The following is a 57,051-nucleotide window of genomic DNA, read 5'->3' as shown; positions in this document are numbered from 1 at the left end:
CTCAGCTACTCCGCGGCCGGAGAGTGCTCGATGGCAGTCCGAATCGCCGCTCCGAGCGGCTCCTTGATCGCCTCGCGCGCCTTCTTCCAGTCCTGACCGAGCGTCTCCCCCCGGAAAGACAAGTACGCGCCGGTCTTCTGGACGACGGCTTGGGCGACAGCGATGTCGAGGAGGTCACCCGAGATGTCGATCCCTTCCCCCACCGGATGTCGAACTCCGCCTCGCGGAACGGCGGCGCGCACTTGTTGTTCACCACCTTCACACGGGTCTTCGCGCCGACCACACCATCGCCAATCTTCAACGCCCCGGCGCGGCGGACGTCTAAACGCACGCTCATGTAGAACTTGAGGGCGTTGCTGCCCGTCGTTGTCTCGGGGTTGCCTAACGTCATCCCGATCTTATGCCGGAGCTAGTTGATGCAGATGAGCAGGGTCGACGAGACGAGCGACAGGGTTTGTCCTCTCTTGCGGTTTGCCCGGGAACATGCGATCGAGGACCACGATGTCCTCTGTTCGTCCGCCTTCCGCGTCTTTCGAGCCCCCGCCTCCGCCCTCGCGAAGACGGCTCAGAACGGGACCTGACGCGTTCGACGTCCTCTCGCGGGACGGCGCGGCCGCGGTCCTGCTCTTCGCCCGTGCCAGCCTGGACGCTGAGCGTCGGCGTGCGCCTGGGCTCGTAAACGCATCCCTTCGCGCGTTCGCCTCGGGCGTGGAGTCAGCGGCTCGCCGCATGACCGAAGGGATACATGACGACGGCGTGTTCATCGCACCGCTCTTCCGCCTGCTCCGCGAGCGTGACGATGTCCCGTCCTGCCCGACGCTGTCGGCGTTCAAGGCGCGGCTGCTCCAAGCGTACAACCGCGGGCTCCTCGAACTCGCCACGTGCCAGCGCGCCGAGGACGTGAACCCCTTGGTGGTCGCCGCATCGGCGGTTCTTTCCCGACGAATCACGTTTCATCTCGTGCAGCGATGGTCGCGTCGGAACATCTTCTCCGCGCTCGACGACGTCGTCGCAACGCTCTCTCCCAAGGCTTACGCCGCAGCCAAAGACTTCACGCGCAAGGTCCACGATGATGAAAAGCGCCGCGAAGGGCGCCCGCGTTTGATCACGCTTCCGCTCGACGCTTTTGCCGCCCGGGTGCAGACCTTGGTCAATGAAGGCTCGCACGACGCGCTCATCGTGGAGCTGTTCCGGGAGCTCGATGAACGCGGTGAAGCGACGGGACTCGGCCTTCGGGCGTTCAAGGGGCGCCTTCGCGCCGCGCATCGTGCGGGCTCGCTCGAGCTGAGTTCTTGCGAAGCGAGGGATGGTGGGGACAGCGAAATCGTGCAGGCGTCCGCGGTCGATCACGGGGGCATGACGTTGCACCTCGTATGCCGGACGGCGATGCCGTTGCCGATCCCGTGGGGTCGGCCGACGCTGCTCTTGCGGCGCGTGAGGGCTACCATGATGCAGGCTTGAAAGCCTAGGTTCAGCCTGCCGTTGTCACTCGGCTGGAAGGGCCCTTCCCTGCAGGGATCAGCGCGGAGCGGGCGCGGGGCGCGCCTCGAACTCCTCCGGCCTCTGCCGCCAGCGCTCGGCGACGAACCGCTCGATGCCCACGACGCTGCTGTCTTTCGACTCCGGCGGGTACCGGAGCTCGACCATCACCCCGTGCTCCTTGCCGTCCTTGAGCACATCCAACAATGCCGCTGCGGTGGGCGCGTCGCGGCGGATGTAGCCCGTGATGGCCGCGCCGTCTGGGTCGCGTAGCTCGATGGACTGGTGGGTCTGCTCCGTCTCGTTGTAGTCGAAGTTGTAGTAGTCGGTGAGCTTCGCCCAGACGCGGAAGAGGTAGGTCCCCTTCAGCCGTTGCGTCCGGAAGAACGGCAGCGAGACGGGGTTGTATCCGACCGAGGATCGCCAGTCGAGCTTGAGGCCCTCTGCCGTCTTCTTGAAGTGGTAGTAGTCCCGCTTGTTCTTCCCGAAGACGACCTCGACGCTGCAGTAGTCGCCCTCCTTCACCTTCGCGCAGTTGTCGGCCTCGATCGACTCGAACGCCTTCTTGCAGTCCTTCTGGTCCTTGTAGTGCTCCGCGAGCGCGGCGCGGTTCGCCTCGGGGTCGAGGATGAACTTGGCGCGGTCGAGGCAACTGTCCTGCTTCAGGTAGTCGCGAACGATGCTCGATGCGTCGCGAGAACATCCAGCCAGGAGCACGCTGCTCGCCAGCATGAACGCGAGGGGCAGGATCGTTGACGCCGCAGAGGGCACGATCGTGGGAGTGGAGAGCCGAAACATCGTCGTGCCAAGATATACGATCGTGTTTGTTGTCAACACCATCGTGTGTTCACCCGGAGCGCCATCCCCGCGACCTTCGGCGCCGTGGACTTCGGCAAGGAAGTGCGGCGGCGGCGAGAGGCGCTGGGCCTGACCCTGGAGCAGCTCGCGGAGCGTGCCGGGCTCACGCCGAACTACATCGGGGGCATCGAGACCGGCCGGCGTGACCCCTCGCTGTCGAGCATCCTCGCGCTCGCGAAGGGCCTGGGGGTGCCGCCGGGGGAGCTCGTGGGAGGCGTCCACGACCTCGACCCGGCTGCCATCGAGGCAGCACGGCTCTTCCAGGGCGCGTCCGAGGACGTCCAGGATGCCGTCCTCCGCCTCTTGCGTGCTGTGACGCGGGGACGGCGGCGGAGCGGGTGAGCCGGGCCTGGGGCGGGCCTAGCGGGAGCCGGGTCGGCAACCCACCTGCATGACGAAGGTGGTTGCCGCGGACGGGAAGGCCGAGGGACGGCCAGCCTCACCCACTGGCCGGAGCATGGATGCGGCTCGGGGGCGCGCGACGACTTCTCTTCGCCTCGCGACGACGCGCGACGACTTTTCTTCGCCTCCCGCCAGGGAGGACTCGAACTCCGACGCCAACGTATGGGGCGCGCTCTGGCCGTGAGCTGCGCCGATCCCTCAGCTCGCGCGCCATGATGAACCGAGGATTGGCCGCATGCGGCGATCGCGCGCGTCGAAGACGCGCGTGAACGGCGGTGTTCCTCAGCATCGCCTGTTCCTCTCGGCGGACCGGCGATCGAGCGCGTCGAAGAAGCGCGTGAACGGTTGTCGGCGAGAACTTCACCAACGAGGCGAAGGAGCGCTGGGCCATGAACTTGAGGATCCTGCTGCAACGCCAAGACGTGACGCTCCCGCGCGACCGCGACCTCGTCGTGGAGGTCCACGCCATCAAGCGTCGCGTGCCCCTTCGCGCAACATGAGCAGCAACACCGAGCGCAACGCGCGCGGCCACGCCGACAAGTTCTCGGCGGTGGCCCTCGCGTGCCAGCGCGAGCGCCAGGAGGGCAAGCCGACGACGGGCGAGATCGGCGTGCGGGTGTCGGGATAGCCCGATGTAGTAACCTGCATCGACGATGGCAGACGTCGTGACCGAGGCTTTCTTGGAGATGCACTTCGCTCGCGCGCTCGCAGAGCTGTTCGCGAGCGTGTACGGAGCCCGGTTCCTGCGTCTCTGGAAACCGAGCCCCAACGGAGAAACTTACGTCGGGTTCGACCAGGGCTGGGTCCGACACTCGGGCACCGACGCTGAGTTCGAGAAGGCACTCCGTGATGCGATCAGTACCCGAAGCACGTCGGTCCCTAAGTTCTTCGTGGGATACTTCATGCAGTTCAAGCGCGTCCAGCAGATGCAGCGCTCCACGAAGTTCACCGACCCCTCGATCCAAGGAGAGCACCTCCGCGTCGAGATTGATCTGGTGCCCAGTCCCACCACCGGGATCTCGCAGCATGACACGCTCATCAGGCTCGCGAACATTCAGCGGGCGGATGTCAGCTACGCCTGCGGGATGATCTTCGATGCGGGGGCGATCTACGACACGCCGGACCTGAGCCAGCTTCGGATTGTCCCGGTCGACGACAAAGTTGTTCAGGCGCGCGCGCGGTGGCAGCCCGGCGAGCGGCACTTCATCGAGTTCCAGAGCGAGAACGCCGCGCCGCTGTGGTGCAGCGAGCCAGTTCCCGGCCGCGCGCTCTCGCCAGAGGAATGGGCACGCGAGCTGCGGCACCTCAGTGCGAGGGATGTGTTGGGACTGCTCGCAGCCGCTCGCGAAGCACTGGGCGTGCAGGCTCGGATTGTTCCGTACCTCACGGTGCTCGAGTTTGAGGCGGTGAAGCGCTAACAGCGTGTCCCCGCCGCCGATGCCCCGGGGCTTTGCCCCTGCCGGAGGCGAGGCGCGGTCCAGATGCTCGGTGCCCAGGTACTGCCTCCTCGCAGGCTGGCCAAGCGCCTCACCTCCGCTGTTCTGCGGAATCCACCAGGCGGCGCATCCTCAAGAACTTCGTCATCCCGGCTGGCAAACCCGCGCGCTCGGCTCACCGAGGAGCAGGTCAAGCAGATCTGCGCCCTGCTCGATCAAGGCGTGCCCCCGAGGTTGATCGGGCTCAGCTTCGGCGTCGACGCGAAGTCGATCCGCAACATCGATGAGGGCAAGACCTGGAGTCACGTGCCCGAGGTGGCTCGTCGGGCGGAGGCCCCGAAGAAGAGACGGCGCGGAGGATGGCGTCGTCGAGCGCGTTGAGGCTCGGTCGAGGGCCCTGCTCGGCACGCGGAGCACCGGCCAGCTCGTTCCAACGATCACGGCCTCCGTCATCCCGCAGTACGTTGGCGCCACGAGGCGTAGTTGTTCTGCCGACGCGATGGCGATGGTCGTCGTCGATGTTGCCAGGGCAGGGGGACGTGCTCGCGGAACGGGGGCGCACTCCCGTTCTTCCCACGGCTTGCAGGAGAGGACGTTCAGCGGATCGACGTCTGGGCGTCGTGCATCGCACCTCGTGCTCCGCCTGAACGGGGTGGGTGGACAGAGCCGCGATGCGTCAGCGAGCGACGAAGAAAACGTCCCACGTTGATCCCGCCGCGCCGTCTGGTTGCTATCCTCCGCTCCCACTGGCCGACGCGTCGGTGAGAACCGCGCGCTCGGTCACCGAAGGGCATCACGATGCTGAGCAGATTCACGGGGGAACAAGGTCGTCGCCGCCTTGAGGAGGCGCTACGCGAGCAGTCGGTGGTCGCGCACGATACGCAGGTCGCCAGCGAGGTTGCCGGCTGCGTGACGCTCAAGAGGTACGAGCCAGGCGAAGCCGTCATCACCCAGGGGAACACGGACACCGACCTGTGTCTCATCCTCGCGGGAGTGGCGGGAGTCGAGATCAACGGCCGCGAGGTCGCCAGGCGTCGCGCCGGTCAGCACGTCGGTGAGATGGGCATGATCGACCCCTCCGTCAAACGCAGCGCAACGATCCGCGTGATCGAGGAGACTGTGGTCGCATGGATCGACGAGCCGTCCTTCACTGCGATTGCCGACCGCCACCCCGCCCTGTGGCGCAGGCTCTCGGTCGACCTTGGCAAAAGGCTCCGGGAGCGCGGCGAGCTGGTCAAACCGTCGAACGAGAGACCTGTCGTCTTCGTCGGCTCGACCGTCGAGCGGTTGTCTCTCGCACGCGCTATCCAGGCTGCATGCCAACACGACCCGTGGACCACGCGGCTGTGGACCGATGGTGTCTTCGGTGCCGGCCAGACCCCTATCGAGTCGCTTGCCGCACAGCTCCATTCGCTGGACTTCGGGCTTCTCGTCGTCACCGCGGATGACGTGGTGGAGTCGCGTGGATCCCGGAACCCGATGCCGCGCGACAACGTCGTTTTCGAGCTCGGGCTGCTCATGGGGGCCCTCGGGCGCGACCGCACGTTCATGGTCCGGCTGCGAGACGAGCGTGACATCAAGCTGCCCTCGGACCTCCTCGGGGTGAAGGCACTTGAGATTGTCCCGGGCTCGGAGGCCGATCTTCCATCGCGCGTGGCGCCAGCGGTCAATGAATTGCGTTCGATTGTGTCCCGTCTGCGGTGCAAATGAGAAAGGAACCACAATGGCATTCACGGACGACCTCACGGCCGAGGTTGTAAAGATCCTCAAAGAACAGTGGCAGACTCGCGACGGCAACAAAGTCCCCGATACGCCCGAACTCAAGCTGGCAAACGATGCCGTAAAACTCAACGGCACCGTTCTGTATGCCGACCTCGCGGATTCGACTGGGCTCGTCATGCTCCAGACGCCCGGGTTTGTCGCAGAGGTCTACAAGTGCTATCTGAACTGCGCGTGTCGTATCATTCGCGAGAAAGGCGGTGAGATCACGGCCTTCGATGGTGACCGCGTGATGGCGGTATTCCTGGGCGACGGGATGGCTACGAGAGCTTGCCGTGCCGCGCTGGCGATCAACCACGCTGTCGTGAAAATCCTAAACCCGAAGGTTCGCGAGCAGTATCCCAAGCTGCCCGCCGACTTCGCCATAAAGCAGGCCGTGGGTATCGACATGAGCCCGCTGTTCGTAGCGCGAACTGGGATTCGTGGGGCGAACGATCTCGTGTGGGTAGGACGTGCAGCGAATATCGCCGCAAAGCTCTGCTCCCTGCGAGAGGGGAACTATGCCACCTATATCACGAACGACGTCTACGCGGCGGCAGACAACACCGTCAAGACGAGTTCTGACGGCAAGTCGTCGATGTGGGAGTCGAATCCGCAATCCGTGCGTAACCTGACGGTATATCGATCCTCGTGGCATTGGGGGTTGTAGCAACGGCTTTGGTTCAGCGGGACGTCGGGCTACAAGCGGCTCTGAAACTCAGCGCGATGCGCCGAGCGTCTCCTGCATCCGCACGGCGACACCAAGCCCCGAGGCGAACGTCAAGCCGGCAACGAGGCCCCTGGCGGCCGTAAGGCCGAGCGCCGCCGGCTGAACCTCATCGCCGCCGCACTCGAGGGTTCAAGCTGGTCCTGCTCAAAGCAGGGTGTTAGCACGTGCGCCGTGCCCCTCTGACCTCCTTGGTCAACGCCGAAGGAGTTCTAGTGTCCTGAGTTAGAAGAACGCGAACAATTTTTGGACGATCCCCTCCCTCAACACATGGAGGCGAGTGGGAACATGCGACATCGAACTGGCCGCCCACTCGACCCCCTCGTCTTAACTGCTGAAGAACGCGCGACCCTGGAGCGCTGGGCCCGCCGGCCCAAGTCTCCGCAGGCGTTGGCGGACCGTGCGCGCATCGTTCTGGACTGCGCGGACGGCAAGAGCAACGGCGAGGTTGCCGCGTCGAACGGCGTCTCGCGACAAACGGTGAGCAAGTGGCGAGGCCGGTTTCTCCGGCATCGGCTACAGGGGTTGAGCGATGCTCCTCGGTCCGGGGCTCCTCGCACGATCACCGACGAGCAGGTCGAGCGCGTCGTGACGAGGACGCTCGAGACGAAGCCCCACAATGCCACCCATTGGACGACGCGCTCGCTGGCCAAGGCGCTGGGGATGAGCCAGACGGCGATCGCGCGAATTTGGCGAGCCTTTGCGCTGCAGCCGCACCGCAGCGAGACGTTCAAGCTCTCGACCGACCCACACTTCGTCGAGAAGGTTCGCGATGTCGTCGGGCTTTACGTGAGCCCCCCGGAGCACGCGCTCGTGCTGTCGGTCGACGAAAAATCTCAGATCCAGGCGCTCGATCGGACGCAGCCGCTCTTGCCGATGCGGCCAGGCCAGGCCGAGCGGCGCACCTACGATTACGAGAGGCACGGGACGACGTCGCTGTTCGCAGCGCTGGACGTGAAGTCCGGCAGGGTGATCGGCCAACTGCATCGCAGGCACCGAACGCAGGAGTTTCTCGCGTTCCTGAGGACGATCGAGCGCAAGGTCCCGAGGGAACAAGAGGTCCACCTCATCCTCGACAACTACGGCACGCACAAAACGCAGCCCGTGCAGCGGTGGTTGCTCAAGCATCCACGCTTCCACCTGCACTTCACGCCCACAGGCGCCTCGTGGCTGAACCTCGTCGAGCGATTCTTCGCCGAGCTGACCGAGAAGCAGCTCCGCCGCGGCGTACATCGCAGCGTCCGCGAGCTCGAAGAGGCCATCATCGCCCACATCGAGGCGCACAACACCGCCGGCAAGGCCTTCGTGTGGACCAAGTCGGCAGACGAGATCCTCGAACGGGTAGCGGCTGCTTGTGAACGGATTTCTAACTCAGGACACTAGAACGTCGTCGTCGAGGTCGCGATCGTGCGGCCCGGCCTGCTCCAGGGCAGGATGGTGGTGCATCCCATACCTGGAAGCGCCGCGCCAGCAAGGAGCCGGCGACGCCGCCGCAGCCGTGCCTGAAGTCGATCCCCCTTGCCGGAGGGGATCTCCGCGCATGGAGCACGGGAGGCTGCCGCGGATGAGGGCAGCGACCCCACCTCCAGACCTGGACGGACATGACAATCGGAACATCTCGCCAGGTCCGTGGGCGGCGCCGCAGCGACGAGTGGCCGCGCGAATGGCGGACGATCCGGAAAAACCTGAACACCTCACCAGGTCCATTTGCGTGAGCCCGGATGCCGTGGTACGCGGCCGGGTTCCCGCGAACCTCTTACGCAGAGCCATGAGCAAGCCAAGACGCACATCGACGAAAGCCGAAGACGCGAGCCCCTCCGCGCTCGCGGTGGTCAAACCATCAGGGCAGGAACTCGCGACCAGCCCTCCCCCGTCGCCGGAAAAAGCCGCGCCGGCAGCCGCTCCGGCTGCAGATGGGGACGGGAAGGCTCTCGAAACCATCGAGGACCAGATCCGGCAGTCCTACATCGGCGTCGTCTATACCCACAAGACGCACGAGAAAGATGCCGACGCGTGCACGAGGACGCTTCGTAACTTGAAGATCGCGCAGATCGCGACCTCGTCGATCACGGCGACCGGGACGGTCATCGTCGTATTGGGCGACAACTACGCGGCGAAGGTGATCACCGCACTCGTCTCCCTGATCGCCGTAGTCGTGTCGGCGCTCGCGAAGGGGAAGGACCACGGCGGGCGAGCTCAGGAGCATCAAGCCACAGCGGCGAGCCTGTGGGCGATCCGCCAGGCCTATCAGTCGCTTTTGGTGGACCTCCGTACGAGGGCGATCAGCGATGCAGAGGCGCGCAAACGTCGAGACGACCTCTTCGAGAAGGAGGGTGCGATCCACAAGAAGGCCCCCCGAACGACGCCTGAAGCGTATGCGGCTGCCCAGGACGCGCTCAAGAACAAGGAAGAGTACACGTCCAGCGACGCGGAGATCGACACCTTCCTGCCCGCGTCCTTGAAGAAGGCCTCGCATGGTAATGGCGCTCCAAATCGCTAACCAACTGGTGGACGACCTGGCGGAGGAGCTCGAGGTCTCCGACTCCAGGTATGAAGCGGCCATCCGCAGCTACAACTCCATCGGAGAGTGGTTGAGGCGGCCAGCCTCCGCATTCGCCGACACACACGTGGAGGTGTACCCGCAGGGGTCCTTCCGGCTCGGCACGGCGATCCGGCCCGTGACGGACGAGGAGGACTACGACCTCGACATCGTGTGCGAGATCTTCTACGGCAAGGAGTCGGTGACGCAGGAGTGGCTCCATCGTCAGCTTGGCGAGGAGATGAAGGCCTACGCGTCCGCACACACCATGACCGTGCCCGAGCGGTCCAATCGCGTCTGGACGTTGCACTACGCCGACGGAGCGCAGTTCCACATGGATGTGCTGCCGTCGGTGCCCGATGGCCGCCGGATGCAGGCCATCATGCGTATGTCTGGATATCAGACGTCAGATGATACCTCGGTGGCGATCACCGACTACACCCACCCGAACTTCAGGGTGCGGAGCCCTGACTGGCCTGTCAGCAACCCCAAGGGGTATGCGGATTGGTTCGTGTCGAGGATGAGAGTCGCGCTGCAGAAGCGCCTGGCATCGCTCAGGGAGCGAGCGAGCGTCAATGTGGCTCAGATTCCGGACTACAAGGTCAAGACTCCCTTGCAGTCGGCCGTGCAGATCTTGAAGCGCCATAGGGACATGCGGTTTAAGGACAGCCCCGACCTCAGACCGCGGTCGATCATCATCACGACGCTTGCTGCTCATGCCTATCAGCAGGAGCCGACGCTCTCGGAGGCGCTCGTCAGCATTCTCGGGCGGATGGACCAATACATCGAGACGAACGGCGACGAGTCGAGGATCTCCAATCCGACCAACGATCGCGAAAACTTCGCGGACGCCTGGAGCACGAACAAGGCGCTGAAGGACGCGTTCTACGACTGGCTCGACACCGCGCGTCTGGACTTCAACGCAGCGGCGCAGGAGCTCGATCCCGCCCGTTTTACGGATATTCTGGCGCCGCGAATGGGGCGGCGGCTCGTCGAGGCCTCGATGGCCAGGTCGCGGCGTTTGCTCGGATCCCAGCGAAGCTCGTTGGTTGCTCGAGCGACGGCGCCACTGGTTCTGGTCGACGCTCCACATCGGAAGCCTGTCCCCTGGCAGCAGCCCCCGCCTGGTTCGTCCACCGGATCGGTCAAGATCGTCTCAGCGAGATGCGACCGAAACGGGTTCCGACCGTTCCACTTTCGGAGCAACGGAGATCCGCTGCCGAAGAGGGCCAGCCTCATCTTCGAGGCCGACACCGACGTCGCCCCCCCTTATCGGGTGTACTGGCAGATCGTGAACACCGGCCAGCAGGCGCGTGATGCCCGCGGGCTGCGAGGGGGATTTGAGGAGGTATCAGTGGTACGCGGGTACCTCAAGCGAGAGGAGAGCACCCGGTACATGGGCAGCCACAGCGTCGAGTGCTTCATCGTGAAGAACAACTACTGCGTCGCCAGGAGCGGGCAGTTCGTGGTCAACATCGAATAGAGCGCCGTCAGCCGCGCTCACGCTCGCTTGTTGACCCTGCGCAGCCGACGCCGCCTCCCGACATCGGACCTGGCCGCCGCGGAAGAAGCCGGTGCAGCCGGGCCCGTGCTCGCAGAGCCGGGCTGGGCGACTCGCTCGTCGTCGGCGCGCTGGCCTGCATGCTACGCACGTATCCCGGCGTCAGGTCCAGGTCGGGCGCCGGCGTGCCAGTGAGGCGTGCCCCGTGGTGCTTGGGCTTCGGCGAATGACTCGCCGCTCGAAGATCCTTAGGGCAAGCGTCGTCGAGCACGTGCGCGAGATTCGCGACCACATCCGTAAGCGGGGCTTGCCCATCGGGTCGACCCCTGTTGGAACATGGGAGCTAAGAAAGGGAGCGGCGGCCAACCTCCAGACTGTGGGAGTGGCACCCGAGCGACAGTGCCTCAAGAGAGGCGCAGTTCCTCGAGCAGCGCCTCCTTGTCATTTCCGATCAGGCCGCTGTCGCCGCCCTCTCGTCGCCCTGCAAGTCCTCGGCCTGAGCATCCTCGGAGACCAGCACGGATTCATGCCGCCGGTCCTCGATGGAGAGCTCCAAGCCGAGGTGCACCTTGATCAGGTTGGCCGTGAGGATGACGCTCGCAGCGTTCTTCGCGATCCTGCCGTTCACCAAAGCGCGCCCCTCCCAGCGCGGGCTCGCGCGGGACCAGTCGAGCGTCCCGAGGCCGCCAGGAGGCTCTTCCAGTCCTCCCGTCGCTCCCGCAGCAGCGCGTTGCCGGCCCGGCCGAGGGCCTCGAGCGCGACCGCGTGCCCATGCACGTACTTCTCCCGCAGCTCGGCCGCCCGGACCTTGCCGAGGCCGCCCTCGTTCCAGAGCGGCATGACGCGCGTCACCTCGGTCCAGAACTCGACCGCGATTGGCCTCGCGGTCTCGAAGCTCCCGCTGAACCCCGCGAGCAGCGTCTTCGTGGCCGCGTGGATGCTGGCCAGCGCGAAGAGCTTGTTCGAGCCGCCGGCCACGGACGTCTTCTCCCCGTCGGCGAGCTTGTGGAAGAGAACAACGTCGCGCACGACGGCGCGGGTGAGGTTGGCGAGCTCGTCGCGGTGGTCGTAGAGGAGCCCGAGCGAGTTGTTCGGCCGCACCGCGAAGCGGTTGAGATTTGCGAACCGCTGCTGCGCCCTCTCGAGCCCGGCGTCGACGAACAACGTCAGGCACAAGCCCAGCGTTCCCTTGCGCTTCTTGATGTACTCCTGCGAGCGCGCCATCGCGATAGCCGCGCGCTTGTGCTGGCCGTCCAGGATCGCGCAGCTCGACCCAGGGGTGCTACGTCCCGCCCTTCGACGTGGTGCACGTGAACACCTCCCAGCCCTCCGAAGCGGCGTGGGACGCCTTCGGGAACTTCCTACTGCTCGACCAAACGTGGACTCGCATTCTCCTCTTCGCGCCGACGGAGCTTCACCTGCCTTGAGGGTGTGAGCGAGGCGCGAAGCCTTCCGGGCGCATCGAGCGCCCCGGTTCCAGGATCGATCGTGGCAGACTGGGGATCGTGTCCTCCGACAAAGGATTGAAGCACAAGCCCTTCTCGTCGCTCCGCGACGCCGTGCCGGCCGCCGACACGCGCGCGCCGAAGCCTGCCCCTGCCCCTTTCGTCCGGGCGCCGCTCGGCCGGGTCATCGTGCGCAGGGAGTTCGACCCCACCGAGGGCGCGGTGATCACGCGCGTCATCGGCGTGCCGCACGAGCACCACGCCCCGCTCGGCGCGCGCTGGCGAGACCGGCTGGGTCGCCCGGTGCTGGTCGAGGGGCGCGACCTCCTGGTGATGACGGACGACTGCGAGAGCGTCGCTGCGGTGCTGCGAGAGGCGGGCGCAGGCAACGTGAAGATCGTCCTACCAGCGGCCCCGGCCGACCCCTCGCGAACCGGGGAGCCCGGAGGGACGCTGCGGGCGCACATCCGCCGCGGCTTGCGCGTCGCCATCGTGCAGAAGGCAGATCAGGAGACCGGCGCGCTGACCGAGGGCGTGGTGCGCGACATCCTCACGAGCTCGCCGGAGCACCCGCGAGGCATCAAGGTGCGCCTCGAATCGGGGGAGGTCGGCCGGGTGCGCAGGATTCTGTCGCGTTGAGGGGAACCGCGGGCTGGACAAGGCGATCAAGTACATGGCGGGCCAGTGGAGCGGGCTCGTGCGTTTTCTGGACGACCCGCTCATTCCGCTCGGCAACAACCACACCGAGCGGGCCGAGCGCGGCGTGGTTGCGCCCGGAGCTCACGGGGCTCGACAAGCGCCGCGCACCAGGCCTCCACGCTGCGCGAACGCAGCGCCAAGCACGGGGGAGAGCGGGCGTCATGACGGGGGACGGTAAGGTGATACACTTCACCCGCACGCCGCAGCCTCGGATCCGGGGCCGCGGCTGCTCGGGCAGCGGCAGGTTGTGCCAGTGCGCGCGGTGCAGAAGAGCGTCGGCGTAGATCTCGCCCGCGAGGATCACGAGCTGCGGCGGCGGGCGGAACGAGGGCAATAACTCGCCGATCGTTCGCGCTCCCCAGTCCTCCCGATCGCTCTTCCGGAACTTGCGGAGGCTCCGGTCATACGGGTGCAGCACGGTCTTCGGTGCGACCGCGCCGTAGAAGGCGGAGACGATGACCACCACGTCGCACGTCTTCTCGGCGTATGCGTAGGCGGCGCGAAAGAGCGCCGACGTATAGAAGTCCTTGGCCGGAGCCGGTTTCTTGTTCTTCAGAGCCGAACAGCCCACGAGAGCGACCCGCTTGGCCCCCGGCTGCTTCTCCGTGAATATGAACCCTCCGAGAGAGCTGTGCGCGCGTCAGAAGTCCTGCGAGTTGCCTCGGCGACTCCGACGACGCGCTGATCTCTACTTCTTCTTGCCCGCGTGATGACGCACAGGCGTCCGCACAGGCCCCTCAACTACTCCGCGGCCGACCGCTGCGCGAGGGAGTGCTCGATGGCGCTCCGGATCGCCGCGCCCAGCGGCCCCTTGATCGCCTCGCGCGCCTTCTCCCGGCCCTGGCCGAGCGTCTCGCCGCGGAAGGACAAGTACGCGCCGGTCTTCTCGACGATGCCGTGGGCGACGGCGAAGTCGAGCAGGTCCCCGGCCGCGTCGATCCCCGTTCCCCAGCGGATATCGAATTCCGCCTCCCGGAAGGGCGGCGCGCACTTGTTCTTCACGACCTTCACGCGCGTCTTCGAGCCCAGCACCTCCTCGCCGACCTTGAGCGCCCCGATGCGGCGCACGTCGAGCCGCACGCTCGCGTAGAACTTGAGCGCATTGCCTCCCGTGGTCGTCTCGGGACTGCCGAAGACGACGCCGATCTTGTGCCGGAGCTGATTGATGAAGATGAGCAGCGTCTCGGTCCGGTACGCGATGGCCGTGAGCTTGCGCAGGGCCTGGCTCATGAGCCGCGCCTGGAGGCCCATGTGCGCGTCGCCCATATCGCCCTCGATTTCGGCCTTCGGTGTCAAAGCCGCGACCGAGTCGATGACGATGATGTTGACGGCGCCGGAGCGGGTCAGCGTCTCGACGATCTCGAGCGCCTGCTCGCCGTTGTCCGGCTGCGAGATGAGCAAGCGGTTGACGTCGACGCCGATGTTGCGCGCGTAGTTCGGATCGAACGCGTGCTCGGCATCGATGAACGCCGCGATGCCCTTCGCCTTCTGAGCCTCGTAGAGCGCGTGCAGGGTGAGCGTGGTCTTGCCCGAGGACTCGGGCCCGTAGATCTCCACGATCCTGCCGCGCGGATATCCTCCGATCCCGAGCGCGGCATCGAGCGCGAGCGAGCCCGTGGGCAAAACCCGCACGCCGCGATCGGGATTGTCGTCCCCGAGGCTCATGATGGCCCCCTTGCCGTACTGTTTCTCGATGGCCTGCAGGGCGCCGCGGAGGGCGCCGTTGTTCTGCTGCATGGTCGTTGGTCCACAAAAGAAAAGCGCACCTCCCCGGGAAGGTGCGCGGGTCAAAGCTCCCAGGAGCCGCCATTCACGGCACATCCGGGCTCGGGTGCTTGTTCGTGCGATGCCCAGGAGCAGCGCCGTGGTTGTTATCCCTGCTTTTGCCCGCCGCTCGCGTGCATGGCCAGGCGCTCGCAGAGCGCCAGGGCCTCGGCAATGCGATGATCGCGACGCAGGTCGTCCAGGAGGTCGTTCACGAGGTCGAGAAGCTCGGGAGCCGCCGCGATGAGCTCGGCATCCGCCTCGATGACCTCCCCGACGAACAGTCCGTTCTGATCACGAATGATGGCCCTGCCTTCCGAGCACGAGGCGATGTGCCAGCGATCCTCCGAGGGGATGGTGGGCCTCGCCTTCATGCCCGGTTCGGTCGGAGGTCCATTATCGGCCTCCTCCGGCTCTTTGGTGTCGGTCATCAGCCGAGCCCAAAGACGGGAGCGAGGAGAACGGCCTCCGCGACGTGCGGTGCGCGGATGACCTCGCTCCCGTCGAGGTCGGCGATCGTTCGGGCCACACGGAGCACCTTGGTCCGGAGACTCGCAGACAACCCGAGCCGCTCGACGGCCTGCTCCAGGGTCCGCTTCCCCTGCGCATCAGGCGTGGCGATGCGCTCGAGGTCGCGGTCGTTCAACGCGGTGTTGAGCGAGGAGGCGACCTTCTGCCGCGCCGCCCGGGCATGCTGAATCGTTCGTGCTGCAACGACCCGGTTCCGCACCGTCTCGCTGTTCTCGCCCTTCGCCTTGCTTCCGAGCTGCGCGACGTCGACAGGCGGCACCACGATCTGCATGTCGACTCGCTCAAACAGCGGCCCGTGCACTCGCTCCCGATGACGCCGGATCTGCTCGACGGAACATGTGCACCGCCGTTTCGCGTCCCCGTAGAACCCGCAAGGGCACGCGTGCGTCGCCAGAACCAGGAGAGGACACGCCGGAAAGACCGTGCGTTTCTGCCCCCGGATGATGACCGCTTCCCCTTGGGCGAGCGTGGTCTCCAGCAGGGCGAGCGAACTCCGACGAAACTCCGGCAGCTCGTCGAGGAACAAGACGCCGCCGTGGGCGAGGGACACCTCCCCGGGACGCACGGGCTCTCCCCCGCCGACAAGTCCTGCCGGAGCCACCGAATGATGGGGCGCGCGAAACGGTCGATTCGTAGCGAGCCCCTGCTCCGAATTGAGCAATCCGGCGACGGAGTGGATGCTCGTGACTTCGAGCGCCTCGTCCACGGACATCGGTGGCAGGAGCGTGGGAATGCGGCGCGAGGCCATGGTAATCCCAGCACCGGGCGGGCCGATGAAGAGAATTGAATGCTGGCCCGCCGCCGCGATCTCGATCGCTCGCCTCGTCGATGGCATCCCGCGCATGTCTGACAGATCGAGCGCCCCGGGCTGCTTCGGTCGAAAGGGCACGCTCGCGCGCTCGAGCTCGCAGGCGCCACGCAGGTAGTCCTGCACGGCATCCAGTTTTCCCGCCACGCGTACATCGAGCTCCGACGCACTCGCTGCCTCCGCGAGGTTGGCACGGGGCACGATCGCATGCTCGATCCCCTTGCTCGCCGCACCCCGCAACGCCGGCAGCACCCCGCGAACGGGCCGCACTCCCCCCGAGAGGGACAGCTCGCCGAGCACGACGGTGCCCGGCAGCGTCTTCTTCTCGAAGGCGAGAATCACGGCCGTCGCTATGGCCAGGTCGAAGAACCCATCATTCCGAAGATCTGCGGGGGAGACCTTGACCGCGATGGTGTAGCCATCAAGGCGCACGCCGACCTGCGCGAGCGCCGAGCGGACGCGCACCTTCGTCTCGCGCAGGCTCACTTCAGCGAGACCGACGAGATCAAACAAGCTCGCGCCCGTCTCGATCGTGACGACGATGCTCACGAGCGACGCGACGAGGCCCGTGAGCGAGATGGAAAGAACCTCACTCCGGAGGCACTTCTCCGACTGGGGATGCTTCCCCATATCGACTCCCTTTGAATGAATGACTGCGAAAAGGAAGAAGCGGGCCCGGAGACACATGCCCCCGGGCCCAGTCCGATCAGAAGACGCCCGACTCCGGCCCCGTCCCCGGGTTCACCGGCTCGGCGCCCTCGGGCGGCTCCTGCCCGCCGAGCTTGCCCTTCTCGATGGCGCTCCGCAGCGCGACGGCCACGTTCGGCATGATGAGCTCCACCTCCTCGGCGAAGAACTCGCTCTCGGCCCGCGTGAGGCGCACGCCTCGCCACTCCTTGCGCCCGCGCCGTTTGTCGGCGGGCAGCTCGTCCTCGTGGATGTAGACGTGCCCGTCGCTGGCGAGCGCGAACGAGGCCATGCACTCCTCCACGCGCTCCTGCTCCTCGGTCTCCGCGTTCTTCGTGGGCGACTGCTTGGACGACATGTGTCTCCCTGAAAAAGCGAATGCGGCGCACGGAAGAACCGCACGCCGCATTGTTGTTGTTGGGTTTTCGCTCAATCCTCTTCGGGCAAGAGGATCGTGATGACCGCCTCGCCGTCGTCGCCGGGCCCGATGATGGCCTTCAGCTCGACGAGGGACGGTTCAATCGCGTCGGTGACGACATGCAATTGGTACCGGATCTCGGCTTCATCCGGCCGTTGCAGGGCGGCACAGCGGAACATCCAGAGGATGTCCCACGTCCTGCCCGTCGTGTCGTTTCCCGCCTTCTCCGCAGCCGGGGACAGCTCGACGTACCTCTCCCAGACGGAGCGCGTCAGCGCCACCGGCGCCTTGATTCCAGCCTGCTTCGCGAGCTCGGTGACGTCGATGAGCGTGCCGTCTTCAAGTGCCTGTGCGCGGCTGTATGCCGCAATCAAGACAAACTCTCCACCGACATCATCATCTTCGTCGCTCACGTTGCCCCCGCGAGCAGCGTGATGCTCGAGCCCTCGGTCATCGCCTTGTCGTTGAGCTCGGTGTATTGCGCGGACCTCTTCCGAAGCGGCGAGTCCTCCGCGATGGAGCACTCGATCGCCACCGTCCAGAGCCGCGCGCCGATGCTCGACGCCGCGTCGACCGACTTCTTCTGCTCTTCCTCGTTCCGGTCGATGCCGTCCGTGACGAGGATGATGTCGGCGCCGTGCTGGCCCTTCTGCGCGAGCGCCTTCACCTGATCCACCGCAACTCCGAGGGCCAGGCCGATCGCCGTTCCACCGCTGAGGAAGTGAAGGATCATCTTCACGATCCCCGCGCTGTCGCCCGGCTTCACGACCTGCACCACGGTTGACGTCGCGTAATGGACCACCGCCACGGGCCGATTCTCTGCCGAAGCTGCACGGGCGAGCGCCACCGCAGCGGCCTTCGCCCACTCGTTCCGCACCCCGTGCATGCTGCCGGATTCATCGAGCGCGAGCACGAGCGGCCCCTTCGACTTCTTCGTCGTCCCCCGGACCGCGTACTGCGCAGCCCGGCGAGAGGCGATTCGTTCGAGAGCCACGATCTCGATCTGCGGGTCGGTCAGGAGCACCGTCTCTGCCGGCAGAAGCCGGGCGACGTCATTGCCCTGCTCGACCGAGTACACCTCGCCCGAGACCCCGTGGACCTTGCTCGCGTGCGCGCCGCGAAGCGAGGCGAACATGCGACCAGCCAGGCGAGCAATACGCTCGACCCGATCCATATCGTCTCCCGTAGCATCCACCTGCCGGACTTGCGCCCAGGCCGCCGAGAGATCCCAGCCGAACCCGTCCGACAGGTGCTTGACCTGCTTCGCCTTCTTGTCGAACGTCGCCCACTCTTCGCGGGCAGCACTCCGCATCTCGAAGGCCGAAGCTCCTTCCGGGACATGCTTCCCCGCCTTCCACAAGAGCCCGAACGCATAGGCCGCGCCGACCTCGTCGAGGGCGAGAAAGGCCATGTACTCGGCGGGAACCGTATCCCTCACGGCCTCCGCGAAGGACCGCGTCGGCGGATCCCGCCCGAGCCCCACGATTGCATTCCAGAGATCACCGGCCTTCTCCGCGTCCTCGAAGGACGCCTCTTTGACGCAGAGATGCCGGCGCCTCGCCTGCAAAAACGTGCCCATGGCCTACGGCAGCGCGTAGCGCTTGGAGAGGTCGGCCGTGAGCGCGTCGTGGGCCTTCTTGAGCTCGTCGAGCTTCGGCTGGATGCGCGCGTGAGCGCGGCGCGACACGCCGTTCTTCAGCATGTCCTGCACGCGCTTGCCCGCCTCCGTGACCTTGTCCGCGAGCTGGGGCAATGCGGACTGATACGCGGCCGGCTCCGTCGGCCGATTCGCGTACCCGCGGAGCGCCTCGTCCACGATATCGATCGCCTGAGCGACGACGGAGCGATCGACCGTTTGCAGCACGGCGACGACACGCGCCCGATCCTCCGGCTTGTTCCAGACCCCGTACTTCAGGACGGACAGGTGGTCGAGCTCGACAGCGGGCGCATCGTCGAGCCACGCCGCGGCCTTGAGGACGCGCGTGAGCGCGATCCAGCGCCGATCCGAAAGGACGAGGCCATCCGCCTTCAGCGCCGTACGAAGCCGGAGCATCTCGTCGACGACACGCTGGGGCAATTCGAGCCGCAACACATCCTTGCACGCGGCATCCCACTCCGCGAGCCCGATCTGCGCCGCCGGCTTGTACTCCGGCGGCGCGGCGACGAGTTGCATCCACGTCGCATCGGCCTGCACGTACTCGACGACGTCGCGCAGGAGGAAACGATCGTAGATCGCCGCGAGAATCTCCTCCTCGGGCAGCTCGTTCGACGCGCCGACGAGGAGCCGCAGGGGAATCGACTGCCCCTTGTACAGCCGCTCGTTCATGGCGGACAGGAACGCATTGAGCACGCTGTCCGAGCCCTTGAACACCTCGTCGAGGAAGGCGCACTCGACGGCCGCGAGACGGCCATCCAAGTTCCTCTCCCAGAGGTCGTTCTTGAGCGCGGAGAGCTTCACGGGCCCGAAGTACTCGTCCTCGGTCCCAAACTTCGTGACGAGCGTCTGGAACTTCCGCGCGTCCGTGAACGACGCGAGGAACCCAAAGAAGAGCGCGCTCTTCGCCGTGCCCGGAGGCCCGACGAGCAGCGCGTGGCTCTGCGCGAGCGCGGCGAGCAAGATGCACTCGATCGCGTCCTCGCGCTCCCGAAAGACCGCGTTGAGCCCATCACGCACGGTGCGGAACCGCGCGCGGACGGAGCCCATGTCGATGGAACCGTTCTTTTTCATGTTGTGGAAATCCGCGACTGGTTGAAGCCGCGGCGGAGCCCCGCCCCGGTGTCACCCGAGACGGGGCCGGTTTGTCGTGCAATCAGTCGTTCACGGCGATGGAGAACGACGGCCCGCTGCTCCCACCGCCCGAGAGCTGGCGCTGGAAGCTGTCCTGGAGCTCCTTCACCCTGGTGGTGATCTTGTCGGAGACCCCTGCGAGCACGCCGCGGTAGAGCTCGGCCTTGGCGACGAGCTCGTTGCAGAACTGCACACGCCGCGTGAGCGCGTCCTGCCGCATGCCGTCGGTCTTGGCCTTTTCGAGATCCGTGAGGAGCTCGGCGATGTCGGACTCGAGCGCGCTCTGCGCCGCGGACTTCGCGACGGCGAGGTTGTCCGGCGCGTCGTGCATCTCGATGGTGAGGGGCTCGACGCGCAGCTCCTCGAGCGCGGGCTTGAGGCGCTTCCACGTGCCGCAGGACGGCGGCGGAAGCAGGTAGAGGCCCCCGCGGTTGCGGATGGGCACACCCGAGAGGGCCTTCACGATGGCGACGAGGACATTCGAGATGTCCCGCGTCTCGCAATGCGTGACGAGGTGATTCGCGTGCGCGGCGATGTTCTCGGCATGCGCGAGGGCCGCCTCGAGCCCCGCACCTCCCTCGGGCGGCAGGGAGACGATGCGGTTGCCGCCCGAATCGACGCGGCACCGCGCGCCGCAGACGACGTTGTCGCCCTTCTCGCCGTCGATCTTGTTCTGGAGGTACACCCCGAACGACGCGGGCGTGTCGACGTTCGGGCGGGAGAACGGCCGGACGAGGATGTTCGCCGGCCGCTTGACCTCGCCGGCAGCGCGGGAGAGCGCCGTGGCGGGATCCATGTCCACGATGAGATGCTCGAATTTCTCGGGCTCGAGGAGCTTCCGAGCATCCTCGCGGGAGACATTGATGCGCTCCGTGTTCCATCCGACGATGTCGCCGATATGGCGACCTCCGGCGGCGGCGACACGGCGCTGGGACCGGGAAAGGGTCGAAGCAGCGCTGCTGGTCATGGGTTGTCCGGTGAGAGGACGCAATGCATTGCAAGCATGCCGTCCGAAGAGAGGGCACCGCAGACGTCGTTCGTCACGGTGATACATTGCCGCCAATCGCTACGCGAAGAGCGTCATGTTCACGACTTCATCGCCCAGCGAGACCGGACGCCGTGGTGGCCGCTGCGCCCAGTGCACGCTCGGCCGCTGCACGGGCGGTGTGAGATACACGTGCAGCCCGTACGCGATGTCGCGCGCGGGGACGTGCTGCGAAAGGAAGTTCAGGCCACCCCGCCCATTCTTCCAGCGAAAGTGAAGCCCCTCGGCATCGACCCAGGTGGCAAGGTCGTCGTGCCGGGAAAGCGCTTCACCCGCGCTCCACAACGTATGGCGCAGCATGCGGACCTCGAAGGCACGTCCGCCGTGAAACGCGATGAACTTGTGCCCCACATCCGCAAGAATGGCACCGAAAAGAATACTCGGGTCGAGGTGCGCCCGTCCCTCGTGCCACACGGCGGTGCGAGCGAGATGCTCGGCGGCGGAGCAGGCGATATGGGCCGCCCGCTCCGCGCGCCTGGCTTCCTGCGCTTCTGCTCGCCTGTGAAGCAGGGCCTCGAGCTTCGGCCCCACTTCACGGTCGGGTTTGCCGACGAGTTGCTCGAGAGCCTCGCGCTCGACCCCGAGGAGAACGGCCACGTGCTCGGACGTCTCCTCGAGGTATCGGCTGAGGCTCTTCGTATTGGGCTCCGCGATCCTGAGCGCGCACCGCAGCTCTTCGAGGCTGCTACGCCGCGGCATGGAGCGGCTCGTGCGGCTCCGGCAGCACGGGCTCGGGCCGATCGAAGTCGGGCGACGGCCCCGGCGCCTGGTCGGGCGCCCGCTTCGACTGCGTGGCGAGGCTCTTGAAGAGCTCCATGTCGGGCGAGTTGTTTTTGGCCGCCCGAGCGATTCGCCGGGCGGCGGTGTACGGGTTCATGGAACGCGGCACGCGCAGCTCCGTGATGCCGAGCGAGAGGAACATCCGCCGCTCGGCGAGGGTGGAGTAGCGAAGCGTGCGGCCGTTGACGCGCATGGGAATCTCCTTTCCGGAAACAGAAGGGCGCCCCGGAGCACGTCATTACGTGCCAGCGGGACGCCCTGGTCGACGGACGATGAACGCTTTCAGCGATCCCACAACCTGCTGGGCCTCCAGGCCGGCGGCGGATCCTCCTCGTCTTCGTCGAAGAGATGGCGCTGATGGGGAGGCGGGTACTGGTTGGGGTATTGGGGCGGACCGTATCGAGGCGCGTGCCGTGTCGGTGCATGCCGGAACGCCAGCATGGCCACGGGCCGGTTTCGCTCGACGAACACGACGCCGGTGAACATGGCCCCGTCCTCGCTGACGAGCTCGACGCCGGGAGGCGGACGTGCCGCCTCCCGGAGCCATTCGAGCGTCTCATCGGCGACGGGGGCGATGTCCTTGAGGCGGCGCCGCAGCTCGTCGAACAGCGCCTCGCCGAGGATGTCGGCTACGAATTGGAGGGCCAGATGGCCTCGGTCACGACCGCGAGCACGACACCGGCCACGAGGGCGGCGGCGCCTTTTTTCGCCGAATCATTGGCCATGACGCGCTTGATGAACGAGGCGCCGGGGTTCTCGGGGTTCGTCGGGGCGGCGTTGGGCGTGATGGGCATGGGTTCTCCTGTATACCTTTCGGATTGAATCGGGACGAGGTGGCTCCTCAGCCCAGGCAGATGGTGATGATCTGCGCGACCAGGGTGATGACGGCCGCTGCGATGCGAAGCGCCTTGCTGACCGCCTTGGGATCGCGAAGGAAGCGGGAGAGACGAGACATCACGGTGACCTCCAGGGTTGAGGGGTTCCTCATGATTCTTATCTCCGCACTATCGCAATTATTGCGAGCTCGATTGGCTCGTCCATTGGTTCGCGACGAACGAGCTGAATCGTCCCGATGCAACCACGATTACGTGGTCTATGAGCGGCATTCCGAGCAGGTCTGCGGATTCCTGCATGCGCCGGGTAAGAGCGATGTCCTCGAGTGAGGGGTCCGGATTACCGCTCGGATGGTTGTGGACCAGGACGAACCCGGACGCGGCGAGCTCGAGGCCGGCCCGAAGGATGTCAGAAGGCCGAACGGCGAGCGCGTGGAGGCCGCCTCGTGCGATGAGCCGCGCACCGCGCAAGGCGCCCTGACCGCTGAGCGCGAGGAGGTGCATCTCCTCGTGCGCGAGGTGTCCGAGCCGCGGGTGGGCCCAGGCGACGACCTCCAGACAGGAGAGAATGCGAGGTGCGTCTGTACCTTCGATGAGGCGGCGGTGGCCGAGCTCGAAGGCGGCGAGGATGCGGATGGCTTCGTCGGGGGCGAGGGCGAGGCGCTCGGTCAGCGCTTCGGGGGAGAGGCGGGCGAGAGCGGCGAGGCTGCCGAGGGATTCGAGGAGATGGGCTGCGACGCCGGGGCGTCCGAGCACGTGGTCGATCAGGTTCTCGGTGGTGGACTGCTCGATGTTGATGATGGAAGCGGTGAGAGAAGCGTCAGGCGAGCCTGTCACGGATGCAGGGCCTCCTTTTCGATGCCGTGGCTCTTATCTCCGAGCGTGCACGAGTTTTTCCGAGGACGGATCGAGCGGGAGGTTTCGCGCGCTTGAAGGCAAATACGCTGCTCATTCCCGGGGGTCGACGTTAGTCGGACCTGTGAGCAGCGAAGAACACGGAATGGCCACCTCCTCCGCGCGGGCAGGAGCGCGCGTTCAGGCGACCGTCAGAAGAACCGGTACAAGCACGTAGGGAGCACCACTTGGCACGAGAAGGCGAGTGGCTAAGCTGCCGCCGATCAGGCCAAGAGGAGAAGGTGATGCCGAGGAACAGCGCTGCCGCCGAGGTGGAGACCACCGTCGACGAACAAGCACACGCCGAGGAGATGGCCCCCGAGTTGCGCGATCGATGCGACAAGGTCCGAAAGGAGCTTGCCAAGTCAGGTCCGCGCGACACCCGCGCCCGGCACCAGCTCGGGGAGCTGGTCAAGGACGCGACGGCGGACGCAGGGAAGTACGGCAAGAAGGCCGTGGCCCAGATCGCGGCCTCCCTCGGCTACGATGAGAAGACGCTGTACCGATATGCGCAGGTCGCCAAGGCTTGGTCCCGAGACGAGCTCAACGAACTGCTGACGCAGTCCTCCCCGAAGACCGACATGCCGATCGGCTTCTCGCACCTGCTTGAGATCGCAGTCCTCGACGACAAGCGGAAGCGCAGGAAGTACGTCAACCAGGTGCTCAAGGAGGGGCTGTCGGTGCGGGAGCTTAAGAGCCGCATCGCGGCTGAGTTCGCGCCGGGCGGTGAAGAGCCGGAGATCAACACGGCGAAGACCCTGAGTGGCATGCGCTCCGCGTCCAAGAACTGGCTCGGGCACGTTCGCGACTGGGAGGAGCGTCTTCTCCCCGCGCTGAAAGAGGCCCCGCCTCCCCCAGAGGCCCGTGCGAAGTTCGCGGAGATGCTCGAGCAGCAACGTGAGCTCGTGAAGCGGCTCCAGAACGTCAACGAGAGGCTCGACTCCTGGCTCGGCGCACCGCCCGCCTCGGTGGAGCGACCGGCGCTCGAGGACGTGCAGGAGGACGAGCTGGACGAGGACGACGAGGCGGAGGCCAGCGGGGATGCAGAGGCTCACGACCACGCCCAGGCCAACGAGGAGGAGGACGAGGCCGAGGAAGAAGCGGCCGCGCCCGAGCAGGCAAGGACCGCGTAGGCAGGGGAGAAGATAGTCGCGACGTCGCGACTTTGTTGACCGGCAATTCCCGGGCAAGGCCGGTGGCTGCGTGCACGACAGGGCACGGGGAGCACGCCGATCCAGTGATGCGACGACACCGTCCACCCGATCATAGGCTATGACCGTGCGAGCTCTGGGCCCGCAGCGCAAGAGTTGCTACGTCGGCATTCCCCACGAGTGCAAGCGAGGCAAACCCCGGTTTCGCCCCCGTGCTCGAGGAGATGACGCGGTTCGAGGGGCGCGTGGCGAAGGCTGCGCGACGGCCGGATCTTCGTGGCCGACGCAGGATCGACAAGCCCTGGCTCGACGGCTCGCCGAGGCTGATTCTCGTATCCGACATGTCTGATGCCCTCTCGAACTCCGTTTCGTTCAAGTACCTCGAGCAGGAGATCATCCTACCCGTGACGAGCCCGCAGGGCTGGCAGCACCACTGGCCCTGGCTCACGAAGCGGCCTCACCGCATGGCTGAATTCTCTGAGTGGGGGCGTCGCGTGGCCACGGAACCTCTGGGCGGGGACGAGCGTCACGTCGGCGGTGATGATCGGGCGCATCGAACCGCTGCTCCGGGTCGGTGACACGAACACGCTACGCTTTCTGCCGGTCGAGCTGCAGGTTGAGGCGATCGACCTTGGGGAGTGGTTGCCGCAGATCGACTTGGTGATCCAGGGCGGCGAGTCGGGCAAGGACGCGCGCCCGTTCGACGTCGAGGTGCCCGCGGGCTGCGCGATGCGTGTCGTGCCGCGGGCGTGCCGTACTTCCTAAAGCAGCTCGCTCGGTGCCCGTGGTCGAAGGGTAGGCCCAGAAGCTCAAGGATCGGTACGGCGGGGATTGGTCGGAGTGGCCCGAGGATCTGCACGTGAGGCACGTGCCTACGGTGCGCGCGGTGAGGGCGCGGCTACGGCCTGAGGTCCTGCAGGAAGCCCAGTGTAGGCTTGCACAGCGAGGGAGTGGCGCCTAGCCTCTGGCACGACGGGGACAGTGGTCCTGACATCCTCCTGCCCATGGGAAGCTTTAATCAGCGATACGACTGGAAGCGATTCTGGTGCCCCCGCGAAGGACGGCTGTGGGTCGACGCGGAAGGGTACCTCCTCGACCCCGATGGGGAAACGACCTGGTACGCAAAGGGGGATACCGTCCCCTTTCCGGTAGCCTTCGAGGCCATAAAGGCAAAGCCCTGTCTCCTCCTTTTGGGCGAGCCGGGCATTGGCAAGACCGACGCGATGGAGGTCGAACGCGACAACGCAGCGGCATCTCTGCCCCCGGGAGAAGTGCTCCTTGCGATCGACTGTCGAATCGACCGCGACTTGAAGGCAGACCTTTTTGATAACCCGAAGTTCATGGGATGGCTCGAAGGAAAGCACACGCTTCACCTCTTCATCGACAGCCTCGATGAGCATCCCGATGTCGACGCTGCCTCCCAGATCGTCGGCAAGCTGCGTCGCGGCCCCATCGAGCGGCTCCGCCTTTGCATCGCGTGCCGTACGGCCGAGGTTCCGCTGGTCTTGGAACCGAGGCTCGATCAGCTTTGGGGAAAAGATGCTGCGGGAAAAAGCTGCGTCGCGGTCTACGAGCTCGCCCCGCTGCGTAAGAGAGACGTGGCGCTGGCGGCACACACCGCCGGATTGGACGCGGATGCGTTTCTTTCAGAGGTTGCAGGCCGTGGTGCCACCGCCCTAGCGATCAAGCCGGTCACCCTCGAATTTCTACTGCGCCGCTTTCGCGCCCAGGGCGCTCTGCCGAAGACACGGTGGGAGATCTACGAGCTTGGTTGCCACATCCTCTGCGACGAACCGAGCCTAAGTCGCCGCGATCATGAGGACACGGGCAGCCTGGACAAGACATCGCGCATGGTCGTTGCATCCCGTATTGCCGCCGCCTGCGTGTTGGGGAACCGATCCAGGATTTTCCTCGATTCGGACCCTGGCGACCTTCCCCAAGACGCATTGCTTGCGGAACGCCTGAAAGGCATGAGTGAGCGCGCTGGTGAGGAGATGATACGGGTCGACGCAGCGGCGGTGCAAGAAACTTTGAAGATGACCCAGCTCTTCACCGAACGCGGCCAGAGCCGCCTTCTCGGCTGGGCACACCAGACGTATGCGGAGTTTCTCACAGCTCGATTCCTGTGCGAACGTGGTTTTCGCCTGGAAGACCTTGCGGACATCCTGTACCCGTCGGGGGGGCACGTGCAGATCGTGCCGGCGCTGCGCGAGGTCGCGGCCTGGATGGCGAGCGTGGACGTGGACATGTTCCGCAAGCTCGTCAAGGACGATCCCCGGACGCTTTTGCAGAGCGACGTGGCCATGGTGGATGACGTCGAGCGGGAAAAGCTCGTGGCTGCGCTGCTCGAGCGCTTTACGAACCGCTCACTGATCGATCTGGACGTAGGCGGCGAGCTGGTCTACCGCAGGCTCTGGCATCCAGGGCTGAAGGAGCAGCTTGAGCCGTGGATCCGGGGCAAGGAAAACGATTGGATGGCTCGACGAGCCGCGATCGACATCGCGGAGGCGTGTAGAGTGCATGCGCTCCAGGATGCGCTTGCCGATGTCGCGCTCGATCCCGCTGACGACGTGAACACGCGTGTGCAAGCGGCGCAGGCCGTCACGAAGATCGGGGATGATCAGACGCGGTTGCGCCTTCTACCGCTGGCTCAGGGACAGGCTGGCTCGGATCCCAACGACGAACTCAAGGGCTATGCGCTCACGGCACTCTGGCCTAAACAAATGGCGGCGAAAGATATGTTTCAATGTCTGGCACGATCGCCAAACATTGGTCATCTTGGGGCATACTTTTTATTTGTCGACCGCACCCTAAAATCGTGGACCGCCTTTTCCAACCCAGAACTTGTAGAGGGGCTTCGGTGGGCAGCGTTGCGGCCTGCGATCGATCCCATCGAACCGTTTGCGGATCTAATCGAGCACCTCATGCGGAGGGCCTGGGAGCGCGGAGATGACCCGGCGATCCTAGATGCTCTCGTCCGCTTGGCGAGCGTTCGCCTTCCTCGAAACGAGGACTTGTTTCTCCATGCGCGCGTCACACCGGAGGAACGGCAGCAAACAACCGGAAACATCGTCGCGCGACGCGAGCGGTTTATCGAGAGATTCTTGCAGCTCGCGGCGCCGCTCAAAAACGAGCCCTGGCGCTTCGAGATGCAAGGGCTGCTTTCTGCGAACGACATCCCGTGGATGGTACAAAAGCTCGATGCGCTAGAGAATTCTTCGGTGCGTCAGCGATGGGTTCAACTCATCGACCACGCGCTTGGGCACTGGGTGCCTTCATTCGATGCCATCGACGCCATTGCCGACGCAATGCCGCGGCACGCCGAGTTAAGGGAGGCGTTTCGAAGACTTGAGCCCATCGAACTCGGATCGGAGCGTGAAGCGGAGCTGCGCAAGGAACACGCAAAGTACCAGGAGCAAGTAGCCGAAATCGCCCGTAGACGAGCAGCGCGCCAGGAGCGCCTTGTGGACCCACCGCCGGCGGTACGCGTCCTGCGTTGCCTCGAACGATTCGAGCAAGGCGACATGAATGCGTTTTGGCAAATGCAGAAGGAGATGTCGCTGCGGCCGACGAGTATCGGCTACGAAGACCACCGCTTTACGGACCTTACCAAATCTCCTGGTTGGCAAGATGCCGATCAAGGAATCCGTGAGCGCATACTCGCCGCGGCTAAACACTACATCATGACGCATGATCCAAAGCCGGAAAAATGGCTGGGGAAACGCGTGTATTACTGGCCGGCGATCGGCGGCTACCGGGGTCTCTTCCTCCTTTGGACGCTCGCGACCGGATGGGTGGAGGCGCTCCCGTCCCCCGTCTGGCAACGATGGGCGCCCGTAGCCCTTGGCTACCCGCCTGAATTTCACGAACATCCGACAACGGAACTCCACCGACAGCTCGTCGGCCTCACGTATCGCCATGCACCCAACGAAACCCTCGCGGCGCTGGATGTTCTTTTCGACGAAGAGAGTCGAAGAGGCAATGAGGTATTCGTCACCCGAGAGCTTGCCCATTGCTGGGACGCACGCCTCGGCTCGTTCCTGTTCATGAAGGTGCAGGATTCTGGCCTCAAGCCGGAGGTTTTCGGTTCCTTACTGGGCGATCTTCTACATCATCATGTCGCGGCTGCGAGAGAATACGCCGCATCCCTCCTGACCCTCCCCCTTCCGAAGAAAGGAAAGGCAAGGAAGCGCGCTCGGCTGGCCGCTCAGGAGCTCTTCCGGCAAGTGGAGGACGCCGGTTGGCCGATCCTAGAGCCCGTGTTTCGGGACGATCCAGTATTTGGGTACAAGGTGGTGCTCGGTGCCGCGTCGCGAATGGACACACGACGCGATTCGCGCTGGCAGGGTCTCTCGGAAAACCAACTCGCGGATCTCTTCTTGTGGATGGAGGAGCAGTTTCCCCACGAAGGAGACCGTAACCGATTCACGGGCAAAATGCAGACCGTTACTTCACGCGACAGCGCTGCCGAGGTTCGCAATGCCCTGCTAACAGTTGTGACCCAGCGTGGAACGAAAGCCTCCGTCGAGGCCCTCCGGCGCATCGAGCAAGCGCTACCCGGACAAGACTGGATTAAATTCATGCGCATTCGAGCCGAGGAGCAAACGCTGGCGGGGGCGCGGAGGCTCTTGTCGCCCGAGGAGGTGATCGCCCTACGACCTCGCGCAATGACAGGCCCGAGTGCACACAATACAAGGACTATGAACGAAGGAACGACGAATACCAAGCGGCTTGTCGAACGATGTGACGTCCTGCTCATGACAGTGACAGAGGTCGAAACCCGGGCCGTCCTCGATGCTGCCCGCGTAACGACGGGACGTGGCCCTATTTTGAGATTCGGGACCAGGACCTACCGTGATTTCGGGGAGATCGGGGGAGCGCGTGTCTTGCTCGTGAGTACCGTGCAGGCTGGCTCTGAGACACCAGGAGGCTCCATGTCTACCGCCTACAACGCAATCAGCGAGGTAGCGCCACAGGCAATCATCATGGTGGGCATTGCGTTTGGCGTGGATCCAGAAAAGCAACCCATCGGGCAGGTGCTCTACTCCCTGCAACTGCAACCCTACGGTCCTACACGCATGGGCACCGACAAAGATACCGGGGCGCTACACATCACTCCCCGTGGTGATAGGGCGACCGCGACCCCGTGGCTGCTCGATCGATTCCATGCTGCGAAGCAATACTGGAACCAGGGCGGATCTGTGGGGTGCGACGCGTGCCTTCTGCTTTCGGGTCCGTCACTCATTGACAATATCGATTACCGCGACACACTGCGAACGCTTTTCCCCGAAGCCAAGGGGGGCGAAATGGAGGGCGCAGGGCTGTACGGGGCCGCGATGGAGAAGAAAGTCGACTGGGTCGTCGTCAAGGCGATTTGTGACTATGCCGATGGCAACAAGCACGAGAAGAAATCCGAACGACAAGCCCTGGCGGCAGAGCGCGCGGCCTCGTTCGTGTTCCACGCGCTAGGTCTTGGTGCCTTCGCTCCGCGTGAGAACTAATTCGAGGGATCCGGTATCGGTCCCATATCGTTGCATGAACAGTAACGGCCGTGGCTGTCGCCCACAGGCTTGGCCGCCGCTGGATCGGGATCGACATCACGCACCTCGCGATCGACCTCGTGAAGCACCGGCTGCTGGCGGCGTTCGGGGCCGGTGCGGAGTTCGACGTGGTCGGCGAGCCGAATACGGTGGAAGACGCGCGGCAGCTCGCGTGCGACAACTGGCACCAGTTCGAGTGGTGGATTTTCGGGCGCGTTGGCGCGCGTCGGGCCGAGAAGAAGCACGGGCTCGACAAGGGGATCGACGGGCGCCTCTTCTTTCATGATGAACCGGGGCGCGGGGGAAGGACGAAGCAGATCGTCATCTCGGCGAAGGCCGGCAAGGTCATGCCCATGCACGTGCGCGAGCTGCGCGGCGTGCTCGAGCGGGAGCAAGCAGAGATCGGTGCGCTACTCACGATGAACGCGCCGACGCGCGAGATGGAGAAGGAGGCCGCGACGGACGGCTTCTACGACTCGCCATGGGGCGGCACCCGTGGATCCAAATCCTGACGGTGGAGCAGCTCCTCGCAGGCAGGGGCATCGACTACCCGGCGCCGCTGTCGAGCAACGTGACGATCAAGCGAGCTCCACCCGCGGCACGTCCGAGAGGGGAGACGCTGCCGTTGCCGGGGTTCGAGACCCCGCCGGTGGCACAGCATGCGCCTGAGACGGCTTCCTAGACGATTTTGCCTCTCCCGGGTGTGGCGACGGCAAAGCCTCGTGTGCAGCGGAAGCTCGCGAAGACGCGGTCCGACGTACCCGAAGCAGCGGGTACAGTGAAGCGCGGAAGGTGATCGCGGCACTTCATCTCGGCGCATGCGCATGCGCCGAGGACCCTTCCGTGTCCCAGCGCCCCCTGCTAGCCTGCACTGGGATTACATCCATGGCTACCAGACGGAACCCAGACGCCAAGCTCGAGGGGCAACTTGACCTGTTTGCTCCCAGGCCAGCGCCGGCAGCGATCGAACCTCCTGCGGCGGACCCGGGCGAGCCATCCTCCGGCCGGAGCACGCCTGCCGATCCGAGGTCGCTGATCCTCCCAGTGACGCCACCAGTTCTTCACTCGCCCGCCCGCCGACCGTCCGTGGTTCCACGCCAGGCGAGTGGCATTCCGTATCAGATCCTGTACGCGATGCGGAAGGCTCTCGAGCTCCGGCCCGATGAAGAGCTAGGGATGGAGCACCTAGACGATGTGAGTATCAGCGGCCTCGAAGGGAATGTCCTCATCCAGGTGAAGAATGAAGCCAAACCTCTAGGTGACCTGAATGTAGGATTCTGGAACACGCTCGCCAACTGGGCAAGCGTGTCGGATGACGATAGTATTCGCGAATTCGTTTTCGCTACAACAGCCGCGCAGATTGTTGGAAATATACCAAGGGCGCTCTCCATCGAGGGCTCGAGCCCGAGACTCAAGTACTTTCGCCGGCACCTAGATCCGCTTTCCTCCGAGGACACGAGTGTCAACGATGACATCGAAATCGTGAAGGCGCTCCCTGATGCTCGTCTTTGTCACCTGCTCGAAAGAATGCGCATCGAGCAGCCGGGAAGCGCAAAGGCACTCCTGGCGAAGACCAAAAACGCGCTTCGATGGGACAAGGTGTTTCCCGAACGCGCCCTCGCCTCGGCGGCCCGGGAGTTCGGAGGCTGGTTTCACCTGACAGTGCTGGAGGCATTGGACAACAAGCGGGGGGCGCGAATTCACGCGGGGGAGGTGCTCGATAGGCTCGAGAAGATTCGAAATCGATTCGCTGGGGAAGGACGGGTCTATCAATTTGGCAACGCGGCGGTGAGCCAGGACGAGCGCGCCGCATGTCACGACCGACTCTTCGTTCAGCAGTTGAAGTCAATCGAACTTCCTACCATGGCGCTTGATGATGCCCTGGTCGATTTTCTACGTGAGCAGCGGGAACGGGCCGAGTGGGCGCACGATCTCACCGTGCTTCGTGAGGATCTGGCACGGTTTGACGATGAACTTCTCGATCGCTGGCGGCACAATCATAGAGATGTCGCGCAGCGGAGATCGCAGGTTGATGAAAAGTGGAACGGCCGACAGCTTTACGATGATCTCATGGATAAGCCCCCTCCCGAACTGGGTAGGGAAGTGCCACCCCAGTATGTCTACCGCGGCTCCTATCATCGCCTCGCCGACGCCCCGCGTATCGGCTGGCACCCACGATGGGAAGAAATGTTTGGTGCGCTCAGCGACGATGAACATGTAACGGCGCCCGACTCGGAGCCGAGCGATGAGTAGCGGAACTGCCCAATTCGATCGCCTGCTCAACCCCGGGTTTTGCGGCATCCTCGCGTCCGCTCTCGTCGAAGGCTCCTCCCCGGGACGGTGTGGCCTTCCGTTGGTCTCCGTTTATCTGGCGATGCCCATGATTCTTCATCGAAGGACAGTCGAGCGCATCTCGCAGTCATCCTCGCGTGGCCTAGCGGAATTCGTGCATCGCCACCCGCATGTGCTCGTCGGGCTCGACCGTCGAGTCGCAATGACCAGCGCCAATACCCGAGCCGGCCTGGCGGTTGCTCTCCGACGAGGCGCTCTTCTGTTCGATCGGGAAACCAGGGAGCTTTTGGCCACGGACACCATCAAGATGGCGCGAGCACGTCTCCGGGAGGTTTTTTCCCCTGATGACGAAAGCCGGGTGCAGGCATGTCTGATGCTCGGAAACTGGATCGGACACATGACGGTTGCGTTCATGTGCGACGTGCTTTGCGTGCGACCGGCCTGGGGCCTGACCAATGAAGGGCGCGGTCATCTGCCGACGACATCCGAGGTTGAAACCGACCTATGAAGCCGTTCCTCAAAGAAATCGTCATCCTGGGACGCAATGGAAAACTGCGGCGGATTGAATTTGGTCCCGGCGTCAACATCATCACGGGGGTCGGCTCCAAGGGGAAGTCCGCCATCCTCCACATCTTCGAGTATTGTCTCGGCGCGACCACATGTCGAATCCCGCTCGGTAAAGTCCGCGATTTCGCGGCATGGTTCTTCCTCGTCCTGTATGTACGCGATGTTCCCGTGATCATCGGGCGTCGGGCTCCCCCGGCCACCGGTCAGGCATCGGATGAAGCCTACTTCGACGCGAACGCGCACCCGAGCATCCCGCCCTCGGTGGAAGCGAATGCCTCGATCAAGACCGCGTGTGCCTGGCTCGCGAAGCATCTGAACTTGCCGCAACCCGCTTTCCGCTTTGGAACAGACGAGGTTGTACACGGGCATGTCGAAACAAGCGATCTTCTTCCCCTGCTCCTTCAGCCGCAGAGCATCATCGCCACAGAAGAGCTATTTCTCCGAACCGGCCGCTTGCTCGACAAGGAGCGCTGGGCGGAAATAGTAAAAATCGCGCTAGGCATCATCAGTCCCGAGTTGCTGGCCCTCCGGGCCCAACGCGCTCGGCTCCAGAAGGACAAAGATGCGGCAGAGAAGCGACGTCGGGAATACGAACGCGAGCATAAGGCTGTTTTGCAGCGGGCGCAGCTCGTTTGGCAGAGAGGCAGCTTCGGCGGGGTGGTCCCGGACAAGCACCTCCAATCGATGGATGACGTGAGAGTCGAGGTTGGGCGCTTGCAGGAAGGAGCGACTGTCGAGTTCCAGAGCGGCGCGTCCAATCAGACGCGGTTCGCTGAACTGGAAACGCAATCGCAAAGCGCACGCCGAGAAATCAATCGGATCGAGTCGGAGCTGAAGCAGATCGCACGGCTACGCAGCGCTTCCCGCGATGTCCAACAGTCGCTGGACAAGCAGTCGACTAGACTTCGGGTCGTGGATCTCCTTGGGGCTCCATTGCATGAGGAAATACCTTGTCCCTTGTGTGGATCGAAGCTTGGGCCGAGCACCGAGGACACCCTCGCCGAATTGAGGGCGAGCCTGGACGAGGACTTGGCGTACGTGCGCAATATACCTCCCGAGCTCGACGCTGCGGAGAAGAAGCTGCACCAGCAGCTCGAGAAGGAGAGCGCAAGGTTACAAGATATCGATACCCAGCTGCGCGCTCTCCAACAACAAGGAATCGCGCCAACGCTGACGGAGGAGCGCGTTCAGCGAGAGCGCTTCATCGGAGCCATTATGCAACACGTCGAATGGGCACCAACAAAGAGTGCAGCTGACTCTGAGGTCGATGTGCTACGAATGCGGGCACAGATCGACGAAATCGATAAAAAGATACACGAGACGGCAACCGAGCGTAGCGAAGTGGACGTTGCCCAGAGCCTCTGTGCGCGGGTGACCAAGCTGGCAGGAGAATTCGAGCGCCTCCAGCTCGGGGACGGTGTCCTCGCCTTCGATCCAACATACTCTACCATCCAGCGGGTGAACGGTAGCGTAAGGGAATCACTGCCGGTCCTAGGAGGAGCGGAGAGCTTCGTCATGTACCACCTCTGCGCCCTGCTCGGCCTGCACGAGCAATTCCTCGAGGGCAGTTTCGTGCCGCCCCTACTGATGATCGATCAACCAAGCCAAACGTATTTTCCCACGGAGAGCGACAAGAAGGAGACGGACCGGAAGGCGGTCAAAGCGATCTACGACTTGCTTTTCCGCGTCGCCGAACGTCACAAGGATCGGCTCCAGATCATCGCCCTCGACCACGCCGACTTCAGCTCGGAAGACGGCCGTTTCCACGCGGCGCGGAAGTACGATTGGCACGGGGAGGACGGTCTGATTGAGGAGGATTGAATCCGCCGCGTAGCAGCCCGGGACGCCTCACGCCAGCGCGTACGTCGGCTGTGGTTGCTGCTCTTGCTCCACCATCGCGAGCGTCTTCCTGTACTCCTCCGCTTCGGCAGTCATGACGATCTCGACCTCGGCTTTATGGTGGTTGCGAACGAGTTCGACGATCTCTTCGATCCTCACCTTGAAGAACTCCTTCTTCTCGTTCACGCGATTCACGCGCCGATGGTTGAACGCGCGGTGCAGCGTGTTCTCGAGTGCGGGGGCGTCCTCGGTGTAGATGATCGCGTGCACGTCGAACTCGAACGGCACTGACGCGTCGCCGAGCTCCTTCACCCGGTCCATGGGGTCGAGCCGGCGGGTCATGCCGATCTTATACACTTGCTCGCCGAACGACCCGATGTTCGAGATGATGTAGACGTGCCCCGAGCGCGTCTGCTGCGCCCGTGAGAGCGCGCGCTCCTTGTTCGTATGCGCCTCCGCGAGCTTCTTCTCGAGCTCCGCGATCTGGGCCAGTAGCTTCTGCTGCTTGTTGCCATCAGCCCGCGCCGCATCTTCTTGGGCCTTGCGAAGTGCGTCGGCGTAGCGCTTCTCCTCCTTCTCGGCGTCCTGGCGGGCCTTCTCGATCTCCCGTAGCGCCTGCTCCTCCTCGCGCATCTGTTCGCGGATCCGTCGCTGCTCTTCCTTCTCCTCCTGAACCTTCTCCTCGTACTCATGCACGAGATAGAGCTCGTCGAGCTTCAGCTTCAGGTACGTGGCCGTGATGGTGCACTGCTGGATCTCCGCGAGGCCGTTGATGGCCTCGCGAGCCTTCTGGATGCGCGCTTCCATCACATGGATGTTGTTGTACTTGACCTTCGCGACAGCCGCGTCGCACTCGCCGTTGAAGGCGCGCAGCATGAGCTTCAGCGTCTGGTTGATCTGCTTCTTTCCCTCGGCGACGCTGCCGTTGACGGTCCACTCGATCGCGCAGGTGGCAGCCTTCTTGTCCTTGATCATCTGCTTCTGGCGCTCGCGGATCTCCTCGAGCTTCGTCTGGTAGCGCTCGGAGGAGGAGAAGTTGTACCGCGGCTTGTAGAAGCCGAACGACTGGAGGTGCGCCTCCTCGTCGAGCGCGGAGAGCTCGGCGCGCACCCGGTTGACCTGCATCTGGAGGCCCTGCAGGTCCGTGGCGGCCGTGGCGTGCTGGCGCTGGGTTTGCTGTAGCGCCTGCTCGTGCTGGGCGCGGATGTGCCCGACCTCGTTGAGGACGCGCTGCCGCTCGGCGTCGGCGTCGACGACGCCTTGGAAGCGCGCCTTGATGGCTTCGTGCTCGCGAGACAGGCCCTTGTGATCGGCCTGAAGCTTGCCGAAGCGCTGCAGGAGAACGGCGAGTGCTGCGAGAACAACGACGAGAAGGATGACGAGCGCGGTCATGAGGATCCCCCCACCCAGCCACGATGTCGCGACCCAGAAAGTGCGGAAGACCGCAGGTTACAACCCGACGCTCCGGCAGAACAGCGGGCATATGAATCACAGGCGGCAGAGGCGGAAGCTCTGGCGCGCGGCCCTTCCTGGCAGGGCGGCAGGCGCAGTACGTTGGCGAGATGCCGCGCTACTGGGTCATGCGGGTCGATCACCGGGGAGCAAAGGACTTCCTCTGGAACGAGCTGAAGGCGGGCCGCCTCCGCCAGGGCTGGGGCTATCGCGAGGACCAGAACCTCGAAACGATCGCCGCCCGCAAGAGGAAGGACGCGGGCATCACCGACGAGCAGCAGGCCGCTTGGCGTGGGAACCGCCGGATGCTCGGAGCCGAGCCCGACAGCATCCAGAAGGGCGACGTTATCCTCGTCGCGCACCTCCCCAATGACCGGCACTGGTCAATCGTGCGCGTGGTGGGTCCGTACCGCTTCCAGATCCCCAAGGCGCCGAAGGACTACGGGCACATCCTGCCCGTCGAGCTGCTCTCGGAGGAGCGCCCCGTCGGCTTCCAGGCGAGAGGGGTTGCGGCCGGGCTGCGGCAGACGATGCGCAACTTGTCGCGCCTCTGGAACATCGACCACCTCGGGGAGCACGTCGAGCAGATCCTGAAGGGTCTTCAGGAGCCCACCAGTCCGGGTGGCAACGATGAAGGGGATCGGCTTGAAGCGCTCCTTGGGGAGCTCGAGGTCGCCGGCTGGGAGCGGTTCAAGTTCCACTTTCAGAGGGCCGAGTTCGAGGCCCCCTGCGTGCGGCTCCTCGAAACGCTCTACGGCGAGGGGAACGTCGAGCACACGGGGGGCAAGAACGAGAATGGTGCCGACGCGATCTGCACGTATCGCGATCCTCTCGGGGTGCCCCACCGGGTCGCTGTGCAAATCAAGATGTGGTCGTGGGACACCGACTGGACGCGACCGCTCCAGCAGATCAAGAAGGCGTGCCAGTCGTACGAGGGGATCACGTCAGGGGTGATCCTTTCGACGTCGGAGCGCGTCACGCCGGACTTCGAGGCAGCGCGCATGAAGCTCCAGAAGGAGCTTGGGCTTCCTGTGCGAGTCGTCCTTCGGCGGGAGCTGCTCCGGCTCTTCATCCAGCACCTGCCGAAGCTCGTCTCCATAGAGGCCGAGCCCGAGCCAGACCGGTAGAAACCCGTCGGATGCGTCCAAGGTGTGCGCACGATAGGGCGTAAGCTGCGTCGGACCCGTTGGCGAGCACCGGGGCGCCGGACGACCGTGCAGTCTCCCTCAACGCATCAGCCGCACGTCACGCGACGTCTCGGTAAGCGTCCAGCCGGTTGGTGTAATGAGTAGGAAGCTGGCGAGTCGATAAGGAAGCACCTGCTCCGGCCAGGAGCGTTCGAAGCGTTGGCGCTCGCTGCGCAGCAGGAGGCACGCATCCATTCCGGCGGCCATCCGATTGGACGTGAACCTCACGAGCTCGCGCTCCTCAGCGGCCGTTACCCGACAGCGATCAATGGGGTATGCTGCCGCAAGTCCTGCATGGATGTTCTCGATCGGGCCGTTGCGCCAGGCGACGTTCACGAGAGCGTTGGCGAATACGCGGCTGGGGTGATGGCTGGCATCAGCGCGAGCCAGGGCGAGACGTTCGGCATCGGTCGCCTCGACAAGTTGCTTCGCCATCTCCGGCACTGCGAGCGGCACGAAGGCCAGCCCCCGTTCCGGTTTGGACGTCTTCTTCGGCATGGGCAGGTAAACCACCGCGCGATTGACGAGCTGACCGTAGAGCTGCCAATCGGCGCTGAAGACATCCACCCAATGAGCGAGAGCGGCGGAGGCTTCGATGTTGATCCGCGCCATCTCGTCATCGGAGATCCGGCTCGTCTCGGGTGAAGCGACTTCGCTCCACATTGGCTTGCTGCGGTCGGCGAGCACGGCGAAGTACGAGCCCCACCGAATGCAGACTGCCGTCGCAGCGACGCCCTCCCTGCCAATTCCCGTGCCAGAGGGCACCTTGACTGGATCCGGTTTCGCCATGAGGTAGTCGAATATCTGCTGGTACATGGGACGCGCAGGTGGCCGGATCATTCGATCCGGGCCAAAGTCGCCCGCATCCAGCACCAACTCGTCATTCACGCGAACCCGAAGTGGGGCAGCTGAGGGGAGCTGGTCAGGGAGCACTCGCGCTTCCTCCGGTCGGCTGCGATCCGAGCGCGTCCACCTTGGCCACGAACTCCGCCACCGTAAACCAATTCGGTTTGCCCGCGGCTTCAGAACTACACTCGTAGCGCTGCTTGCGCCACCCGCCGGTGACGAGATCCTTCGCCAGCTTCATGCCATGGAGACCGCCTGCGCGCCCCATCCAGCCGAGCGAGAGCGTCCCCTCATGATGGCGCTGATGAATCTCGGTGCCGGTCAGCTTGACCTCGGCGTTTGCGCCAAAGGTCATCACCCTCGCCGCTGCGAGAGCGTCGTAGCGCTCCAGTGCGACGCGCAGCACCTCCACGAAGTACGGCGGGGCCACGTCCGCGAAGGTGTCGCGGATCTGCTCCCAGGTAACTATCCGGCCGGGGAGAGTGCCGACCTCGCCTGCAAGGCGCGCAGGCAGCAGCGCGACGTGGGCGACCTGCGACGCCTCGAGCCCGAGCTGAGACGCCAGGTAGTCCACCTGCCTCTTCTGCGCGGCAAGCTGGATCTTCAGCTCGGTGGCCGAGGGCCGGTCGTACATCTTTGCCTCGATGGCAAGCAGCGCCGGCTCGGATCCGGCGACGTAGATCATGACGTCGGGCGTCTCTCTGCTCGTGGGGGCGCCTCGGAACCGCTTCTTCGCCGCTCCGACCAGCGACTCGGCGAAGCCGTACTCGGTGAAGAACTGCACGTTTGTCGATGCGGGCGTCGCGTCGACCTTGATCCGGCCGAGCCCGGCCAGCTCCGTGAGGCGGTCAAAGTGCGCGAAGTTGTCGGCGCACACGAGCATCGGCAGCACGGTGCCGGTGAAGTACCGCTCCTTGCGGTTGAAGGGGAGGCCGGCGTCGGCGAGATGGCCGATGCTCACTGCTCGACCGTCTCTTTCTTTGGGCCATGCGCCTCGGCCCTGTGTTCGCTGATCACCTCAATCGCGCCCACGATCGCGTCGTTGAACGCCTCCAGCTCCTCGGCCGGAATCCAGTACTCGGCGTGGACGCGCGACCCGACGATGTGCACGTCGTACTTCGCCAGGAAGTCCGAGCGCACGGCGAACCGCGTAACATAGCCCACATTGCCATCGGCGGTGTTCCACCGGGCTGCGATCTGCACGGCGTACTCCTCGTTGCAGACCGGGTAGAAGATCGGCTGCTCGGGCAGGCGCGGCGGGAAGCGGCGGAAGCCGCTCGCCGCGATGAGGTCAAGCTCAGCTTGGCCGACCGGCCGGTAGAGCATCGTCGTGGGGGTGGCGGGCGCCATGGCCGCCAGCGTACGGCTTCCCTGGGCGCGCGGGCGACCTAAACTCACGGGCGGCCCCGTGATGTTCCTGCCGGCGGGCATCGTCTACCGGCTCCCCAGCAAAACCGAGATCTGCTTCGCTCTCGCCCTCGGTGACCGCGTGGTCGGCGTCAGCCATGAGTGCGACTACCTGCCCGAGGTGCCAGGTCGGTCGGTCGCCGTTGCCCTGGCAACAGGATGGCAACGGCACGTGCTCTTGCGTCGTTGCCGTCGGATGCACATCATGTAGCGCGTGACCGACGACTACCAGAACGGCGCCACCATTCCGATCCGGGAACGCATCCAGACCCGGCTCGACGAGCTGGAACAGACCCCGGCCTGGCTGGCCGAGAAGGTGGGCGTCTCGCGCTCCACGATAACGCGTATCCTCAAGGGGGAGCGCAACCCGACCCCCGAGACGCTTCATGAGATTGCTCCCGTCCTCGGCGAGGAGGTTGCTCAGCTCGTCGCTGGCACGGACGCCGAAAAACGCGTGAAAGAAGCGCAGGATATCGTTTCCCGCCGTGACTACGAGGCGGCTGTCCGCCAAGTCGTTGACTTTGAGCGCAAGGCCAATGATCTGGCGGCACAGGTTCGAGAGCTCAACGAACGTTGCGCACAGGAGCAGATTCGCGCCCGAAAGCTCACCGACCAGCTCGAGGAGTCCGAGCGGAAGTGTGGCTTGATCGAAGAGGAACGTGACCGGGCGCGGCGCGAGGCTCTTCATCACGAGCAGGACGCGCGGCGTTACTGCGAGGGACTTGAAAAGGCCGTCGCCGACGTGGTCGCGCTACGAGCACAGGTGCGAGAGTTGGGGGCTGCCGTCGAGTCCGGACGCACGACGAGCAGAGTGGCGGCGATTCTCGCAGGCGTGGCCGCGGCTGTGTCGGTCGCGAGCTACCTGGGTGGCGACTCGGACGATGGCAAGGCGACCGGGAAGGACAGCCAAGCCAGCGAGGTCGGCACCAAGCGTCGCGCTCGTGGCCGAGGTTGACGTCGACGGGAGAACCTCGAGGCCCGATAAGCCCTTTTTTGCCCACCCCATCAATTCTACCTTCAGAGATCGTATGGCCCCGCCGAATCCCATGTCCTTTGCCGATGCCACCCTCTCTGCTGCACACTCGCCGCGCGCCTTCGCGCTTCACCGCGCCGCTTGCGAATGGCAGCTCGACCGCCCCATCCTGATTCGCGGCGAGGACGACATCCTTTCTCGCGAGCAGATCACGGTCAAACCCTACGCACACCAGGTCAAGAACCTGCTCACTTTCTGTCGCCTTGCTCCTGTAGCTCTTCTTGCCGATGATGTCGGCCTCGGCAAGACCGTCAGCGCCGGCCTCATTCTCACCGAGCTTGTCTTGCGCAAGAAAGTCCGCAAGGCACTTGTCATCTGCCCGCGCATTCTCGTGGCCCAGTGGGAGCGGGAGCTCGTCGACAAATTCAAGCTGCCCGTCGTAACCGCGATGGGCAAGGAGATCCGCGAAGTCATTAGGGTGGACCGAGGCGTGGTCGTCACGACGTACGAGACCGTACGTGATCATCTCGAGGCGATCGGCAACGCCGGCATCCAGATGCTCATCCTCGACGAGGCGCACCGGCTCCGAAGGCTACACGGCTCCGATGAACCCCCGCTGCTGGCGACCCGCATTCGTCAGGCGCTGGAGCAGCGTCGGTTCAAGTTCGTGCTGCTTCTCACGGCAACGCCCATCCAAAACCGCCTCTGGGACCTGTACTCGCTTATCGACTGCCTTACGGTTGCCAAGGGGCACCGCCACCCGCTCGGCACGCCGGACCAGTTCGCGAAGAAATACATCAAGGGCCCGCGCCAGAAGGCGCTCGAGGTTCACCCTGGTATGCTCCGCGAGTTTCGCGGGCATGTGCGGCGCTACATCGCGCGGACACGCCGGGCCGATGCGGATCTCTCATTCCCGAAGCGGGAGGTAAAACTCCACCTCGTGGATGCTTCCCAGGCAGAGCGGGATCTCAGCCGCATGCTTGGGCATCACATGAATGATCTCGGCAAACTTTCGCAAATTCACCTTGCACAAGCACTCATGAGCAGCCCACAGGCGCTCAGAGCGCAGCTCGCAAACATGGTGAGCACGTCGCCCTGCCTCGACGAGTGTCTGAAGGCGGTCGAGCAGTTCGTGGACGAGGGTCGGCCTGTCGCGAAGATGCTGGGCTTGGGCAGCATCATCGACGAACTCGAGAAGGCGCGGCCCAACGACTTCCGGCTCGTGATCTTCACCCTGCGCCGAGAGACGCAGGACGCCATAGGTGCGTTCTTGAAGGGGCGGAATGTCTCCCACGGCTTCATCCGCGGAGGAGGCGGGCGCGCCAACCAGGAGGCAATCGAACGATTCACGAAAGAAACGCCCGAGGTGCACGTCCTCGTGTCGACGGAGGCGGGCGCAGAGGGCGTCAACCTGCAGGCAGCGAACGTGCTCGTGAATTACGATCTGCCCTGGAACCCGATGGTCCTGGAGCAACGCATCGGGCGCGTGCAGCGCCTCGGTTCCAAGTATGAGTCGGTCACGGTCCTGAACCTCGTCGTCGTCAAGTCCGTGGAAGAGCACGTCGTCGCTCGCCTCGCCCAGAAGTTGCAGATGATTGGGGACACCATTGGCGAGATCGACGCCATCCTCGAATCACCCGGCGCGTCGAGGGGCGACGATGCAGGCGAGTCCTTCCAGGACATGATACGCAAGCTCGTCGTCAAGAGCCTCCAGGGGAAGAGCATGGACGAGGCCGTGCGTCGTGAAGAGGCGAGCATCGACGAGGCGAAGCGGCTACGGGACCGGAACCAAAGCAAGATCGAAAAACAGCTCGACGGGCTCGACGAACTCCACACGAGCGGTCCCACTGCGCCGGATTTACCCGTTCGAGAGCCGAGTATGACGCTCGAGGAGTTCGTGCTCGCAGCCCTCGCGGAAGAGGGGGCCGCCGTAACGCGCTCCGATGACGGGGCCTTCCGCGTGGTGCCGCAGAAGGGCCAGCCGTTCCAGGCGATCATCGGCGCAGCGTCCGACGGCGGAGCCCCGCGCAACATCACGGTGTACGCGCCCGGAGAAGCGGCGTTCGAGCTGCTCGTGGAGCGCTGGGCAAACCGCGATGGCGCGCTCGTCCACGATCTGCGCGGAGCGACCGATCGGGATCTGCGTGCGGTCGCCGAGCGCTGGTGCGCTGAGTTCCCTGGTGTGGTTCTACGTGACCTGCAGCGCATGGACGTCCGCGAGGTGTTCCAGGGCGAGGTGGACTGCGAGGCCCAGGCTGTTGTCGCGCACGATGAGTACGAGACCATCCTCTCGGTCGACTTGCGCCTGGAAGGACACGAAAAGATCCCCGCCGAGCAACCGGCGCACACGCTGCTCGCCGAGCACGCCTATGTGAGCAACCTTTTCGATGGTGCCGCTCGGGTCATCGAGGCAGCCGTGGGAAACGACGCCCGCGTCCGCGAATTCTGTCGGTTCTACGGAGAGCGGCGCACGGAGGAGCTGAAGCGCGCCCAGCAAGGGAGCACGGCAGCAGCACGGGTGGTGGAGGAGGCGTTCACGCCGGTTCTGCAAGCGAGTGTCATCGGCGTGCGCGGTCATCGATACGAGGTCGTACGGATTCACATCACCGCCGAGCTCGACGCAGTGCCCTACGAGACGGAGTTCGACGTGGTTCCGGCAACCTCGCAGATCCTCTCCGGGCCTACGCTGGATACGTGCGAGCAGAGCATGCGCCGCGTGCCCGCATCCTGGTTGGAGACGTGCTGCGCGTCCAAGAAGCGGGTACTCCGCCACCTGCTGGAGCCGTCCGAGCGCTCCGGGAAGCGGGCCCTGCCGAAGCACCTCGAGCGTAGCGCGATTACCGGCCAGCGCCTCCTCGTGAGCGAGATGGAGCGGTCTGCCGTGTCGGGCGCCTTGGCCGAGCCGGAGCTCCTCGTCGCTTCGGAGATGTCGGCGAAGAAGGGGCTGCCGTCCGAGGTCGCGACGTGCGACTTCACGGGCGCAAAAGTCCTCGTGAATGAGCTGGTTGAGAGCCAGGTTTCCGGCCGCAAGCTGCGTATGGACCAGCAGGCCGCGTCGGTCGTGTCCGGCAACGTAGGGCACGTGTCCGAACTGGAGCGGTGCGAAGTGTCGGGCCAACATGTCCTTGCGTCGGAGCGGGTGCTCTCCGACGTGAGTGGGCGGTGGTTCCGGAACGACTCGATCATCAGGTCAGAAAAGCCGCCGCACCGAATAGGCGCAGCCACTGAAGGAGCAAAGTGCGCTGTAACCGGCAAGGTGTTGCTCTGCGACGAGGTCGCCACGTCCGACGCCTCCCAAAAGGTGGTGGATAAGGCTCTCCTGGTAACGTCCGCGGTAAGCAATAAGCGGGCGCTTGACAGCGAACTCGTCACCTGCGTGCTGAGCGGGAAGCGCGTACTCCCGCAGGAGGTCAGGGTCTGTGCAGTGACGGGCCGGCGCGCGCTGCCCAGCTTGATGGTGAAGAGCGCGGCGGAGAAGAGCACCCGCTACATGCTCCCCGGTAGCGACGTGCGGTCGGCGATCTCGAACGCACCGATGGCGCCGGAAGAGGTCTACACCTGCCCGTGGCTCGAGGTTGGCGTGCTCCCGCAAGAAACAGCTAGGTGCCAGCGAACGGGGCTCAGAGTAGCGAGGACCGCGCTGAACACGAACGGTGAGCTTGATGCGCTCCGGCGCGTCCTCGACGACCCTCGGCAGGGATATGACGCGCCCGATGTGGTGGAGTGGCTCAAGCGGGACGGGTTTTATCGGATGAAAACGCCCCAATGGGCGGCGGCAATCGCCTCGCCGAGTGGTCGTCTATTGGCTGTGCATGTGAGGGCTGGTGGTTTCGGCACAACTGACGACGGCATGCTCTTCGAGAGGTCGCCGATCGACGGGGCCCTCAGGAGAACGGGCGGATACACGGTGGGCGATACGAAGGCGAATGGTTGGGTCTGGGGGCGCGATGTCAGGTGAGCGATACGAAACGGCCCGCGATTACGTCCTGCTTTACGCTATCGGGCGCTGGTCGTTACGAGGCCGAGGCGTTTGGCTAGGTCCCAGACCTCGCTGGCGGAGGGGAGGATAAACTTTCGGAAAGTCCCACCCTCGACCAAATAAAACTCGGACCGCACGTACCCATCGGTTGCGAACCAGTGTTGGTATGCGCGAGAAAGCATCTGCCGATCTTGGGCAGACGGGCCGAGAACCGCGGCGCCGAAGATGTCGTGCAAGATTCCATCCGGATGATTGTGTACGAACACCGCCTTCGATGTTTGCTTTTGAACGAGCCTCACGTTCAGTTGCGCGAGCGCCTTTTTCGGCACAGCGACTTGATTGGTGCCGCCTTTCGTAGCGAACACAGACACCAGGGGCTCGGTTCTTCCAGGAGCCGTCAGCGCCACTACTGCATATTCATGGGCGGACGACTCCACGAGCCGCGCGAAGGCGAGGAGGAGCTCTAGGTGGTTCACCTCGTCTTCATCGCTCAGCAAAGCCTGGCCGCCCGATTGCAGCGCATACTGTAGCGCTTCGTCGAGCCGACGCTGCACCAAGCCTGGCGGATCTCCTGTGATCGTGAACGGTTCCTCGAATCGTTCAACGAGGGCATTCCAAGCAACGTCCCGCAGGACGCCCAAAACACTATCTGCAAGAGGATGAATTGCGTTCAATTCGTTGCTCTCGTTGGACATAGAGCGTGGACGCTACTTCAGGGTCCGCATCCCTTCAACTCGAAGGAGCCGAAGCTCGCGGACGGTTCGATGGTTGGTCCGGCCCGAAGCCGCGCACCGGGCCAAGGGGCGGAGCCGCTGCCGTGAGAAGAGCTGAGCTACCGACCTCACGTCGTGTCCCTCGACACCGCCCCGTCGGGGTGCCGCTATGCTGCGCGGGTGGGCTCCAGCGCCCTCACGATGCCGACTCCAGGTGACAGCACAGAGCCGGAACTCGCGTTCATTTGTTGAGCGCGCGGCCCAGATCCGGGTCGCGCTCCTCGCGATCCTGCCCGGGCATCACGTGCTACTCCTCGGGCCGCTGGCAGCGGCGAAGAGCCTCCTCGCCCGAGCGATGTGTGTGAGCCTGCACGACGCGATGTTCTTCGAGTACCTCCTCTCGAAGTTCACCCACCCCGACGAGCTCTTCGGGCCGGTCAGCATCCCGGGGCTCTTAGGAGGAGGACCGTCGTCGGCTCACCGAGGGCTACTTGCCCTGCGCACACATCGCCTTCCTCGACGAGATCTTCAAGGCCGACGGAGTCATTCTGACCAGCCCGCTCGCGCTCATCAACTAGCGCGGTGGATGCTGCTCGCGAAGCGGCCGAGGGAGGCCACTCCTCGGGCTTTGCTGGCAACTCCGAGGTCTGCGTTGAGCAAAACATGGATGCGCTGTGCTGCTGGACGCGGGTTCGGCTGTGGCGTCCGGCGACCCCACGGGCCTGCTACGCCGTGGCCTCGACGAGCTCCCGTTCGCCTGCCGACGCTGCTTCCGCCTTCGCCTGCATCTCGAGCCACGCCTTTTCATCGAACCGTTTCTCCGCCATCGCCCGCTCGATCGCCTGTGTCTCGCGGAACTCCCGCGCCTCCGCTGCGATCGTCCACGTCCCTTCCACCTTCATCTGCTCGAGCTCCTGGCGGATGTCGTGCAACGCCACGCGGAAGAACTCCTTCCGCGGGTTCACCTTGTTCACCTGGCTCCGGACAAAACGCTGGTGGAGCGCGTGCTCGAGGGCAGGTGCATCCTCGCTCGGGATCAACGCGTGCACGTCGAACTCGAACGGCACGCTCGCATCGCCGAGCTCCCGGACACGGTCGAGCGGCTCGAGACGTCGGGTCATGCCGATCTTGTAGACGTTCTCCCCGAACGAGCCGATGTTCGAGATCACGTAGACGTAGCCGCTCTTCGTCTGCTGGGCCATCGACATCGCGCGCTTGTTCTTCTCCTCGGCGACGCGGAGCTTCTCGGACAGCTCGCGCAGCTTCTCCTCGTACTTCGCGCGTTCTTCCGCGCTCGCCTTGTCGACGTCACGCCGCGCCTTCTCCATCGCCTTACGGATCGTCTCCTGCTCCTTCTCGGCCTCCTTCAACGCCTTTTCGAACTCACGCTGCGCTCGCTCTTCCTCGCGGATCCGCTCCTTGATGAGCCGCTGCTCTTCACGCTCCTTGAGCTTCAGATCTTGCGCGACGACGGCCCAGCGCAGCTCCTCGAGCCGCGCCTCCAAGTACTCGGGCTGGATCCGGGCATCGCGGAACGCGCGGCCGTTGTGGTTCACGAGCGTGAACGCGTCGCGGATTTTCTGCTGCAGGGTGCCGTGGTTGTCGTGCCTCACGTCGGCGAGGATCGCGTCGGTCTTGCCGTTGAAGGCGTCGAGCACGAACTCGATGGCGGTCGTGCGCCGGTTCGCCTCCACGTAGTCGCAGGTCGCGGCCGTGCCCTGCTTGATCATGTTGCGGACCTTCTCGCGCGCTGCCTTGAGACGCTGCCCGGCCTCCGCGAACCCGAACTCCTCGGCGAGATAATCGAGCAGTCCAGCCGTGGGCATCACGTAGCGGTCGCCGTACCCCTCGATGAGGTTCTTCATCGCCTGCACGGTCTGCTCGAGGCGCTTCGAGTCGCGCATGGCCTCGAGGGCGCCGGCAGCGATCTCCTCTGCGCGCCGGTTCGCCTCGGCGATGATGCAGGTAGCATCGGCCGACGCCTGCGCCGCGGTTGCTTGCGCTGACGAACGTGCCTGCGCGTTGGTCGTCTTTGCTTCTGCGACGAGGCGATCCGCCTCGCGCCGAGCTTCGGTCTTCATCTGCGTCGCCGCCGCTTCGGCTTGCGCTCGTGCCTCCGCTGCCCACGTCTCTGCCTTCGTGCGGATGGCAGCTGCAGCTTCTTCCGCATCGATGACCGTCTCGTAGCGGCTCAGGCGCTTCACCTGCTTCTGCAGGCTCGCGATCTGTTTGTCGAGACCGGCCTTCGCCTGGTTCGCTTGTCGAAGCGCGTCGTCGGCCTTCTTCGCCTTCGACGCGAAGAACCCTACGGCCGCGAGCGCGCCGAGCAGGAGGACAACGAGAAGAATCTCCACGGGGCTCCCCTCCGCGGCCGACGATGTGCCGCACTAGCAGCATAACGGACCGATCAGGGGCTCGTAAGACGAACGTGGTCTCCTCCGTCCACAGCCCGCATGACCTCGTGGCCCGCCCTCCGACGTGTCACGCACGCAGTCCAGACGGGCGTGCCCCTGTTGCTAACCGCGCGCCATGCAAGCCACTCTCACGGAGCACCTGGGAGTCGGACGCTCTCCGGCGGCGCTACGCTCAACGCTCGGATCTTCGCGGTGCTGTCGCACGATTCAACGCTTGCCCGGACAGCCTCGCCCCACACGTACTCGCTCCCCCTTGGCCACGCGCGCGTGTCGCCCTCCGGGATGTCGGAGCGGAAGCTCCAGGTGGCCGTGGGGAACTCGTTGAACGCTTTGAACCGACCGCACCAGCCGTTGCTGCCGACAATCTGGGTGGCCTCGGCGAGCGTCTTGGGAGGGTGGGCCTTGAACGCGGCGTCGAGTCTCACGAGTTCGTCCAGTACAACGCGGTCGCGATGCTGGCGTGTACGAGCCTTCTTGTTGCTCTCCTCGGTGATGTCGCGGTACGCGCCCCAGCCGATCCACGCGAGAACGAGGAGCGGCACTACGATCGTCCAGAAGTAGAACTTGCGTCCCATCGACTCCCCTCAAGCCTACCGGACATGATGCGGCCGCTGCCAACAGCCACCCCGACGAGGCGACACTCGAAGTACGGGCGCGAGCCGCCTTTGCCCGTATGAGCGTGCGAGCGTCAGCAGACCCGGTAACGGGTAACAGGCGGAGCACCGCGCACAACCTCGTCGTCTTGTCAGGTGAGCTCGACGTTCCAGTCCAGAACAACGCCGAACTTCGACTTCATCGCGGCGCGGATGTTCTTCTCCACGCCCCGCCCAGCAGGGCTCAACTTCACGCCGCCGGAGTAGAAGACCTTCACCGCCGCGTAGCCGAGGCCCCGCAACGTCAGCGCGACGTCCAGCATCTGCCAGTGGTTCGGCCACGACGCGATGGCGATCTTCTTGCCGGTGTGGCCGGTGCACGCGACAAAGCGCGGGCGCTTGCCAAACAACTTCTCCGTCATCTTCGCGGGCCGCTTGAACTGCTCGAGCTCGTCGGCGTCGGGGAGCGAGGGTGGGTCGAGGTCCCATGTGTGCGGCTCAGGCACCTCGCTCAGCCAGGAAGGCAACGCGCGTTGCATGCCGAGGTTCTTCGGCCACATGTCGCCGCTGTCGCCGTGCACGAAGACGACGTGCACGTTCTCGCGCTGCGCGGCGATGACCGCGGGGATGAAGGCGTCGGTGAGCTTCGCCGACATCGGCGCCGAGCCTGTCTTGATGACGCAGAGCCCGATTGCAGCAGCATCGCTCTGCGCGATGTCTTTCGGCCGGCCTCCGAACACCCACACCAGCGAGCGCCCGAGTGCACCGTCGATGAGCTTGTCGTACTTGAGCTCAATCACCTTCTCTTCAACACCAACGCCGTCGAAGCGACGATCCACGCACGACTGCGTGTGCGACGAGAAGAAGTACTGCATGCGCTCGCGGTCCTGTCCCGAGCCGTGGGGCTGCTTCTTGAGCCAGTCGCTCAGCGTGTGGACGAGGAGCCGTTCCGTTGCCTTCTTCTTATTGTCCTCGCCGTCGAGATTCGTCCACCAAGCTGTTGCCTGACGGGTAGCGAACAGAAGGTCGAAGACCTGACGAGCATCGAGCACGGCGCAAGCCCCCACGTTGAGCCACGAACCTAGAACGAACTGCGCCCCGGGTAACTACCTCGACGAGAATCTCTTCTGGGCGCAGTTCACCCGCCAGCGCACCTGCTGCCGTCAGCACATGAGCAAGTACGATGCGTACTTGGCCAACGCGTTCATCGTCTCGAGCGGATAGTTCATCAGCTTCCACCACATCCCGTTCGCCTGGAGGCTTCGGTTGATGCTCGCGTCGAGGGGGTTGTAGTTCCACGGCATGTCCGGTCCGCCGCGCGAGCGCGGGATGATGTGGTCGATGTCCTTGCCCTCCAGGTTGACGCCCTGCGCTCGAAGCGTCTCGCGGTACTTACGCGTGCTCACGGAGCGCCCGCAGACGCCGCGGAGGAAGAGGTCGGAGGCTGCGGCGGCGATGAGCGTGATGGTCACCTCGCGGTACTTGGCCGCCGCCGTCTCGTAGGCGTCGGCCGAGTAGTCAAACTCCACGCTCGCTGTCCCGTACAACGCCGCGGCTTGGTTATAGGCACCCGCTGCAGCATCCAGATCACGGGCGGCTCGGTTGCCCCGCTCGAGGACATCCACGGCCATCGCGTGCATCAAGGCCATGTCGCGCTCTGTCAGGCCGTACGTCTCGTCCGCGCGATCCACGGTCTGCTCGCTGCTCGCGAGCGAGTGCTCGACGGCGGCCATCCCTCCGAGGTGGCCACCGCCGCAACCACAGGCGAGAACGCCTAGCGTGAGGAGAAGTTCAGCGCGGCGCATTCTTCTGGCATCGGCCCGCAGACGGGCATGGCGGTGAGACCCTCGCGCATGAGCGCTTCACTCTGGAAGGCAGCCCCCATCTGCCCGCAGGGCCGTGGCTTCGGCTGCGTCGTGCATGAGCCCGTGCTCCCTGAACTGCCGGTCGCAGCGCCAGCCCCGCAGCCGATGAGAACAGCGGGCGCCACAGCGCCGCCTGTTACGCCGGCAACTACCCAGCCTAGGAGGCAGCCCAGCCCGGCACCTTCCGCGGTGTTTCTCGTCCGCTGCGCGTCGCACGCAAACCAGTTCGCCGTGTTCATGTTGCACGCGGCGAGATTGGCCATGATTGACGCTCGGATGCGGGACGTCTGAGCACGGCACTCCTCCCATGCGATGCATCGTCGCTGCGCATCGAGTACGTACTGCAACTGCAGCGTGTCGGCGCGAAGATCCGCTGCTCGTCGCTCGTCGACGGCAACCCGTAGATCGAGCTCTGACTGCCGTTGCTCGATCTGCCCGAGGCGTCGATCAACGTGCGCACCGCACCCGAAGATCGGCAGAACAACCGACGTGATCGAGATGATCCACGCGTGTCGCTTCACGGCACAACCCTCGCGCATCCGGGCGGGAGCGGGGCGTCTGCCGGCAGCTTGCACGCACAGCGGTGATCCGTCGTCCCCAGGTAGCCGCCTCGGCCCTGAACCCAGTGAAACCGGCGTCCAACGACGCACGCCCCACCCGCAGCGAAGCTCAACCCGAACGCCTCGAAGTCCCGGGGCACGGCGAGGCCGCGGAGCGCCACGGCTGACTGCGGCGTTGCGGCAGTCCATGCCGCCGCCATGAGCCCGCCCCCTTGAGCTGTGCTGACGCAGAGACGCATGACACATGCTTCGGCCTCCGCGTGATCTGCGCAGGTCGTCTCCACCACGTCAGACCGCCCATCGCCGTCGATGTCGCCGACCAGAGTGGTCCGCGCCCGTGAGATCCGCGAAGGAGAGCCGCACGGCTTCGTCAGCTCGCCGTGCCACGGGGCAGAGATCGGCATGGGTGGACTCGACGGCGGCGACATGAGGAAAACCGCTGTCGTTGGCGTTTGCGACGTGACGCGTGTCGTGCCTCCACACGCAGCGAGGCTCGACACGATAGTGCCGATCAAGATCGGAGTCCGGTTCATCGACACGAGCCAGAGGACTACGGCACACGGCAGGTAGTCGCAAGATGCCCGCCATGGGCTGTGGAGAGTTTCAGGTTCGTCTCGGTGAGAACGAAGCTCGCAGCGTTCTTCCTGGACGCCCCTCGATGGCGCGCAGCACTGCGTTCGCTTCAGTCGGGTTCAGCGTCACGCCGATGAAGACGACGCCCGGAACGGGCTGGGCGCGCTGGGAGATGCTCGACGCCGACGCGGCGCCGTCGAGCCACCGCGGAGCGACCGCAGTGCTACGCTCGTACGTCGCCCGCCTCTTGACGCGCATGCCCGAGCCCCTCTTCAGCTTCGCCGAACTCGTCGCACGCGTGTGCCCCGCGCTCGAGGGCATCGACAAGTGGAAGGCCGTCCGCCACCTCGACAACCGTCCGGGTGTCCCCGATCTCGTCGAGCTCTTCCACCTCGACCGCGAAGCGCTGGAGTTCTACCAGGCAGAGCAGGGCAAGGACATCTTCGGCGCCTGCGACGGGATCTTCTCGTTCCTCGGACTGCCCGGCCGTCGCGCGCTCTTCATCGGCGCGTACCAGGTGCGAGGATCGAGGAAGGCGACGGTGCTCGATCCCTCGACCGTGCCCGTGGCACTGCGCGGGATGTACGAGGCCGCGCGTCGCGACGACCCCGATGTGGTGCGCTACTACTACGACCTCGTCCGGGATCCCCGCTTCGCCGCGCTGGAGATGCGCGTGGTGGTAGACTGGGGCCCTGGCGCTTTGTCGTGGCACCAGTGGGCCTTGGACAAACCCGTCGTCGAGCTCAGGGATCCGAACAGCCTCGGGCCCTGCCCTGACTACCGCGAGGTCGACGTGTCGCTCGCGAAGCTCGCGTTCTTGACCCGTCACGAAGAGGCGAACCCCTCGTGGCGCGACAGGCTCTCGGCCGTGGGAATCCCAGCCGCTCTCGGGACGCACGCGCGGTCGGCTGATCATCCTGCTATCCCGCTGTCGCCTGGCCTACCTACGATCGCCATGCGGTGAGTCTGGACGGCCGATCCGGCGTCAAGTCTTCGGGTGACAGCACGGGCCCGCCGGCGCTGGTCCCTGCTTCGGGCGCGGTTGTCGGATCGGCTCACGGGGGCGAGCTACCCGACCGGCGAAGACACAAGCGTGCGCTCGCGCCATACCTTAGCCCTGTCGAGAAGACGCGGCTGCTGCTCGCCGACTTGCGTCAGCAGTCTCGCACGCGTACACGAGACGTATGAGCGTCGTCGAGGTTGTCAGCTCCCAGCCGGCAGGGGCCGAGGGCATGATTCATCGCGTTACGATCGACGGACGGCATGGCCTACGCGTCCGCGTTCGACTGCTCGCCAATGGAAAGTGGCACGTCACGATCGAGGACGGAGGTCAGGCCAGCGGCACCTCAGACGACCCGCTCGGCGCGTACCGGGTAGCGCGGGAGCTCGCGGAGAGCCAGTTCCATGCGGCGGGCGTCGTCATCCCCTGGGCCGAAATGGAGAACCAGCTCGTCGCCGCAGGCGCTTTCAATGTGGATGTTCGGCTAGACTTTACGTTGAAGGAGTGGAGCGCCATTGGGGTCGACGTGACCTACCCGGAGTTGCCGAATGCCAGCGATGTCGAAGCGCGACTCCACGCCGCCAGGTTCATGCAGCAGGCGTTCGGCGTCGGGGATGGGCCGTGGCGCGTCGCTCGGGTGGGCTGGGATGATTTCGGTCGGCGCATGCTTGCGTTCGTTCACTTCGGGCCGATGGGATAGGATTCGCTGGAGCCATGAGAGGCCGGCGTAAAGCTGCGTGAGCACGGCCTCCGTGCACGGCTACCCCATCCTTCGTTGCCCGCGCCCCTGTACGCGCACGGGCAGCTACGGTCAGCCAGATGAACGCTGGCAGGACTTCCTGCGTCGCACAACATTGTGCCACGAGGGGCTGCGAGTGGCCGCGACACCCTGCGCGCCGCCTCTCGTCTACCTCGACCAGAACGTCCTCAGCGTCATGGTGCGTGAAAGGGGTGGATGGCGGACGAGCGAATACGGCCGTGCTCGGCGCTCATGATTCTGGACCGTAGGCTGCGGGAAGAGCCCGCGCCAGGGGTGAGCCACAGCAGCAAGAGCCTGGTGCAGGTCCTGTCGAGCTCCCAGCGCTAAGCTTTCGAAGCGGGCCTCGATGGCATAGATCGAGAGTCGGCCGACACCGCGCGTCGCAAAGAGCGGGCCGTCGCCAGGGAGATCGCCTCGGGTCCGGCGTCCGCCGGGGGAGCGGGGGGTCGTGCAGGGCGTGATGAGCCTGGACGGCTCCGGAGGGCCTGCGCTCGCCGGGCTCCCCTGCGATCTCGCGCTAGTGGCAGGACTTCGTACAACGCGAGGTCTTCACGACCATTCACACGCCATTCACACGCCCACCGTCCCGAGGCGTTACTTCGCGTCGTGTCCCGTCGCCTTCCAGCTCCCCACCCGAACCCTTGCGGGGTTGTCCCAAGCACGCGATCAGGCTAGGTTTTCTGCCTGTTCCCGCAGGGTTCGGGGGAGGGCTGGATGTGGCATCGCGGAGGAGCCGAGCGGGTTTTGAAAACCGCCGTACCCGGAAGGGTACCAGGGGTTCGAATCCCTTCTCCTCCGCTGATTTCTGTAGGAATTGTCAGTAGTTAAAGCGGTCCGGTCGTGGCCAGGAGTGGACAGACGGGGACAGGTCTGGACACGGGTTCTGGCAAATTCCTGGCAAGCGGGAGGGGCGTCCGGGTGGCGTGGGGAGGCGGGCGCGGAGATGGGGGAGCCGAGGTCTCCTCACTCGCCCGCGAGCCAATCCACACGAACTTCCGGTCGTACCCCACGACCACGCATGATCCCCGCGGCAGCGAGCGTACCCATTGCCGAATTTGCACTGCCGGCAAGACATGCTCGGTCAGCCAAACCGCGGAGTCGCTCATTCGTCGCCCAAGGCACGACGGACCGAAGTCGAGCACTTCAGCGATGAGCCCCCGGCGGCCCTCACCCGCCGCCCTGGCGTCCGCCATCCCCCATGTCACCGCTCCCCAAAATTCGGAATGAATTCTGAGGCCCAGTCCCGAGCCTCGTTATCAAGCGGAGAAAGCGTTAACAGCCAGCCGGCCGAGGGGGCCCTCGACCGCGAGAAGAGCACCGAGCAAGCGCCGGCCCGGTGAGACGGCGCGTGCGACCTCGACCCCCGGCGCCGATCCGCTGCAGGCCCACTGCGTCGAGCCGCACGGCGACGGCCCGGCCAAGCTGAGCAGCGCCCGGCACCCTTCTCTCCGCACGGCCCCCAGGACGACCGCGGTGCACCCTGCCGCTCGAGCCGTTTCCGCCCCGCATTCCATTGCTTGCGGGCTCGTGACTTTCTTTGTGTATTCGCGCTCGATGGCATCACAGACCTGCCGGCCCTCCAAGGTCGTTTCCGAGGCGGGGATGTTCACATCACGGGTGTCATCCTGGCCGGACGGTGGGCTGCGCGGTTTCAGGCGGTTTCTCCTATTGCGAAAACGCTTCACCGCCCATTGCGGTAAATTGTGCAGAACATCTCTGCTTCGATCGTATGTGTCCGTCCGCCTCCGCGTTTACGGCGCGCAGCGCTCCGTCGGCTCGGCTTCGTTGCGGCCCTACTTCTTCGCGGGCATTTTCGTCTCATTCCCCGATCCTCGCGGCCACGGACGACACTGTCTTATTGAGTGCTGATGACGGAGAACTCGAATCAGATTGATCTTTATCAGACGGTGGGTGGCTTACAATACATTCCGATAGGTAAGGTAGTTTCTGTCCTGGACAAGTACGACTTACCTGGTATTGGGGTGCCGCGTGTCACGGCTTTGGCACGGAGGAACATTGAAGGTCGCGCAGTTCTTTTCCGAGGCGAGCTCGTCGCCTCAGACCATCGACGCGATCAGACAATGGCTCGTCGCGCGAATGGCGGCGCTTTTGGGCGCCGCGCCGCCAGAGGAGCAGGCAGGGATCGACCTCGACGCCCCGTTCGCGCGGTTCGGCCTCGACTCGAGGCAGGCGCTCGAGATCCTGCGCGAGCTGGAGGCGCTGGTCGGCCGGAGATTGAGCGCGACCGCGATGTGGGAGCACCCTACAATCGAGGCGCTGGCGCGCTACGCGGTCGCCGGCGAGCCGGAGGCGCGCGCGCACGGAGCGCCATTGACGGTACCGGCCCAATCTGGCTCGAGTGACCGGCGCGACGAGCCGCTGGCCATCGTGGGGATGGCGTGTCGATTCGCCGGGGCGCCCGATCTGGACGCGTACTGGCGCTTGCTGGCCGAAGGAGTCGATGCGACGGGCGAGGTGCCCAGAGAGCGGTGGGATGCGGACGCGTACTTCGACGAAGATCGCAGCGCGCCGGGCAAGGCGGTGAGCCGCCGCGCGGCGCTGCTCGAGCACGTCGATCGGTTCGATCCGGGGGTGTTCGGGATCTCGCCGCGCGAGGCGAACGAGCTGGATCCGGCGCAGCGGCTTTCGCTGGAGCTGTCGTGGGAGGCGCTGGAGCACGCGGGGATCCCGCCGCGGTCGCTCGAGGGCAGCGCGACGGGCGTGTTCTTCGGCTCGATGTGGCACGACTGGGCGGACCTGACGGCGGGCGACGCGGCGGGCATGGCCGCGCACCGCGCGACAGGGCAGGCGCCGAACATGATCGCGAACCGGGTGTCGTACGTGCTGGGGCTGCGAGGCCCGAGCGTGGTGGTCGACACGGCGAGCTCGTCGGCGCTGGTGGCGCTGCACTACGCGGGGCACAGCCTGCGGAGCGGCGAGGCGGAGGTGGCGCTGGTGGGCGGCGTCAACCTGCTGCTTTCGCCCGAGACGATGGTGTTCGTGTCGAAGTTCGGCGGGCTTTCGCCGGACGGGCGGTGCAAGGCGTTCAGCGCGAACGCCGACGGCTTCGGTCGCGGCGAGGGCGGTGGGGTGATCGTGCTGAAGCGGCTGTCGCACGCGCAGCAAGACGGCGATCGGATCTACGCGATCGTGCGCGCGACGGCGGTCAACAACGACGGCGCGAGCTACGGGCTGACGGCGCCGAGCCCCGAGGCGCAGGAGGCGGTGCTGCGCGAGGCGTACGCGCGCGCGGGGATCGAGCCGGGGGCCGTGCACTACGTCGAGGCGCACGGCACGGGCACGCCGCTCGGCGATCAGATCGAGCTCGGAGCGCTCGGGGCCGTGCTCGGCGGCGCGCGGGCGGCGGAGCGGTCGCTACTGGTGGGCTCGGCGAAGACGAACATCGGCCACACCGAGGGGGCGGCGGGGATCGCGGGGCTGCTCAAGGCGGTGCTCGCGATGCAGCACCGGCAGGTGCCGGCGAGCCTCCATGCCGAGCCGCCGAACCCGGCGATCCAGTTCGGCGCGCTGGGGCTCCGCGTCCCGACCGCGCTCGAGCCGTGGCCAGCGGCGGCGTCGGAGCGCGCGCTGGCAGGCGTGAGCTCGTTCGGCTGGGGCGGTACCAACGCCCACGCGGTGCTCGAGGGGCCGGCACCGGACGTACACCTGCTCGCGCTTTCGGCGCCGGCGGAGGAGGAGCTTGCCGAGCGCGCGAGAGGGCTGCGTCGCGAGCTCGCGGACGCGCCGGCGGACTCGCGACTCGGCGAGTTGCTCGCTGCGAGCGCAGCCGGCGCCTCGGGGCAGCCGGCGGATCGAGCCGAGGGAGCGTCCGGGTGTCATCGCCTGGCCGCCGTGGTGCGCTCGTCCGGCGAGGCGATCGAGGCCCTGGACGCGTTCCTGGGCGGGGTGCCGCACGCCGGTCTGAGCGTGGGGCACCGCGCGCCGGCG

At 65.1% G+C, this 57,051-nt stretch carries 52 protein-coding genes, 1 tRNA gene and 3 pseudogenes (1 of these 56 cut by a window edge); 27 read left to right on the top strand and 29 right to left on the bottom strand.

Annotated elements, in window-relative coordinates:
• Positions 1–5 precede the first annotated feature (5 nt).
• Both KEG57_RS55825 and KEG57_RS55820 read right to left on the bottom strand, forming a co-directional pair.
• Positions 6–203 (bottom strand): hypothetical protein, encoded by a 198-nt coding sequence (locus tag KEG57_RS55825; RefSeq protein WP_272459350.1) that lies wholly within the window; start codon positions 201–203, stop codon positions 6–8.
• A gap of 47 nt (positions 204–250) precedes the next feature.
• Positions 251–391, bottom strand: a pseudogene (locus KEG57_RS55820) (recombinase RecA); the annotation flags it as partial.
• A gap of 338 nt (positions 392–729) precedes the next feature.
• Between KEG57_RS55820 and KEG57_RS36185 the strand changes: the two are divergent.
• Positions 730–1,461 carry a hypothetical protein gene (locus tag KEG57_RS36185; RefSeq protein ID WP_272459329.1) on the top strand — a complete coding sequence of 244 codons (732 nt, stop codon included), beginning with the start codon at positions 730–732 and terminating at the stop codon, positions 1,459–1,461.
• A gap of 57 nt (positions 1,462–1,518) precedes the next feature.
• On the opposite strand, the gene KEG57_RS36180 is transcribed toward KEG57_RS36185, so the two are convergent.
• Complete coding sequence (locus tag KEG57_RS36180; RefSeq protein ID WP_272459328.1) at positions 1,519–2,277, bottom strand: hypothetical protein; 759 nt, start codon at positions 2,275–2,277, stop codon at positions 1,519–1,521.
• A 45-nt stretch (positions 2,278–2,322) separates the two neighbouring features.
• On the opposite strand from KEG57_RS36180, the gene KEG57_RS36175 reads away from it, so the two are divergent.
• The 8 genes from KEG57_RS36175 (at position 2,323) to KEG57_RS36140 (ending at position 10,682) form a co-directional block, all read left to right on the top strand.
• The gene (locus KEG57_RS36175; RefSeq protein ID WP_272459327.1) at positions 2,323–2,679 is read left to right on the top strand and encodes a helix-turn-helix domain-containing protein; all 357 of its coding nucleotides are present in this window, start codon (positions 2,323–2,325) and stop codon (positions 2,677–2,679) included.
• 556 nt (positions 2,680–3,235) lie between these two features.
• Positions 3,236–3,367 (top strand): hypothetical protein, encoded by a 132-nt coding sequence (locus KEG57_RS36170; protein ID WP_272459326.1) that lies wholly within the window; start codon positions 3,236–3,238, stop codon positions 3,365–3,367.
• 25 nt (positions 3,368–3,392) lie between these two features.
• The gene (locus KEG57_RS36165) at positions 3,393–4,157 is read left to right on the top strand and encodes a hypothetical protein (protein ID WP_272459324.1); all 765 of its coding nucleotides are present in this window, start codon (positions 3,393–3,395) and stop codon (positions 4,155–4,157) included.
• 816 nt (positions 4,158–4,973) lie between these two features.
• Positions 4,974–5,885: a TIR domain-containing protein gene (locus KEG57_RS36160; protein ID WP_272459323.1), complete on the top strand. Its 912-nt coding sequence runs from the start codon at positions 4,974–4,976 to the stop codon at positions 5,883–5,885.
• 13 nt (positions 5,886–5,898) lie between these two features.
• Complete coding sequence (locus KEG57_RS36155; protein WP_272459322.1) at positions 5,899–6,603, top strand: adenylate/guanylate cyclase domain-containing protein; 705 nt, start codon at positions 5,899–5,901, stop codon at positions 6,601–6,603.
• A gap of 345 nt (positions 6,604–6,948) precedes the next feature.
• On the top strand, positions 6,949–8,043 hold the full coding sequence (locus KEG57_RS36150) for an IS630 family transposase (RefSeq protein ID WP_272459321.1): 1,095 nt from the start codon (positions 6,949–6,951) through the stop codon (positions 8,041–8,043).
• Positions 8,044–8,323: 280 nt separating this feature from the next.
• On the top strand, positions 8,324–9,160 hold the full coding sequence (locus KEG57_RS36145) for an SLATT domain-containing protein (RefSeq protein WP_272459320.1): 837 nt from the start codon (positions 8,324–8,326) through the stop codon (positions 9,158–9,160).
• Positions 9,135–10,682, top strand: coding sequence for a nucleotidyltransferase (locus KEG57_RS36140; protein WP_272459319.1), 1,548 nt, complete (start codon positions 9,135–9,137; stop codon positions 10,680–10,682). Before KEG57_RS36145 ends, KEG57_RS36140 begins: the two co-directional genes overlap by 26 nt.
• A 469-nt stretch (positions 10,683–11,151) precedes the next feature.
• Here KEG57_RS36140 and KEG57_RS36135 read toward each other — a convergent pair whose 3' ends face one another.
• Both KEG57_RS36135 and KEG57_RS36130 read right to left on the bottom strand, forming a co-directional pair.
• Positions 11,152–11,328: a hypothetical protein gene (locus tag KEG57_RS36135; RefSeq protein WP_272459318.1), complete on the bottom strand. Its 177-nt coding sequence runs from the start codon at positions 11,326–11,328 to the stop codon at positions 11,152–11,154.
• Positions 11,325–11,957: a DNA sulfur modification protein DndB gene (locus KEG57_RS36130; protein WP_272459349.1), complete on the bottom strand. Its 633-nt coding sequence runs from the start codon at positions 11,955–11,957 to the stop codon at positions 11,325–11,327. Before KEG57_RS36130 ends, KEG57_RS36135 begins: the two co-directional genes overlap by 4 nt.
• 248 nt (positions 11,958–12,205) lie before the next feature.
• On the opposite strand from KEG57_RS36130, the gene KEG57_RS56460 reads away from it, so the two are divergent.
• Both KEG57_RS56460 and KEG57_RS56210 read left to right on the top strand, forming a co-directional pair.
• Positions 12,206–12,784, top strand: a complete 579-nt coding sequence (locus KEG57_RS56460; protein ID WP_504968481.1) for a YwbE family protein — start codon at positions 12,206–12,208, stop codon at positions 12,782–12,784.
• 34 nt (positions 12,785–12,818) lie between these two features.
• Positions 12,819–13,022, top strand: coding sequence for a hypothetical protein (locus tag KEG57_RS56210; protein ID WP_372518269.1), 204 nt, complete (start codon positions 12,819–12,821; stop codon positions 13,020–13,022).
• A gap of 87 nt (positions 13,023–13,109) precedes the next feature.
• Here the strand turns inward: KEG57_RS56210 and KEG57_RS56205 are convergent.
• The 14 genes and pseudogenes from KEG57_RS56205 to KEG57_RS55815 form a co-directional block, all read right to left on the bottom strand.
• A pseudogene (locus tag KEG57_RS56205) lies at positions 13,110–13,415 on the bottom strand (DUF6884 domain-containing protein); the annotation flags it as partial.
• A gap of 170 nt (positions 13,416–13,585) precedes the next feature.
• Positions 13,586–14,581 carry a recombinase RecA gene (gene recA, locus KEG57_RS36120; RefSeq protein ID WP_272421413.1) on the bottom strand — a complete coding sequence of 332 codons (996 nt, stop codon included), beginning with the start codon at positions 14,579–14,581 and terminating at the stop codon, positions 13,586–13,588.
• Between the two features lie 134 nt (positions 14,582–14,715).
• Positions 14,716–15,039, bottom strand: coding sequence for a hypothetical protein (locus KEG57_RS36115; protein WP_272459317.1), 324 nt, complete (start codon positions 15,037–15,039; stop codon positions 14,716–14,718).
• Positions 15,039–16,577: a YifB family Mg chelatase-like AAA ATPase gene (locus tag KEG57_RS36110; protein WP_272459316.1), complete on the bottom strand. Its 1,539-nt coding sequence runs from the start codon at positions 16,575–16,577 to the stop codon at positions 15,039–15,041. The genes KEG57_RS36115 and KEG57_RS36110 overlap by 1 nt, the downstream gene beginning before the upstream one ends.
• Before the next feature lie 76 nt (positions 16,578–16,653).
• Positions 16,654–16,992, bottom strand: coding sequence for a hypothetical protein (locus tag KEG57_RS36105; RefSeq protein WP_272459315.1), 339 nt, complete (start codon positions 16,990–16,992; stop codon positions 16,654–16,656).
• 71 nt (positions 16,993–17,063) lie between these two features.
• Complete coding sequence (locus KEG57_RS36100; protein WP_272459314.1) at positions 17,064–17,465, bottom strand: DUF6573 family protein; 402 nt, start codon at positions 17,463–17,465, stop codon at positions 17,064–17,066.
• Positions 17,462–18,631 (bottom strand): vWA domain-containing protein, encoded by a 1,170-nt coding sequence (locus tag KEG57_RS36095; protein WP_272459313.1) that lies wholly within the window; start codon positions 18,629–18,631, stop codon positions 17,462–17,464. Before KEG57_RS36095 ends, KEG57_RS36100 begins: the two co-directional genes overlap by 4 nt.
• A gap of 3 nt (positions 18,632–18,634) precedes the next feature.
• Entirely contained in the window at positions 18,635–19,780 is a 1,146-nt protein-coding gene (locus KEG57_RS36090) for an AAA family ATPase (protein WP_272459312.1), read from the bottom strand.
• A gap of 82 nt (positions 19,781–19,862) precedes the next feature.
• A complete protein-coding gene (locus tag KEG57_RS36085; protein ID WP_272459310.1) occupies positions 19,863–20,807 on the bottom strand; it encodes a DUF6744 family protein in 945 nt (314 codons plus the stop codon).
• A 99-nt stretch (positions 20,808–20,906) separates the two neighbouring features.
• Entirely contained in the window at positions 20,907–21,482 is a 576-nt protein-coding gene (locus KEG57_RS36080; protein WP_272459309.1) for a hypothetical protein, read from the bottom strand.
• Positions 21,483–21,570: 88 nt separating this feature from the next.
• Positions 21,571–21,858: a hypothetical protein gene (locus KEG57_RS36075; RefSeq protein ID WP_272459308.1), complete on the bottom strand. Its 288-nt coding sequence runs from the start codon at positions 21,856–21,858 to the stop codon at positions 21,571–21,573.
• Positions 21,859–21,947: 89 nt separating this feature from the next.
• Positions 21,948–22,151, bottom strand: coding sequence for a hypothetical protein (locus KEG57_RS36070; protein ID WP_272459307.1), 204 nt, complete (start codon positions 22,149–22,151; stop codon positions 21,948–21,950).
• Between the two features lie 143 nt (positions 22,152–22,294).
• Entirely contained in the window at positions 22,295–22,459 is a 165-nt protein-coding gene (locus KEG57_RS36065; protein ID WP_271916077.1) for a hypothetical protein, read from the bottom strand.
• A 219-nt stretch (positions 22,460–22,678) separates the two neighbouring features.
• Entirely contained in the window at positions 22,679–23,335 is a 657-nt protein-coding gene (locus KEG57_RS55815) for a JAB domain-containing protein (RefSeq protein WP_272459306.1), read from the bottom strand.
• A 302-nt stretch (positions 23,336–23,637) separates the two neighbouring features.
• Here KEG57_RS55815 and KEG57_RS36055 point away from each other — a divergent pair, with 302 nt between their 5' ends.
• The 7 genes from KEG57_RS36055 to KEG57_RS36025 all read left to right on the top strand — a co-directional run bounded on the left by KEG57_RS36055 (position 23,638) and on the right by KEG57_RS36025 (position 34,763).
• Positions 23,638–24,525 carry a hypothetical protein gene (locus KEG57_RS36055; RefSeq protein WP_272459304.1) on the top strand — a complete coding sequence of 296 codons (888 nt, stop codon included), beginning with the start codon at positions 23,638–23,640 and terminating at the stop codon, positions 24,523–24,525.
• A 486-nt stretch (positions 24,526–25,011) separates the two neighbouring features.
• Entirely contained in the window at positions 25,012–25,308 is a 297-nt protein-coding gene (locus tag KEG57_RS36050) for a DUF5131 family protein (RefSeq protein ID WP_308215660.1), read from the top strand.
• Positions 25,309–25,547: 239 nt separating this feature from the next.
• The gene (locus tag KEG57_RS36045) at positions 25,548–30,044 is read left to right on the top strand and encodes a 5'-methylthioadenosine/S-adenosylhomocysteine nucleosidase family protein (protein ID WP_272459303.1); all 4,497 of its coding nucleotides are present in this window, start codon (positions 25,548–25,550) and stop codon (positions 30,042–30,044) included.
• A 50-nt stretch (positions 30,045–30,094) separates the two neighbouring features.
• The gene (locus KEG57_RS36040; RefSeq protein ID WP_272459302.1) at positions 30,095–30,595 is read left to right on the top strand and encodes a restriction endonuclease; all 501 of its coding nucleotides are present in this window, start codon (positions 30,095–30,097) and stop codon (positions 30,593–30,595) included.
• 664 nt (positions 30,596–31,259) lie between these two features.
• Complete coding sequence (locus KEG57_RS36035) at positions 31,260–32,336, top strand: ABC-three component system protein (protein ID WP_272459301.1); 1,077 nt, start codon at positions 31,260–31,262, stop codon at positions 32,334–32,336.
• Complete coding sequence (locus tag KEG57_RS36030) at positions 32,329–32,883, top strand: three component ABC system middle component (protein WP_272459299.1); 555 nt, start codon at positions 32,329–32,331, stop codon at positions 32,881–32,883. The genes KEG57_RS36035 and KEG57_RS36030 overlap by 8 nt, the downstream gene beginning before the upstream one ends.
• On the top strand, positions 32,880–34,763 hold the full coding sequence (locus tag KEG57_RS36025) for a DUF3732 domain-containing protein (protein ID WP_272459298.1): 1,884 nt from the start codon (positions 32,880–32,882) through the stop codon (positions 34,761–34,763). The genes KEG57_RS36030 and KEG57_RS36025 overlap by 4 nt, the downstream gene beginning before the upstream one ends.
• 27 nt (positions 34,764–34,790) lie before the next feature.
• Here the strand turns inward: KEG57_RS36025 and KEG57_RS36020 are convergent, their stop codons facing one another.
• Entirely contained in the window at positions 34,791–36,173 is a 1,383-nt protein-coding gene (locus KEG57_RS36020; protein ID WP_272459297.1) for an SNIPE associated domain-containing protein, read from the bottom strand.
• A gap of 170 nt (positions 36,174–36,343) precedes the next feature.
• On the opposite strand from KEG57_RS36020, the gene KEG57_RS36015 reads away from it, so the two are divergent.
• On the top strand, positions 36,344–37,360 hold the full coding sequence (locus KEG57_RS36015) for a restriction endonuclease (protein ID WP_272459296.1): 1,017 nt from the start codon (positions 36,344–36,346) through the stop codon (positions 37,358–37,360).
• A gap of 99 nt (positions 37,361–37,459) precedes the next feature.
• On the opposite strand, the gene KEG57_RS36010 is transcribed toward KEG57_RS36015, so the two are convergent.
• From KEG57_RS36010 to KEG57_RS36000, 3 genes are read right to left on the bottom strand one after another with little or no spacing between them, the layout of a single operon-like run.
• Positions 37,460–38,308, bottom strand: coding sequence for an RNA-binding protein (locus tag KEG57_RS36010; protein ID WP_272459295.1), 849 nt, complete (start codon positions 38,306–38,308; stop codon positions 37,460–37,462).
• A gap of 34 nt (positions 38,309–38,342) precedes the next feature.
• A complete protein-coding gene (locus KEG57_RS36005; RefSeq protein WP_272459294.1) occupies positions 38,343–39,227 on the bottom strand; it encodes a hypothetical protein in 885 nt (294 codons plus the stop codon).
• The gene (locus KEG57_RS36000) at positions 39,224–39,616 is read right to left on the bottom strand and encodes an ADP-ribosylation/crystallin J1 (protein WP_272459293.1); all 393 of its coding nucleotides are present in this window, start codon (positions 39,614–39,616) and stop codon (positions 39,224–39,226) included. Before KEG57_RS36000 ends, KEG57_RS36005 begins: the two co-directional genes overlap by 4 nt.
• On the opposite strand from KEG57_RS36000, the gene KEG57_RS35995 reads away from it, so the two are divergent.
• The 3 genes from KEG57_RS35995 to KEG57_RS35985 all read left to right on the top strand — a co-directional run bounded on the left by KEG57_RS35995 (position 39,615) and on the right by KEG57_RS35985 (position 44,604).
• Positions 39,615–39,884 carry a hypothetical protein gene (locus KEG57_RS35995; RefSeq protein WP_272459292.1) on the top strand — a complete coding sequence of 90 codons (270 nt, stop codon included), beginning with the start codon at positions 39,615–39,617 and terminating at the stop codon, positions 39,882–39,884. The genes KEG57_RS36000 and KEG57_RS35995 overlap by 2 nt on opposite strands.
• 3 nt (positions 39,885–39,887) lie before the next feature.
• A complete protein-coding gene (locus KEG57_RS35990) occupies positions 39,888–40,628 on the top strand; it encodes a helix-turn-helix domain-containing protein (protein WP_272459291.1) in 741 nt (246 codons plus the stop codon).
• 91 nt (positions 40,629–40,719) lie between these two features.
• Positions 40,720–44,604 carry a DEAD/DEAH box helicase gene (locus tag KEG57_RS35985; RefSeq protein WP_272459290.1) on the top strand — a complete coding sequence of 1,295 codons (3,885 nt, stop codon included), beginning with the start codon at positions 40,720–40,722 and terminating at the stop codon, positions 44,602–44,604.
• Between the two features lie 38 nt (positions 44,605–44,642).
• Here the strand turns inward: KEG57_RS35985 and KEG57_RS35980 are convergent, their stop codons facing one another.
• A complete protein-coding gene (locus tag KEG57_RS35980) occupies positions 44,643–45,320 on the bottom strand; it encodes a hypothetical protein (RefSeq protein WP_272459289.1) in 678 nt (225 codons plus the stop codon).
• A gap of 187 nt (positions 45,321–45,507) precedes the next feature.
• Here KEG57_RS35980 and KEG57_RS56200 point away from each other — a divergent pair.
• A pseudogene (locus KEG57_RS56200) lies at positions 45,508–45,792 on the top strand (AAA family ATPase); the annotation flags it as partial.
• 271 nt (positions 45,793–46,063) lie between these two features.
• On the opposite strand, the gene KEG57_RS55810 reads toward KEG57_RS56200, so the two are convergent.
• The 5 genes from KEG57_RS55810 to KEG57_RS35955 form a co-directional block, all read right to left on the bottom strand.
• Positions 46,064–47,692: an SNIPE associated domain-containing protein gene (locus KEG57_RS55810; protein WP_272459288.1), complete on the bottom strand. Its 1,629-nt coding sequence runs from the start codon at positions 47,690–47,692 to the stop codon at positions 46,064–46,066.
• A gap of 188 nt (positions 47,693–47,880) precedes the next feature.
• Positions 47,881–48,327 carry a hypothetical protein gene (locus tag KEG57_RS35970; protein ID WP_272459287.1) on the bottom strand — a complete coding sequence of 149 codons (447 nt, stop codon included), beginning with the start codon at positions 48,325–48,327 and terminating at the stop codon, positions 47,881–47,883.
• Positions 48,328–48,497: 170 nt separating this feature from the next.
• Complete coding sequence (locus tag KEG57_RS35965) at positions 48,498–49,397, bottom strand: hypothetical protein (RefSeq protein WP_272459285.1); 900 nt, start codon at positions 49,395–49,397, stop codon at positions 48,498–48,500.
• A 111-nt stretch (positions 49,398–49,508) separates the two neighbouring features.
• Positions 49,509–50,078 carry an HNH endonuclease signature motif containing protein gene (locus KEG57_RS35960; protein WP_272459284.1) on the bottom strand — a complete coding sequence of 190 codons (570 nt, stop codon included), beginning with the start codon at positions 50,076–50,078 and terminating at the stop codon, positions 49,509–49,511.
• A gap of 41 nt (positions 50,079–50,119) precedes the next feature.
• Entirely contained in the window at positions 50,120–50,731 is a 612-nt protein-coding gene (locus KEG57_RS35955) for a hypothetical protein (RefSeq protein WP_272459283.1), read from the bottom strand.
• Between the two features lie 745 nt (positions 50,732–51,476).
• Here KEG57_RS35955 and KEG57_RS35950 point away from each other — a divergent pair.
• The 4 genes from KEG57_RS35950 to KEG57_RS35935 all read left to right on the top strand — a co-directional run.
• Entirely contained in the window at positions 51,477–52,307 is an 831-nt protein-coding gene (locus KEG57_RS35950) for a hypothetical protein (RefSeq protein WP_272459282.1), read from the top strand.
• 220 nt (positions 52,308–52,527) lie between these two features.
• On the top strand, positions 52,528–53,043 hold the full coding sequence (locus KEG57_RS35945; protein ID WP_272459280.1) for a hypothetical protein: 516 nt from the start codon (positions 52,528–52,530) through the stop codon (positions 53,041–53,043).
• A gap of 761 nt (positions 53,044–53,804) precedes the next feature.
• Positions 53,805–53,901 (top strand) — tRNA-Ser (locus KEG57_RS35940).
• A gap of 1,191 nt (positions 53,902–55,092) precedes the next feature.
• Positions 55,093–57,051 carry the 5' portion of a type I polyketide synthase gene (locus tag KEG57_RS35935; RefSeq protein ID WP_272459279.1) on the top strand. It continues 17,922 nt past the right edge of the window, so the window shows 1,959 of its 19,881 coding nt (coding positions 1–1,959); it begins with the start codon at positions 55,093–55,095; its stop codon lies beyond the right edge, outside the window.

It is taken from the genome of Polyangium jinanense (genome assembly GCF_028435365.1).
This window is presented reverse-complemented; position numbering and strand designations above follow the sequence as displayed.

Bases quoted from the DNA above. Each gene is read 5' to 3' on its own strand.
- KEG57_RS36185 (WP_272459329.1), top strand. From the start codon at position 730: ATGACCGAAGGGATACATGACGACGGCGTGTTCATCGCACCGCTCTTC.
- KEG57_RS36180 (WP_272459328.1), bottom strand. From the start codon at position 2,277: ATGTTTCGGCTCTCCACTCCCACGATCGTGCCCTCTGCGGCGTCAACG.
- KEG57_RS36170 (WP_272459326.1), top strand. From the start codon at position 3,236: ATGAGCAGCAACACCGAGCGCAACGCGCGCGGCCACGCCGACAAGTTC.
- KEG57_RS36165 (WP_272459324.1), top strand. From the start codon at position 3,393: ATGGCAGACGTCGTGACCGAGGCTTTCTTGGAGATGCACTTCGCTCGC.
- KEG57_RS36160 (WP_272459323.1), top strand. From the start codon at position 4,974: ATGCTGAGCAGATTCACGGGGGAACAAGGTCGTCGCCGCCTTGAGGAG.
- KEG57_RS36155 (WP_272459322.1), top strand. From the start codon at position 5,899: ATGGCATTCACGGACGACCTCACGGCCGAGGTTGTAAAGATCCTCAAA.
- KEG57_RS36150 (WP_272459321.1), top strand. From the start codon at position 6,949: ATGCGACATCGAACTGGCCGCCCACTCGACCCCCTCGTCTTAACTGCT.
- KEG57_RS36145 (WP_272459320.1), top strand. From the start codon at position 8,324: ATGGCGGACGATCCGGAAAAACCTGAACACCTCACCAGGTCCATTTGC.
- KEG57_RS36140 (WP_272459319.1), top strand. From the start codon at position 9,135: ATGGTAATGGCGCTCCAAATCGCTAACCAACTGGTGGACGACCTGGCG.
- KEG57_RS56210 (WP_372518269.1), top strand. From the start codon at position 12,819: ATGGCGGGCCAGTGGAGCGGGCTCGTGCGTTTTCTGGACGACCCGCTC.
- recA (WP_272421413.1), bottom strand. From the start codon at position 14,581: ATGCAGCAGAACAACGGCGCCCTCCGCGGCGCCCTGCAGGCCATCGAG.
- KEG57_RS36115 (WP_272459317.1), bottom strand. From the start codon at position 15,039: ATGACCGACACCAAAGAGCCGGAGGAGGCCGATAATGGACCTCCGACC.
- KEG57_RS36110 (WP_272459316.1), bottom strand. From the start codon at position 16,577: ATGGGGAAGCATCCCCAGTCGGAGAAGTGCCTCCGGAGTGAGGTTCTT.
- KEG57_RS36105 (WP_272459315.1), bottom strand. From the start codon at position 16,992: ATGTCGTCCAAGCAGTCGCCCACGAAGAACGCGGAGACCGAGGAGCAG.
- KEG57_RS36095 (WP_272459313.1), bottom strand. From the start codon at position 18,631: ATGGGCACGTTTTTGCAGGCGAGGCGCCGGCATCTCTGCGTCAAAGAG.
- KEG57_RS36090 (WP_272459312.1), bottom strand. From the start codon at position 19,780: ATGAAAAAGAACGGTTCCATCGACATGGGCTCCGTCCGCGCGCGGTTC.
- KEG57_RS36085 (WP_272459310.1), bottom strand. From the start codon at position 20,807: ATGACCAGCAGCGCTGCTTCGACCCTTTCCCGGTCCCAGCGCCGTGTC.
- KEG57_RS36075 (WP_272459308.1), bottom strand. From the start codon at position 21,858: ATGCGCGTCAACGGCCGCACGCTTCGCTACTCCACCCTCGCCGAGCGG.
- KEG57_RS36070 (WP_272459307.1), bottom strand. From the start codon at position 22,151: ATGTTCACCGGCGTCGTGTTCGTCGAGCGAAACCGGCCCGTGGCCATG.
- KEG57_RS36065 (WP_271916077.1), bottom strand. From the start codon at position 22,459: ATGCCCATCACGCCCAACGCCGCCCCGACGAACCCCGAGAACCCCGGC.
- KEG57_RS36055 (WP_272459304.1), top strand. From the start codon at position 23,638: ATGCCGAGGAACAGCGCTGCCGCCGAGGTGGAGACCACCGTCGACGAA.
- KEG57_RS36045 (WP_272459303.1), top strand. From the start codon at position 25,548: ATGGGAAGCTTTAATCAGCGATACGACTGGAAGCGATTCTGGTGCCCC.
- KEG57_RS36035 (WP_272459301.1), top strand. From the start codon at position 31,260: ATGGAGCACCTAGACGATGTGAGTATCAGCGGCCTCGAAGGGAATGTC.
- KEG57_RS36030 (WP_272459299.1), top strand. From the start codon at position 32,329: ATGAGTAGCGGAACTGCCCAATTCGATCGCCTGCTCAACCCCGGGTTT.
- KEG57_RS36025 (WP_272459298.1), top strand. From the start codon at position 32,880: ATGAAGCCGTTCCTCAAAGAAATCGTCATCCTGGGACGCAATGGAAAA.
- KEG57_RS36020 (WP_272459297.1), bottom strand. From the start codon at position 36,173: ATGACCGCGCTCGTCATCCTTCTCGTCGTTGTTCTCGCAGCACTCGCC.
- KEG57_RS36015 (WP_272459296.1), top strand. From the start codon at position 36,344: ATGCCGCGCTACTGGGTCATGCGGGTCGATCACCGGGGAGCAAAGGAC.
- KEG57_RS35995 (WP_272459292.1), top strand. From the start codon at position 39,615: ATGGCCGCCAGCGTACGGCTTCCCTGGGCGCGCGGGCGACCTAAACTC.
- KEG57_RS36000 (WP_272459293.1), bottom strand. From the start codon at position 39,616: ATGGCGCCCGCCACCCCCACGACGATGCTCTACCGGCCGGTCGGCCAA.
- KEG57_RS35985 (WP_272459290.1), top strand. From the start codon at position 40,720: ATGTCCTTTGCCGATGCCACCCTCTCTGCTGCACACTCGCCGCGCGCC.
- KEG57_RS35980 (WP_272459289.1), bottom strand. From the start codon at position 45,320: ATGTCCAACGAGAGCAACGAATTGAACGCAATTCATCCTCTTGCAGAT.
- KEG57_RS35970 (WP_272459287.1), bottom strand. From the start codon at position 48,327: ATGGGACGCAAGTTCTACTTCTGGACGATCGTAGTGCCGCTCCTCGTT.
- KEG57_RS35960 (WP_272459284.1), bottom strand. From the start codon at position 50,078: ATGGCCGCCGTCGAGCACTCGCTCGCGAGCAGCGAGCAGACCGTGGAT.
- KEG57_RS35950 (WP_272459282.1), top strand. From the start codon at position 51,477: ATGAAGACGACGCCCGGAACGGGCTGGGCGCGCTGGGAGATGCTCGAC.
- KEG57_RS35945 (WP_272459280.1), top strand. From the start codon at position 52,528: ATGAGCGTCGTCGAGGTTGTCAGCTCCCAGCCGGCAGGGGCCGAGGGC.